The sequence below is a fragment of the Rhizobium brockwellii genome (assembly GCF_000769405.2).
Classification (GTDB): Bacteria; Pseudomonadota; Alphaproteobacteria; order Rhizobiales; family Rhizobiaceae; genus Rhizobium; species Rhizobium brockwellii.
The window spans coordinates 1,892,857-1,949,465 of sequence record NZ_CP053439.1; the positions used below are offsets into that span (position 1 = coordinate 1,892,857).

Annotated in this window: 53 protein-coding genes (2 of these 53 only partly in view); 33 read left to right on the top strand and 20 right to left on the bottom strand. The window is 61.5% G+C overall.

Annotated elements, in window-relative coordinates; genetic code table 11:
* The 6 genes from RLCC275e_RS09615 to RLCC275e_RS09640 all read left to right on the top strand — a co-directional run.
* Positions 1-314 carry the 3' portion of a GFA family protein gene (locus RLCC275e_RS09615; RefSeq protein WP_033182615.1) on the top strand. It extends 61 nt beyond the left edge of the window, so the window shows 314 of its 375 coding nt (coding positions 62-375); the start codon falls outside the window, past its left edge; the stop codon is at positions 312-314.
* Positions 315-476: 162 nt separating this feature from the next.
* Positions 477-1,769 carry an efflux RND transporter periplasmic adaptor subunit gene (locus RLCC275e_RS09620; protein WP_033182616.1) on the top strand — a complete coding sequence of 431 codons (1,293 nt, stop codon included), beginning with the start codon at positions 477-479 and terminating at the stop codon, positions 1,767-1,769.
* 12 nt (positions 1,770-1,781) lie between these two features.
* Positions 1,782-2,498 carry an ABC transporter ATP-binding protein gene (locus RLCC275e_RS09625; protein WP_025394513.1) on the top strand — a complete coding sequence of 239 codons (717 nt, stop codon included), beginning with the start codon at positions 1,782-1,784 and terminating at the stop codon, positions 2,496-2,498.
* Complete coding sequence (locus tag RLCC275e_RS09630; RefSeq protein ID WP_003559312.1) at positions 2,488-3,690, top strand: ABC transporter permease; 1,203 nt, start codon at positions 2,488-2,490, stop codon at positions 3,688-3,690. Before RLCC275e_RS09625 ends, RLCC275e_RS09630 begins: the two co-directional genes overlap by 11 nt.
* Before the next feature lie 73 nt (positions 3,691-3,763).
* A complete protein-coding gene (locus tag RLCC275e_RS09635) occupies positions 3,764-4,123 on the top strand; it encodes a VOC family protein (RefSeq protein ID WP_033182617.1) in 360 nt (119 codons plus the stop codon).
* A 221-nt stretch (positions 4,124-4,344) separates the two neighbouring features.
* Positions 4,345-4,965 (top strand): GntR family transcriptional regulator, encoded by a 621-nt coding sequence (locus tag RLCC275e_RS09640; protein WP_033182618.1) that lies wholly within the window; start codon positions 4,345-4,347, stop codon positions 4,963-4,965.
* A gap of 102 nt (positions 4,966-5,067) precedes the next feature.
* Here RLCC275e_RS09640 and RLCC275e_RS09645 read toward each other — a convergent pair whose 3' ends face one another.
* A complete protein-coding gene (locus RLCC275e_RS09645) occupies positions 5,068-5,880 on the bottom strand; it encodes a ferredoxin--NADP reductase (RefSeq protein ID WP_003559318.1) in 813 nt (270 codons plus the stop codon).
* Between the two features lie 357 nt (positions 5,881-6,237).
* Between RLCC275e_RS09645 and pcsA the strand changes: the two genes are divergently transcribed.
* From pcsA to RLCC275e_RS09715, 14 genes are all read left to right on the top strand, one after another.
* Positions 6,238-6,966, top strand: coding sequence for a phosphatidylcholine synthase (gene pcsA / locus RLCC275e_RS09650; RefSeq protein WP_033182619.1), 729 nt, complete (start codon positions 6,238-6,240; stop codon positions 6,964-6,966).
* A 9-nt stretch (positions 6,967-6,975) separates the two neighbouring features.
* Positions 6,976-7,956, top strand: coding sequence for a quinone oxidoreductase family protein (locus RLCC275e_RS09655; protein ID WP_033182620.1), 981 nt, complete (start codon positions 6,976-6,978; stop codon positions 7,954-7,956).
* 39 nt (positions 7,957-7,995) lie between these two features.
* Positions 7,996-9,564 carry an ABC transporter ATP-binding protein gene (locus RLCC275e_RS09660; RefSeq protein ID WP_033182621.1) on the top strand — a complete coding sequence of 523 codons (1,569 nt, stop codon included), beginning with the start codon at positions 7,996-7,998 and terminating at the stop codon, positions 9,562-9,564.
* Positions 9,554-10,639 (top strand): ABC transporter permease, encoded by a 1,086-nt coding sequence (locus RLCC275e_RS09665; protein WP_033182622.1) that lies wholly within the window; start codon positions 9,554-9,556, stop codon positions 10,637-10,639. Before RLCC275e_RS09660 ends, RLCC275e_RS09665 begins: the two co-directional genes overlap by 11 nt.
* A complete protein-coding gene (locus RLCC275e_RS09670) occupies positions 10,636-11,556 on the top strand; it encodes an ABC transporter permease (RefSeq protein ID WP_033182623.1) in 921 nt (306 codons plus the stop codon). The genes RLCC275e_RS09665 and RLCC275e_RS09670 overlap by 4 nt, the downstream gene beginning before the upstream one ends.
* A gap of 54 nt (positions 11,557-11,610) precedes the next feature.
* Complete coding sequence (locus tag RLCC275e_RS09675) at positions 11,611-12,687, top strand: BMP family ABC transporter substrate-binding protein (protein ID WP_033182624.1); 1,077 nt, start codon at positions 11,611-11,613, stop codon at positions 12,685-12,687.
* Positions 12,688-12,831: 144 nt separating this feature from the next.
* Positions 12,832-13,794 (top strand): galactofuranose ABC transporter, galactofuranose-binding protein YtfQ, encoded by a 963-nt coding sequence (gene ytfQ, locus RLCC275e_RS09680; RefSeq protein WP_003559333.1) that lies wholly within the window; start codon positions 12,832-12,834, stop codon positions 13,792-13,794.
* Between the two features lie 230 nt (positions 13,795-14,024).
* The gene (gene ytfR / locus RLCC275e_RS09685; RefSeq protein ID WP_033182625.1) at positions 14,025-15,548 is read left to right on the top strand and encodes a galactofuranose ABC transporter, ATP-binding protein YtfR; all 1,524 of its coding nucleotides are present in this window, start codon (positions 14,025-14,027) and stop codon (positions 15,546-15,548) included.
* A complete protein-coding gene (locus tag RLCC275e_RS09690) occupies positions 15,545-16,558 on the top strand; it encodes an ABC transporter permease (RefSeq protein WP_033182626.1) in 1,014 nt (337 codons plus the stop codon). The genes ytfR and RLCC275e_RS09690 overlap by 4 nt, the downstream gene beginning before the upstream one ends.
* Positions 16,555-17,523, top strand: a complete 969-nt coding sequence (gene yjfF, locus RLCC275e_RS09695; RefSeq protein ID WP_033182627.1) for a galactofuranose ABC transporter, permease protein YjfF — start codon at positions 16,555-16,557, stop codon at positions 17,521-17,523. Before RLCC275e_RS09690 ends, yjfF begins: the two co-directional genes overlap by 4 nt.
* Positions 17,524-17,539: 16 nt before the next feature.
* Entirely contained in the window at positions 17,540-18,325 is a 786-nt protein-coding gene (locus tag RLCC275e_RS09700; RefSeq protein WP_033182628.1) for a FadR/GntR family transcriptional regulator, read from the top strand.
* A 108-nt stretch (positions 18,326-18,433) separates the two neighbouring features.
* Positions 18,434-19,795, top strand: a complete 1,362-nt coding sequence (glmU, locus tag RLCC275e_RS09705) for a bifunctional UDP-N-acetylglucosamine diphosphorylase/glucosamine-1-phosphate N-acetyltransferase GlmU (protein WP_033182629.1) — start codon at positions 18,434-18,436, stop codon at positions 19,793-19,795.
* A gap of 109 nt (positions 19,796-19,904) precedes the next feature.
* A complete protein-coding gene (glmS, locus tag RLCC275e_RS09710) occupies positions 19,905-21,731 on the top strand; it encodes a glutamine--fructose-6-phosphate transaminase (isomerizing) (protein ID WP_033182630.1) in 1,827 nt (608 codons plus the stop codon).
* Positions 21,732-21,866: 135 nt separating this feature from the next.
* Positions 21,867-22,574 (top strand): DUF502 domain-containing protein, encoded by a 708-nt coding sequence (locus tag RLCC275e_RS09715; protein ID WP_012757426.1) that lies wholly within the window; start codon positions 21,867-21,869, stop codon positions 22,572-22,574.
* Positions 22,575-22,653: 79 nt separating this feature from the next.
* Here RLCC275e_RS09715 and recG read toward each other — a convergent pair whose 3' ends face one another.
* On the bottom strand, positions 22,654-24,759 hold the full coding sequence (gene recG / locus RLCC275e_RS09720) for an ATP-dependent DNA helicase RecG (RefSeq protein ID WP_033182769.1): 2,106 nt from the start codon (positions 24,757-24,759) through the stop codon (positions 22,654-22,656).
* 91 nt (positions 24,760-24,850) lie between these two features.
* Between recG and RLCC275e_RS09725 the strand changes: the two genes are divergently transcribed.
* The 3 genes from RLCC275e_RS09725 (at position 24,851) to RLCC275e_RS09735 (ending at position 29,209) form a co-directional block, all read left to right on the top strand.
* Complete coding sequence (locus RLCC275e_RS09725; RefSeq protein ID WP_012757428.1) at positions 24,851-25,156, top strand: FAD assembly factor SdhE; 306 nt, start codon at positions 24,851-24,853, stop codon at positions 25,154-25,156.
* A complete protein-coding gene (gene mfd, locus RLCC275e_RS09730; RefSeq protein WP_033182631.1) occupies positions 25,153-28,653 on the top strand; it encodes a transcription-repair coupling factor in 3,501 nt (1,166 codons plus the stop codon). Before RLCC275e_RS09725 ends, mfd begins: the two co-directional genes overlap by 4 nt.
* A gap of 88 nt (positions 28,654-28,741) precedes the next feature.
* A complete protein-coding gene (locus RLCC275e_RS09735) occupies positions 28,742-29,209 on the top strand; it encodes an OsmC family protein (RefSeq protein ID WP_033182632.1) in 468 nt (155 codons plus the stop codon).
* 11 nt (positions 29,210-29,220) lie between these two features.
* On the opposite strand, the gene RLCC275e_RS09740 is transcribed toward RLCC275e_RS09735, so the two are convergent.
* Together RLCC275e_RS09740 and RLCC275e_RS09745 are read right to left on the bottom strand one after the other, a co-directional pair.
* Positions 29,221-29,892 (bottom strand): DsbA family oxidoreductase, encoded by a 672-nt coding sequence (locus RLCC275e_RS09740; RefSeq protein ID WP_033182633.1) that lies wholly within the window; start codon positions 29,890-29,892, stop codon positions 29,221-29,223.
* Between the two features lie 68 nt (positions 29,893-29,960).
* Entirely contained in the window at positions 29,961-31,778 is a 1,818-nt protein-coding gene (locus tag RLCC275e_RS09745) for an extracellular solute-binding protein (RefSeq protein ID WP_033182634.1), read from the bottom strand.
* A 284-nt stretch (positions 31,779-32,062) separates the two neighbouring features.
* On the opposite strand from RLCC275e_RS09745, the gene RLCC275e_RS09750 reads away from it, so the two are divergent.
* Positions 32,063-32,725: an invasion associated locus B family protein gene (locus tag RLCC275e_RS09750; RefSeq protein WP_130707618.1), complete on the top strand. Its 663-nt coding sequence runs from the start codon at positions 32,063-32,065 to the stop codon at positions 32,723-32,725.
* A gap of 111 nt (positions 32,726-32,836) precedes the next feature.
* Here RLCC275e_RS09750 and hspQ read toward each other — a convergent pair whose 3' ends face one another.
* From hspQ to RLCC275e_RS09765, 3 genes are all read right to left on the bottom strand, one after another.
* A complete protein-coding gene (hspQ, locus tag RLCC275e_RS09755; protein ID WP_003539613.1) occupies positions 32,837-33,166 on the bottom strand; it encodes a heat shock protein HspQ in 330 nt (109 codons plus the stop codon).
* A gap of 161 nt (positions 33,167-33,327) precedes the next feature.
* Complete coding sequence (gene glnA, locus RLCC275e_RS09760) at positions 33,328-34,737, bottom strand: type I glutamate--ammonia ligase (RefSeq protein WP_003559365.1); 1,410 nt, start codon at positions 34,735-34,737, stop codon at positions 33,328-33,330.
* 78 nt (positions 34,738-34,815) lie between these two features.
* The gene (locus RLCC275e_RS09765) at positions 34,816-35,154 is read right to left on the bottom strand and encodes a P-II family nitrogen regulator (RefSeq protein ID WP_003539626.1); all 339 of its coding nucleotides are present in this window, start codon (positions 35,152-35,154) and stop codon (positions 34,816-34,818) included.
* 343 nt (positions 35,155-35,497) lie between these two features.
* On the opposite strand from RLCC275e_RS09765, the gene RLCC275e_RS09770 reads away from it, so the two are divergent.
* On the top strand, positions 35,498-36,970 hold the full coding sequence (locus RLCC275e_RS09770; protein WP_033182635.1) for a bifunctional ADP-dependent NAD(P)H-hydrate dehydratase/NAD(P)H-hydrate epimerase: 1,473 nt from the start codon (positions 35,498-35,500) through the stop codon (positions 36,968-36,970).
* A gap of 194 nt (positions 36,971-37,164) precedes the next feature.
* Positions 37,165-38,181 carry a DUF808 domain-containing protein gene (locus tag RLCC275e_RS09775; RefSeq protein ID WP_033182636.1) on the top strand — a complete coding sequence of 339 codons (1,017 nt, stop codon included), beginning with the start codon at positions 37,165-37,167 and terminating at the stop codon, positions 38,179-38,181.
* A 30-nt stretch (positions 38,182-38,211) separates the two neighbouring features.
* Here the strand turns inward: RLCC275e_RS09775 and RLCC275e_RS09780 are convergent, their stop codons facing one another.
* Genes RLCC275e_RS09780 through uvrA form a run of 3 tightly spaced genes read right to left on the bottom strand, consistent with a single transcriptional unit; the run spans position 38,212 to position 42,422 of the window.
* Positions 38,212-39,018 (bottom strand): DUF72 domain-containing protein, encoded by an 807-nt coding sequence (locus RLCC275e_RS09780; RefSeq protein ID WP_033182637.1) that lies wholly within the window; start codon positions 39,016-39,018, stop codon positions 38,212-38,214.
* Positions 39,019-39,042: 24 nt separating this feature from the next.
* A complete protein-coding gene (locus tag RLCC275e_RS09785) occupies positions 39,043-39,504 on the bottom strand; it encodes a GNAT family N-acetyltransferase (RefSeq protein WP_033182638.1) in 462 nt (153 codons plus the stop codon).
* A complete protein-coding gene (gene uvrA / locus RLCC275e_RS09790; RefSeq protein ID WP_033182639.1) occupies positions 39,501-42,422 on the bottom strand; it encodes an excinuclease ABC subunit UvrA in 2,922 nt (973 codons plus the stop codon). Before uvrA ends, RLCC275e_RS09785 begins: the two co-directional genes overlap by 4 nt.
* 282 nt (positions 42,423-42,704) lie before the next feature.
* Here uvrA and RLCC275e_RS09795 point away from each other — a divergent pair, with 282 nt between their 5' ends.
* On the top strand, positions 42,705-43,217 hold the full coding sequence (locus RLCC275e_RS09795; protein WP_033182640.1) for a single-stranded DNA-binding protein: 513 nt from the start codon (positions 42,705-42,707) through the stop codon (positions 43,215-43,217).
* Between the two features lie 99 nt (positions 43,218-43,316).
* On the opposite strand, the gene RLCC275e_RS09800 is transcribed toward RLCC275e_RS09795, so the two are convergent.
* A complete protein-coding gene (locus RLCC275e_RS09800; RefSeq protein ID WP_033182641.1) occupies positions 43,317-43,964 on the bottom strand; it encodes a MarC family protein in 648 nt (215 codons plus the stop codon).
* A 236-nt stretch (positions 43,965-44,200) separates the two neighbouring features.
* On the opposite strand from RLCC275e_RS09800, the gene gyrA reads away from it, so the two are divergent.
* Complete coding sequence (gene gyrA, locus RLCC275e_RS09805) at positions 44,201-47,038, top strand: DNA gyrase subunit A (protein ID WP_033182642.1); 2,838 nt, start codon at positions 44,201-44,203, stop codon at positions 47,036-47,038.
* A gap of 165 nt (positions 47,039-47,203) precedes the next feature.
* Here gyrA and RLCC275e_RS34600 read toward each other — a convergent pair whose 3' ends face one another.
* From RLCC275e_RS34600 to RLCC275e_RS09815, 3 genes are all read right to left on the bottom strand, one after another.
* Entirely contained in the window at positions 47,204-47,338 is a 135-nt protein-coding gene (locus tag RLCC275e_RS34600; RefSeq protein ID WP_260298902.1) for a hypothetical protein, read from the bottom strand.
* A gap of 36 nt (positions 47,339-47,374) precedes the next feature.
* Positions 47,375-47,530: a hypothetical protein gene (locus RLCC275e_RS09810; protein ID WP_003539654.1), complete on the bottom strand. Its 156-nt coding sequence runs from the start codon at positions 47,528-47,530 to the stop codon at positions 47,375-47,377.
* A 122-nt stretch (positions 47,531-47,652) separates the two neighbouring features.
* Positions 47,653-47,940, bottom strand: a complete 288-nt coding sequence (locus tag RLCC275e_RS09815; RefSeq protein WP_033182643.1) for a hypothetical protein — start codon at positions 47,938-47,940, stop codon at positions 47,653-47,655.
* 136 nt (positions 47,941-48,076) lie between these two features.
* On the opposite strand from RLCC275e_RS09815, the gene coaD reads away from it, so the two are divergent.
* From coaD to tgt, 5 genes are all read left to right on the top strand, one after another.
* Positions 48,077-48,571 (top strand): pantetheine-phosphate adenylyltransferase, encoded by a 495-nt coding sequence (coaD, locus tag RLCC275e_RS09820; protein WP_003559385.1) that lies wholly within the window; start codon positions 48,077-48,079, stop codon positions 48,569-48,571.
* Positions 48,572-48,613: 42 nt separating this feature from the next.
* Positions 48,614-49,186, top strand: a complete 573-nt coding sequence (locus RLCC275e_RS09825; protein WP_003559387.1) for a peptidylprolyl isomerase — start codon at positions 48,614-48,616, stop codon at positions 49,184-49,186.
* Positions 49,187-49,214: 28 nt separating this feature from the next.
* Positions 49,215-49,724 carry a peptidylprolyl isomerase gene (locus RLCC275e_RS09830; RefSeq protein WP_003559389.1) on the top strand — a complete coding sequence of 170 codons (510 nt, stop codon included), beginning with the start codon at positions 49,215-49,217 and terminating at the stop codon, positions 49,722-49,724.
* Positions 49,725-49,798: 74 nt separating this feature from the next.
* Complete coding sequence (gene queA / locus RLCC275e_RS09835) at positions 49,799-50,884, top strand: tRNA preQ1(34) S-adenosylmethionine ribosyltransferase-isomerase QueA (protein ID WP_033182644.1); 1,086 nt, start codon at positions 49,799-49,801, stop codon at positions 50,882-50,884.
* The gene (tgt, locus tag RLCC275e_RS09840; protein WP_033182645.1) at positions 50,881-52,011 is read left to right on the top strand and encodes a tRNA guanosine(34) transglycosylase Tgt; all 1,131 of its coding nucleotides are present in this window, start codon (positions 50,881-50,883) and stop codon (positions 52,009-52,011) included. Before queA ends, tgt begins: the two co-directional genes overlap by 4 nt.
* 2 nt (positions 52,012-52,013) lie before the next feature.
* Here tgt and RLCC275e_RS09845 read toward each other — a convergent pair whose 3' ends face one another.
* From RLCC275e_RS09845 to RLCC275e_RS09870, 6 genes are all read right to left on the bottom strand, one after another.
* Entirely contained in the window at positions 52,014-53,099 is a 1,086-nt protein-coding gene (locus RLCC275e_RS09845) for an acyltransferase family protein (RefSeq protein ID WP_033182646.1), read from the bottom strand.
* Between the two features lie 109 nt (positions 53,100-53,208).
* Positions 53,209-53,637 carry a DUF4864 domain-containing protein gene (locus tag RLCC275e_RS09850; protein ID WP_033182647.1) on the bottom strand — a complete coding sequence of 143 codons (429 nt, stop codon included), beginning with the start codon at positions 53,635-53,637 and terminating at the stop codon, positions 53,209-53,211.
* 81 nt (positions 53,638-53,718) lie between these two features.
* Complete coding sequence (gene fabF, locus RLCC275e_RS09855; RefSeq protein WP_033182648.1) at positions 53,719-54,984, bottom strand: beta-ketoacyl-ACP synthase II; 1,266 nt, start codon at positions 54,982-54,984, stop codon at positions 53,719-53,721.
* A gap of 13 nt (positions 54,985-54,997) precedes the next feature.
* On the bottom strand, positions 54,998-55,504 hold the full coding sequence (locus RLCC275e_RS09860; protein WP_033182649.1) for a winged helix-turn-helix transcriptional regulator: 507 nt from the start codon (positions 55,502-55,504) through the stop codon (positions 54,998-55,000).
* A gap of 38 nt (positions 55,505-55,542) precedes the next feature.
* Positions 55,543-55,848 (bottom strand): hypothetical protein, encoded by a 306-nt coding sequence (locus RLCC275e_RS09865; RefSeq protein WP_003559403.1) that lies wholly within the window; start codon positions 55,846-55,848, stop codon positions 55,543-55,545.
* Between the two features lie 131 nt (positions 55,849-55,979).
* Positions 55,980-56,609: the 3' portion of a calcium-binding protein gene (locus tag RLCC275e_RS09870; RefSeq protein WP_033182650.1), read on the bottom strand. Its footprint extends 1,233 nt past the window's final position; only the last 630 of its 1,863 coding nucleotides appear in the window; the start codon falls outside the window, past its right edge; its stop codon occupies positions 55,980-55,982.

Consider the following 56,609-nt stretch of genomic DNA (forward strand, 5'->3'; position numbering starts at 1 on the left):
CGCTTCGCACCGGTCTCTGCCACTGCGCCGATTGCCGCAAATCGAGCGGCTCCGCCTTCACCTTCTTCGCGGTCTGGCCGCGCCAGGCTTTTTCCCATAACGGCGAGATCGCCACCTTCGCCGGCCGCAGCTTCTGCCCCGTCTGCGGCGGCAGGCTTTTCTGCCTCAGGGAAGACGAGGCGGAAATCCGTCTGGGCTCGCTCGACAGTCCGCCAACCGACTTTGCGCCTGGCTATGAGGTCTGGATCAAGCGGCGTGAACCGTGGCTGCATCCTTTGCCCGGCGCGGGCCAATTTGCCGAGGATGCGAACTGACGGACGCTTGCTCATCGAAAACTTGACTTTCCTTACCAATATTTCATTTCACCCATCCGCAATTCCGTGCCAGTTCGGCGGCAACGCTAATCGCCGGTTCATCTGCGTTGTGATTACTTCACCGCAGAGGCCGCAGGCGGCCACTGACGGATTGAGGACGACATGAACAAAATCGTAAGCGGCAGCGAGACCGGAGCAAAGACAGGCGCAGCGTCCGATCTCGCAGCGGTCCTTGCCGCATCGGGGCGGCAGGGTAAGCGCAGCCGCTGGCGCGGACGCCTGCTCATCCTGCTGATCCTCATCGCTGCCGCAGCCGTCGCCGCTTATTTCTATATGGGCCGCGGGCAAAGCGAAGTGAGCTATGCCACCCAGCCGGCAAAGCGCGGTGACCTGACGGTGCTCGTCACCGCCACCGGCTCCGTGCAGCCGACCGAGCAGGTGGATATATCGAGCGAGCTGTCCGGCACGGTTCGCGACGTCAATGTCGATTACAACAGCACGGTCAAATCGGGCGAAGTGCTCGCTCTCCTCGATACCAACAAGCTCGAGGCCGATGTGAAGAGCTCGCGCGCCAAGCTCAATTCGGCAAAGGCGAACGTCGTCAAGGCCAATGCCGATATGCAATCGGCAGGCACCTCGCTCGAGCGGCTGAAAAGTCTGGTCAAGAGCAACGTCTCCACCCAGCAGAGCCTAGACGACGCCAGCTACAAATATGATTCCGCCGTCGCCGCCAAACAGATCAATGAGGCCGAGGTCCTGGCCTCGGAGGCCGACCTGCAGCTTGCCGAGGTCAATCTCGCCAAGGCGAAGATCATCTCGCCGATCGACGGCGTCATCCTCACCCGCTCCGTCAATCCGGGCGCCACGGTCGCAGCCTCGCTTTCGGCGCCGATCCTTTTCACCATCGCCGGCGACCTGAAGAAGATGGAGTTGCAGGTCGATGTCGACGAGGCCGATGTCGGCCAGATCGCCGTCGGCCAGAAGGCGAAATTCACCGTCGACGCCTATCCCGATCGCAGCTTTCCCGCTGAGATCGAGCAGATCCGCTTCGCCTCCGAAGTGGTCAACAATGTCGTGACTTATAAGGCGGTCCTGTCGGTCGACAATGCCGATCTGCTGCTGCGCCCCGGCATGACGGCGACGGCCGACGTGACCGTCGAGGCCGTCAAGGACACGCTGATGGTGCCGAACGCCGCGCTGCGCTACGCCCCGGCGCAGGCAGAAAGGCGCGGCCGTGGTATTTTCGGTATCTTCGGCCCGCCACGCCAGCGCAACAACAATGCTGGCCCGGCGCTGAGAGGCGTTGAGCGCCGTGTCTGGGTGTTGCGCAACGGTCGCCCGGCGCCTGTTGTCATCCAGGTCGGCTCATCCGACGGCCAGTTCACCCAGGTCGTTTCCGGCGACATCAAGGAAAACGACGCACTGGTGACCGACGCCACGACGCGCGCGAACTAGGCGGAGAGACGGATGGCAAGCCCGCCGCTCATCGAATTCAGACAGGTCTCGAAAGTCTACGGCGAGGGCGAGGCGGCGATCCGCGCGCTCGACCACGTCGATCTTGCGATTAACGCCCATGAATTCGTCGCGATCATGGGGCCGTCTGGCTCCGGTAAATCGACGGCGATGAACATTCTTGGCTGCCTCGACGTGCCGAGTGCCGGCGACTACATCTTCGAAGGCATTCCGACCAGCGGCTTCGACCGCAGCCAGCTGACGCTGCTGCGCCGCCATATGCTCGGCTTCGTCTTCCAGGGCTTCAACCTCCTTTCGCGCACCTCGGCCGTCGAAAATGTCGAACTGCCGCTGATCTATCGCGGCATGGCGGTGCGCGAGCGCCGCGAAAGGGCTCGCGAGGCGCTGGCACTGGTCGGCCTCACCGGTCGCGAACACCATAAGACACAGGAACTGTCAGGTGGCCAGCAGCAGCGCGTCGCTATCGCCCGCGCCATCGTCACCGAGCCGGCACTGCTCCTCGCCGATGAGCCTACAGGCAATCTCGATACGAAGACTAGCGTCGAAATCATGGATCTGATGACGCGGCTGAACCGCGAGCAGGGCATCACCATCGTCATGGTCACCCACGAGCCCGATATCGCCGCCTATGCGCAACGGCTGCTGCGTTTCGTTGACGGCAAGCTGGAGACTGAGGTCGAGCACCGGAGGAGGGCGGATCATGTTCTTTGAGACGCTGAAGCTGGCGCTGCGGGCCATCAGCCGCAACATGCTGCGCTCGTTCCTGACCGTGCTCGGCGTCGTCATCGGTGTTGCCGCGGTCATCGCGCTGGTGACGATCGGCAACGGCACCACCGCGCAGGTCTCGACCGAACTGTCGCGGCTCGGCACCAACATGCTGTTCGTCCGTCCCGGCCAGTTCGGCCCTGGCCGGGCGAGCTCCGAGGCCAAGCGCTTCAGCGTCAAGGACGTCGCGGCTATCCGCGACCAGATCGGTGGCCTCAGGGCGGTGGCGCCGCTCAACCAGTCCACAGCGACCGTTATTTTCGGCGGCCAGAACCATTCGACCAGCGTCTCCGGCACCACCAACGACTATTTCATCGCACAGGACTGGAATCTGGCGCTCGGCCGCAATTTTCTTCCCGCCGAGGAACGCGGCCAGGCGCGCTGCATCATCGGCGAGACGGTGCGCTCACAGCTCTTCGGCAGCGCCGACCCGACAGGACAGCAGATCCGCGTCGGCAAGGTCTCATGCCCCGTCATCGGCGTGCTTGCCAAGCGCGGCCAGTCCGGCATGGGCAACGACCAGGACGATGTCGTCATCATGCCGGTCAAGGTGTTTCAGCGACGCATCAGCGGCAACAGCAACGTGCCGCAGATCATCATCTCGGCGCGCGACGGCGTCTCCACAGCCAAGGTGCAGTCCGATGTCGAAAATCTGCTGCGCGAGCGCCGCAAGATCGTGCCCGGCCGCCAGGACGATTTCAACGTCAACGACATGACGCAGATCGCCGAGGCGATGACCGGCACGACGACTCTGCTGACCGGCCTGCTCGGCGCCGTCGCCGCGATCAGCCTGCTCGTCGGCGGCATCGGCATCATGAACATCATGCTGGTCTCCGTCACCGAGCGCACCCGAGAAATCGGCATCCGCCTGGCGATCGGTGCGCTTGAAAACCAAGTGCTCACCCAGTTCCTAGTCGAAGCGGTAGCGCTGTCGCTGTTTGGCGGCATCACCGGCATCGTGCTGGGGCTCAGCCTCGGCTTCGGCGCTGTGACGCTCCTGAAAGTCCCCTTCGTCTTCAGCCCCCTGATGGTCGCCGTCGCCTTCCTGTTCTCCGCGGCAATCGGCATGATCTTCGGCTATTTCCCGGCGAGAAGGGCCGCACAGTTGAACCCCATCGAGGCGCTGAGGCACGAATAATGCGTCATGGCAAAACGCATAATGTCTCTCTACTCCTATCAATCGAACGCAAGCGCTATTGGAGGCCACCACCATGCCCCTCAACAGACTGGTGATCTATGCTGGGAATGTCGAGGAAACGGCGCGCTTTTATGAGAAGCACTTCGGTTTCAAGGCGACCAGCCTGATGGGCGACAGGATCGTTGAACTGGTCGCTCAGGACGGCGGTGCGAATATCATGCTGCACCGGGCCGCCAAGGGCCAGCGGAGCGGCCAATCCACCGTCAAACTGGTCTTCGACGTGGAGGACGTCGAGGCTTTTTGCAGACGATGCGCGGAGAACGGCCTGGAGTTCGGTGCCATCCATAAAGCCGACGGTTATCTGTTCGCCAATGCAAAAGACCCGTGTCAAAATTCGATCTCGGTTTCCAGCAGGGCGTTCCGCAAGGGGTGACCGAGGGGTACATGCTGGCCTGATGACGTAGGCGGCCGGTGTGCCTCGGTAGGCCGGGGCGGGTGGCACGAGCCTTCACGGCGCAGACGTCAATGCCTCGCCGAGTTTCACGCCTCACCTATGTTATCTATCTGTCTCTATTCTGATATTTCAATGCCGACTTGTCTTCGGTTTTTGACCGTGTCACTATGTGATATATCAGACGGCGACGGAGCTCCTTATTGCAGACTTCACAAAGCCATCTTGCCTATCTCGCGCTGGAGTATCTGATCGTGACGCTGGCGTTGAAGCCAGGCGCGCTGGTCACTGAAAAGCAGCTGATCGATATGGCGGGCCATGGGCGGACACCGGTGCGCGAGGCGATCCAGAAGCTTGCCTGGCAGGGGCTGATCCTGGTCAAGCCGCGCGTCGGGCTGCAGGTGGCCGAGATCGCGGCTGAGGATCATGGCAATGTCATGCAGGTGCGCCGTGAGCTGGAGCCGATCGCGGCAAGCCTCGTCGCCGAACATGCGAGCGACGAGCAGCGCGCGCGCCTCATCGACTGCGCCCGCGCGATGGAGGAATGCGCCGTCACCGGCGATCTCGCCGGCTTCTTCGCTGCCGACAAGGCCTTCGACGAAATCCTTGAAGATGCCTGCCCGAACGGCTTCATCACGGCAGCACTCGGCCCGGTGCAGACGCATTCACGTCGCCTCTGGTACTCCAAGGCAAGCCCGGAGCGCATGGACCGCGCCATCGCGTTGCACGTCGCCGTCATCCGCGCTATTCATCAGGGCAGGCCGGATGAGGCGCGCGCCACCATGGCGGTGCTGATCGATTACCTCAGCCAGACCCCTGCATAATTCAAAGCGCTACAGCGTCCTTTGCGCGTCTGAAAGACGCGCGGCGCTGTAGAAACGGCCCCGTTTCCGGAGCCGTTGACAGATCAGATTTTCAGAAATGCTTCAGCCGACGAAAGCGCGCTCGATGACGAATTCGGCGGGCTTGCTGTTGGCGCCTTCATCGAGGCCGGCCTTCTCGAGCAGTTCCTTGGTATCCTTCAGCATGGCCGAGGAACCGCAGATCATGCCGCGGTCGATCACAGGGTCGAGCGGCGGTACGCCGAGATCGGTGAACAGCTTGCCGGAGGATATCAGGTCGGTGATGCGGCCGCGATATTCGAAATCCTCGCGCGTCACTGTCGGATAGTGCCGCAGCTTGTCGCCGACCACTTCCTTCAGCAGCTCGTCATTCTGGATCTCGTGCACGAGGTCGAAGCCGTATTTCAGCTCGGCGACATCGCGTGTTGTATGGGTGAGGATGACTTCCTCGAACTTCTCATAGGTCTCGGGATCGCGGATCAGGCTGGCGAAAGGCGCAATGCCCGTTCCCGTCGAGAACATGTAGAGACGACGGCCTGGCGTCAGCGCATCGAGCACCAGCGTGCCCGTTGGCTTCTTGCGCATCAGCACCTGGTCGCCCGGCTTGATCGCCTGCAGATGTGAGGTGAGCGGACCGTCCGGCACCTTGATCGAGAAGAATTCAAGCTCTTCGGCCCAGGCGGGGCTGGCGATCGAATAGGCGCGGAAGACCGGCTTGCCCTCGACCATCAGGCCGATCATCGCGAATTCGCCGGAACGGAAACGGAAGCCCTGCGGCCGGGTCATCGTGAAGCGGAAGAGCCGGTCGGTATAGTGCGTGACATCGAGCACCGTCTCGGCGTAGACGCCGGCGGGGATGGACGAGGCGAAGTCTTCGGTCTTTGCGGGCGCGTTCATTGCGGTAGAGGATCCCGTTTCGTCGGATGAACTGTCGGATGCGAGCGAGATATTACATATCGGGCCGGAATTAAAGGCATTCCATTCCACGCGACGCTTCTAAAGGGAAATATGCATGTCATTGTCAGGATTCAATGGGGAGCAGGGAGCAGGCGGGGAATGTCGTATTTCCCGCTGGCGAAGCCCGGCAAAGGATGCATATTAGAGCAGCACGCCGGAAACGGATGCCGGTTTTCGGCAAAAATGGTGCGACAACAAAGACCTACGGCGTCGAACCCGATTCAGTAACAGGTTCGGCGATGGTGGCGAAAAAAAAGATGCTTGCCGGGGCGAGCGCGATAGGGCGGTCGGGGGAATATGAAGATTTTCAACTACAAGCGTGTTCCTTATGCGGAGATGCGCGCCTTTTCCGTTCATATCCTGACGGCATCCGGCTCTTTCCTTGCCTTTCTCGGCGTCGTTGCCGCCGCCGAACACCGCTTCATCGACATGTTCTGGTGGCTGGGCCTCGCCCTTCTCGTCGATGGCATAGACGGGCCGATCGCCCGAAAGGTGCGCGTCAAGGAAGTGCTGCCGAACTGGTCGGGTGATACGCTAGACAATATCATCGATTACGTCACCTATGTGCTTCTGCCGGCCTTCGCGCTCTATCAGAGCGGCATGATCGGCGAGCCCTGGTCCTTCGTCGCCGCCGGCATGATCGTCGTCTCCAGCGCCATCTACTATGCCGATATGGGCATGAAGACGGACGAGTATTTCTTCTCCGGCTTCCCCGTCGTCTGGAACATGATCGTCTTCACGCTGTTCGTCATCGATGCCAGCGCCACGACGGCGCTCACCGTTGTCATGGTCTCGGTGGTGCTGACCTTTCTGCCGATCAATTTTCTCCACCCGGTCCGGGTCAAAAGGCTGCGCCCGCTCAACCTCGGCATCTTTTTTCTATGGTCGGCGCTCGGCATTTTTTCGCTGCTGATGCATTTCGACACGCCCGAATGGGCGCTCATTCTCTTTATCGTGACGGGAGCCTATCTTTACGTCATCGGCGCGGTGCTGCAATTCTTCCCCGCCCTTGGACGCGAAGCTTAGGATAGGCAGATGACCAAAACGCAGGCGGTTTCATTTTCGAGGACGGGCGGGCCGGAGGTTTTCGAGTATGTCGAGATTGATCTTCCCTCGCCCTCGGCGGGCGAGGTGCAGATCAGGCAGGCGGCGGTCGGGCTTAATTTCATTGACGTCTATTTCCGCAACGGCACCTACAAGGCGCCGCATCTGCCCTTCGTCACCGGCAAGGAGGGCGCCGGCACCGTGACATCGGTCGGCCCCGGCGTCGAGGATTTCAAGGTCGGCGACCGTGTCGCCTATGCCGGTGCCGACGGCGCCTATAGCGCTGAACGCAATATCGAGACGCGGCATCTGGTGCATGTGCCTGAAGGAATCGAACTCGAAACGGCGGCGGCGATGATGCTGAAGGGCATGACCGCCGAATATCTCTTGAACCGCACCTTCAAGGTCGGCCCGCAGACGGTCCTGCTGTTCCACGCCGCTGCCGGCGGCGTCGGCCTGATCGCCGGCCAGTGGGCAAAAGCGCTCGGCGCCACCGTCATCGGCACGGCAGGCTCCGAAGACAAGATCGAGCTGGCGCTCGCCCATGGCTACGACCATGTGATCAACTATAAGAGCGACAGCTTCGTCGATCGTATCCGTGACATCACCGGCGGCAAGGGCGTGGATGTCGTCTACGATTCGATCGGCAGGGATACTTTTCCACAGTCGCTCGATTGTCTGAAGCCGCGCGGCCTTTTTGCCTCCTTCGGCCAATCCTCCGGGCCGATCGAGAATTTTACCCTTGCGGCTCTGGCGCAGAGGGGCTCGCTCTTTGCAACGCGGCCGACGCTCTTCACCTATATCGCCGCGCGCCAGGAGCTGATCGACAGTGCGAAAGCGCTATTTGATATTGTGCAAAGCAACAAAGTGCGTATCAATATCAATCAAACCTATCCGCTGCATGAGGTTGGGCAGGCTCACGCGGATCTGGAAGCAAGAAAAACAACAGGAACTACGCTGCTGATTCCATGAGATCCGAACGGACCGGTTGGCAGAAGAAATGAGGGGAACGTGTCGCCATTGAATGTGCCGGATTCCGGTGCGTTATTATCGGTCCAGAAGCTGACGAAGTTCTTCGGTGGCTTTGCAGCCTGCAATGAAATCGATCTCGATATAGCGCCGGGCGAAATTCATGCGCTTCTCGGCGAAAATGGTGCGGGCAAATCCACCCTGGTGAAGATGCTGTTCGGTGTTCTCGAGCCGACAGGTGGGCAGATCCTCTGGCAGGGCCAGCCGGTCTCGATCGCATCGCCGGGAGAGGCTCGCAAGCTCGGCATCGGCATGGTCTTCCAGCATTTTTCGCTTTTCGAGGCGCTGACGGTTGCCGAAAACATCGCGCTGTCGCTCGATGACGCCATCCCGATCGACAGGATCGCCGAGGAGGCGAGGGCGCTGTCCATCGCCTACGGCCTGCCGCTCGATCCGCATGCCCATGTCGCCGATCTCTCGGTCGGTGAGCGCCAGCGCATCGAGATCGTCCGTGCGCTGCTGCAGAACCCGAAGCTCATCATCCTCGACGAGCCGACCTCGGTGCTGACGCCGCAGGAAGCCGACAAGCTGTTCGAGACGCTGTTCAAGCTGCGTGCCGAAGGGCGCTCGGTTCTTTATATCAGCCACCGCCTGGAAGAAGTGCAGCGCATCTGCGATCGCGCCACCGTCCTGCGTCATGGCCGCGTGACCGGCGCCTGCGATCCGAAACACGAAACGCCAGCCTCGCTCGCCCGCATGATGGTCGGCAGCGAAGTGGCGACCGTGACGCATCCGGAGCGCAGCGACAAGGGCGAGGTCCAGCTTGCCGTCGCCAACCTTTCCGTCGCCGCGCGCACCCCCTTCGCCATGCCGCTGCGCGATGTGTCGATGGCGGTCCGCTCCGGCGAAATCCTCGCCATAGCAGGTGTCGCAGGCAACGGCCAAAGCGAGCTCTTCGACGCACTGTCGGGCGAATATCCGGTCGCCTCGGCCGAGGCGATCGTCATCCGCAAGAAGCACGTGGGCAATCAGGGCATTACCGCCCGCCGTCTGCTCGGCGCGGGCTTCGTGCCGGAGGAGCGCCATGGACATGCCGCCGTCTCTGCCATGAAACTGTCGGATAATCTCGTCCTTGCCCGCAGCCAGTCGGACCGCAAGGCGTTTCTGGGCCTGCTCGGTATCATTCGCCACGCGGCGGTGAAATCCGCCGCAAGGCGCATTTCCGAGGCGATGGATGTCCGCAAGAGCGGCGATGATCCGGCGGCCGGCTCCCTGTCAGGCGGCAACCTGCAGAAGTTTATCGTTGGACGCGAGCTCGACCGTCAGCCGGCAGTCCTCGTCGTCAACCAGCCGACCTGGGGCGTCGATGCCGGGGCTGCAAGCCGCATCCGCCAGGCGCTCGTCGATCTCGCAAGAGCTGGTTCGGCTGTCGTTGTCATCAGCCAGGATCTCGACGAGATCTTCGAAGTGGCGACCGATATTGCCGTCATCTGCGAAGGCCGTCTTTCCCGCCCGTTCCCGGCCGGCGAACTGACGCGGGAAAGGATCGGACTGCTGATGGGCGGACTGCACGAGAGCAGCTCTCCCCCGGAGGCGCCGCATGCGCATTGAACTTGAAAAACGGCCCGATGTCTCGAAGCTCTTCGCCTTCGTCTCGCCGCTGCTTGCCCTTGTCCTGACGCTGGTATTCGGCGCCATCATGTTTGCCATGCTCGGCAAGGACCCGGTCGAGGCACTCGACGCCTTCTTCATCGAGCCGCTGCTCGAGGTCTGGTCGCTGCACGAGCTGGCCATCAAGGCTGCGCCCCTGATCCTGATCGCCGTCGGCCTGGCCGTCTGTTATCGCTCGAACAACTGGAATATCGGCGCCGAAGGCCAGTTCACCATCGGCGCCATCACCGGCTCCTATCTGCCGATCGTCTTTTACGACTGGCATTCGCCGCTCGTGCTGCCGCTGATGCTCATCCTTGGTGCGCTCGGCGGTGCGCTTTTCGCTGCCATTCCGGCGCTGCTGAAGGCGCATTTCAACACCAATGAGATCCTGACGTCACTGATGCTGGTCTATATCGCGCAGCTCTTCCTTGACTGGCTGATTCGCGGCGCCTGGCGCGATCCGAAGGGCTTCAACTTTCCAGTCTCGCGCGATTTCGCGCCGGAAGCGGTGCTGCCGGCGATCTGGGAAGAGTCGGGGCGCGCCCATTGGGCCTTCATCTTTGCCATCATCGCGGCGGTCGGTGCCTGGTTCATGCTGCGCTACACGCTGAAAGGCTTCGAGATCGTCGTGCTCGGGCAATCGGAACGGGCAGGGCGTTTTGCCGGCTTCTCCTCCAAGAAGATGATCTGGTTCAGCTTTCTGTTCTCGGGCGCTCTTGCCGGCCTTGCTGGCATCAGCGAGGTTTCCGGCTCGATCGGCCATTTGCAGCCGGCGATCTCTCCGGGCTATGGTTTCACCGCCATCATCGTCGCCTTCCTCGGCCGCCTCAATCCGCTCGGCATCATCGCATCCGGCCTGGTGCTGGCTTTGACCTATCTCGGCGGCGAGGCAGCACAGCTTTCGCTCGGCGTTTCCGACAAGGTCACCCGCGTCTTCCAGGGCTTGCTGCTCTTCTTCGTGCTCTCCTGCGATACGCTGATCTATTACAAAGTCCGCATTGTCTGGTCGCGGCTAAGGGGTGGGGCGGCATGAGCATCTTCGAAGCCATTCTGCTGACGGTCATCACCGCCTCGACGCCACTCGTCATCGCCGCACTCGGCGAACTGGTGACCGAGCGCTCCGGCGTTCTCAATCTGGGTGTCGAGGGCATGATGATCATGGGTGCGGTCGCCGCCTTTGCCGGCGCGCAGATGTCGGGTTCGCCCTATGTCGGCATTGTCTGCGGCATTGCGGCAGGCGCGCTTTTCTCTCTGTTGTTTGCCTTCCTGACACTGACGCTGGTGGCGAACCAGGTGGCAACCGGACTGGCGCTCACCCTTCTCGGCCTCGGCGCCTCAGGCATGCTTGGCGAAGCCTATGTCAGTGTGCCCGGCATTCGGCTGGGAGAGATCGTCATCCCCGTCCTGTCGGATATTCCGGTCGTTGGCCACGCTCTGTTCAGCCAGGACCTGATCTTCTACCTGTCGATCGCGCTCGTGGTCGGCGTCAGCTGGTTCCTGTTCCGCAGCCGCACCGGGCTGAAGCTCAGGGCGATCGGCGACAATCACGGTTCGGCCCACGCACTCGGTATTCACGTCATCCGCACGCGGTATCTGGCGGTGATGTTCGGCGGCGCCTGCGCCGGTCTTGCCGGCGCGCAGCTTTCGCTCGTCTACACACCGCAATGGGCCGAGAACATGTCGGCCGGCCGCGGCTGGATCACGTTGGCGCTGGTGGTCTTCGCCTCCTGGCGGCCGTGGCGGGTCTTTGCCGGCGGCTACCTCTTCGGCGCGGTCACCATCCTGCAGCTTCACGCGCAGGCCTTCGGTCTCGGCATTCCCTCGCAGTTCCTCTCGATGCTGCCCTATGCCGCGACTATTGTGGTTCTGGTCATCATTTCTCATAATCGGCGCACGACGTTGATCAATACGCCCGCGTCGCTCGGAAAAGCCTTCGTGCCGGAGCGATAAAGCAACAACACAAAGACGGGTTTCCGCAATAACTTCAAACCAACAGGGGTCATCATGAAGAAGTTAGCATTCACACTTGCCGCCTCGGCTGCCGCCGTGATCGGCATCTCTTCCGCCGCTCAAGCCGCGGACAAGACGAAGGTCTGCTTCGTCTATGTCGGTTCGCATACCGACGGCGGTTATTCGCAGGCCCACGATCTAGGCCGCCAGCAGGTCCAGGCCGAGTTCGGCGACAAGATCGATACGCCTTACCTCGAAAACGTGCCGGAAGGCCCGGATGCCGAGCGCGCCATCGAGCGCCTTGCCCGTTCCGGCTGCAAGCTGATCTTCACGACGTCCTTCGGCTTCATGGATGCGACGGTCAAGGTCGCCGCCAAGTTCCCGGACGTCAAGTTCGAGCATGGCACCGGCTACAAGGCCGGCCCCAACCTTGCGACCTACAATTCGCGCTTCTATGAAGGCCGCTATATCCTCGGCCAGATCGCCGCCAAGACTTCGAAGAATCACGGCGCCGCCTACATCGCCTCCTTCCCGATTCCCGAAGTTGTGATGGGCATCAACTCCTTCGAGCAGGGGGCCAAGTCGGTCGATCCGAGCTTCAAGCTGAAGGTCATCTGGGTCAACACCTGGTTCGACCCCGGCAAGGAAGCCGATGCCGCCAAGGCGATGGTCGACCAGGGCGTCGACGTGCTGACCCAGCACACCGATACGACAGCGCCGATGCAGGTTGCCGAAGAACGCGGCATCCACGCCTTCGGCCAGGCCTCCGACATGATCGCAGCAGGCCCAAAGGCTCAGCTGACGGCAATCGTCGATACCTGGGGTACCTACTACTCCAAGCGCGTTCACGCCCTTCTCGACGGCACCTGGAAGTCCGAGCAGAGCTGGGATGGCCTGAAGGACGGCATCCTGAAAATGGCGCCCTACACCAACATGCCTGATGACGTGAAGAAGATGGCCGAGGAGACCGAAGCCAAGATCAAGTCAGGCGAACTGCATCCCTTCACCGGCCCGATCAACAAGCAGGACGGCACGCCTTGGCTGAAGGCCGGCGAGAAGGCCGATGACGGCACCCTGCTTGGCATGAACTTCTATGTCGAAGGTGTCGACGATAAGCTGCCGGGTAAATAGTCCCGTAGCCATCTCGCGGATGCGAAGAGTGCCCCTGTGGGCGCTCTTTTTTTGCTGCAGCGCATCCCAAGATTCCGATTTACAAAAGTAATACTATATGATTTTTTGACCCTGCGCCGCGAGATGCGGCATTGGGAGGAAATCATGAAATTGAAGACTGCACTTTTGAGTGCCACGATTCTGGCTGCCTGCATGTTCGGTTCGGCTTCGGCCGCCGGCCTCACTGTCGGCTTCTCGCAGATCGGCTCGGAATCGGGCTGGCGTGCGGCTGAAACGACTGTGACCAAGGAACAGGCCAAGAAGCGCGGCATCGATCTGAAGTTTGCCGATGCGCAGCAGAAGCAGGAAAACCAGATCAAGGCTTTGCGCTCCTTCATTGCTCAGGGCGTCGATGCCATTCTCATTGCTCCGGTCGTTGAAACCGGCTGGGACGACGTTCTCAAGGAAGCCAAGGAAGCCAAGATTCCGGTCATCCTTCTCGACCGTACCATCAAGGCTCCGGACGATCTCTATCTGACGGCTGTTACGTCGGACCTGGTCCATGAAGGCAAGGTCGCAGGCGACTTCCTGGTCAAGACCGTCGGCGACAAGAAGTGCAATGTCGTAGAACTTCAGGGCACAACCGGTTCTTCGCCGGCCATCGCCCGCAAGAAGGGCTTCGAAGAAGCCCTTGCCGGCCACGACAACCTCAAGATCGTTCGCAGCCAGACCGGTGACTTCACCCGCACCAAGGGCAAGGAAGTCATGGAAAGCTTCCTGAAGGCCGAGAATGGCGGCAAGGATATCTGCGCTCTCTACGCCCATAACGACGACATGGCCGTCGGCGCCATCCAGGCGATCAAGGAAGCCGGCCTGAAGCCCGGCAAGGATATCCTCGTCGTCTCCATCGACGCCGTGCCCGATATCTTCAAGGCGATGTCCGAAGGCGAGGCCAACGCCACGGTCGAGCTGACGCCGAATATGGCAGGTCCGGCCTTCGATGCGCTCGAAGCCTATCTGAAGGACAAGAAGGCTCCGGCCAAGTGGATCCAGACCGAGTCCAAGCTCTACACGCCTGCCGACGAGCCGATGAAGGTCTACGAAGAGAAGAAGGGTCAGGGCTACTGATCTGATGTGACACTGCTGCATAATTCCTTAAATCGGAATTCGATTTCGGGATAAATCATGCAGCAATTCAAAGCGCTACAGCGTCCTCTATGCGTCTCGAAAAGACCAGGCGGCGCTGTAGAACCGCACCGGCCCGTCATGGACCGGTGCGGAACTGCCTTTGCCGCCTTGGGACGTCATGTCCGGCCGCGGCGCGGCTTTTGCCGTCAATATCAGGAAAACAGACCCTTATGATTCACGATTTCGAGAACGTTCTCGCGGCCTCCGGAATATCGAAATTCTTTCCTGGCGCAGTGGCGCTGGATAAGGTCGATTTCACGCTCCGCAGAGGCGAGGTGCATGCATTGCTCGGCGAGAACGGCGCCGGCAAGTCGACGCTGATCAAGTGCATCACCGGCGCCTATCATCGTGACGAGGGCAGCCTGACGCTCGACGGCCAGGAAATCAATCCGGCCAATACGCTCGCCGCCCAGAAGCTGGGTATCGGCACGGTCTATCAGGAGGTCAATCTCCTTTCCAATCTGAGCGTCGCCGAAAACCTCTTTCTCGGACGCCAGCCGAGGCGCTTCGGCATGACCGACGTCCGTGCGATGAACCGCAAGGCGCGCGATCTCCTCGCCGGCTATGGCGTCGATATCGACGTTACCGCCGAACTCGGCCGTTTCTCCGTCGCTGTCCAGCAGGTGGTTGCCATCGCCCGCGCCGTTGATCTTTCCGGCAAGGTGCTGATCCTCGACGAGCCCACCGCAAGTCTCGACAATCAGGAAGTCGCGCTGCTCTTCCGCATCATCGAAGACCTGAAAAAGCGCGGCCTCGGCATCGTCTTCATCACCCATTTTCTCGAGCAGGTCTATGCGATCAGCGACCGTATCACCGTGCTGCGCAACGGCAAGCTCGTCGGCACCCGCGACGCCGCCGATCTGCCGCGCCAGGGCCTGATCGCCATGATGCTCGGCCGCGAACTGGCGCATGTAGAAGAGACCGTCAGGGAACGCAGCCTTGCGGCCGGCGACGTCCGATATCATTTTGCAGGCTACGGCAAACGCGGCAAAGTCAAACCATTCGATCTTGAAGTGCGCGCCGGAGAGGTGGTCGGCGTTGCCGGACTGCTCGGTTCCGGCCGCACCGAAACCGCCGAACTGCTTTTCGGCATCGAGCATGCCGACAGCGGCAGCGCCACGATCGACGGCCAGCCGGTGACGATTTCGAGCCCGCGCGCCGCGATCGCAAAGGGTTTCGGCTTCTGCCCCGAGGACCGCAAGACCGATGGCATCATCGGCGACCTGTCGATCCGGGAGAACATCGCACTTGCCCTCCAGGCCCGCCGCGGCTGGACGCGGCCGCTGTCGCGTGCCGAGCAGAACACGCTTGCCGACCGTTACATCAAGGCGCTCGATATCCGCACCACCGATCGCGAGAAGCCGATCCGGCTACTGTCAGGCGGCAATCAGCAGAAGGCGATCCTCGCCCGCTGGCTGGCGACCAATCCCAAGTTTCTGATCCTCGACGAGCCGACCCGCGGCATCGATGTCGGCGCCCATGCCGAGATCATCCGGCTGATCGAAGAGCTCTGCGCCGGCGGCATGTCGCTGATCGTGATTTCCTCGGAACTTGAAGAGCTTGTCGCCTATAGTTCACGTGTCATCGTACTTCGCGACAGACAGCATATCGCTGAACTGACAGGCGAACGTATCACCGCTGCCGGCATCGTCGAAGCCATCGCCGCCGCCGAACAAAAGATGGAGGATGCATGAGGTCCTCGCTGAAAGCGCTGGCATATCGCCTGGCGCCGCAATTGATTGCGCTCGTTGTCATTCTTCTGTTGAATTTCATAACGTCACCGCAGTTTTTTAATGTCGTGGTTCAGAATGATCGCCTCTATGGCAGCCTGATCGACGTGCTGAACCGCGGTGCGCCGGTGGCGCTGCTGGCGATCGGCATGACGTTGGTCATCGCCACCAAGGGCATCGACCTGTCCGTCGGTGCGGTCATCGCCATCTGCGGCGCAGTCGCCGCATCGTCGATTGTTTCAGGAAATTCAGTTGCCTACACCATTATCCTGACACTTATGATCGGGCTTGCCTGCGGCGTCTGGAACGGGTTCCTGGTGGCGGTCCTCAACATCCAGCCGATCATCGCCACGCTGGTGCTGATGGTGGCCGGCCGCGGCATCGCCCAGCTGATCACCGAAGGTGCGATCCTGACCTTCAACGATGACGGGCTGACCTTCTTCGGCAGCGGTTCCATGGCTCTCCTGCCGATGCCTGTCGTCATCTGGCTTCTCGTCGGCCTGCTCGTGATCCTGCTTGTCCGCCGCACGGCGCTCGGCATGCTGATCGAGGCCGTCGGCATCAATCGCCGCGCCAGCACGCTCTCCGGCATTCAAACGCCGGTGCTGCTGATGGCGGTCTATATGCTGAGCGGGCTCTGCGCCTCGATCGCGGGCATCATCGTCGCAGCCGACATCAAGGGCGCCGATGCCAACAATGCCGGCCTCTGGTTGGAACTCGACGCGATCCTCGCCGTCGTCGTCGGCGGCAATTCGCTGCTCGGCGGCCGCTTCAGCATTCTCGGGTCGCTGATCGGTGCGATGATCATCCAGGCGGTGAATACCGGCATCCTGTCCGCCGGCTTCCCGCCTGAATTCAACCTGATCATCAAGGCCGTCATCATTATCGTCATCCTCGTCATCCAGTCGCCGGCGGTGCAATCGCTCGCCATCTTCGCCAGCCGCCGGCAGGGCGGTAGGGAGCAGCCGAAATGAACTCCAAATACCTGCCGCTGCTTGCGACCATCGTCATCTTCGTGCTCGCCTATGCCGGCTGCGCGTTGCAATATCCGAACATTCTGTCGACGCGCGTCATCGGCAATCTTTTGACCGACAATGCCTTTCTCGGCATCGCTGCCGTCGGCATGACTTTCGTCATCATCTCGGGCGGCATCGATCTGTCGATCGGCTCGGTCATCGCCTTTACCGGCGTCTTCCTCGCGGTGATCCTGCAGAATACCTCGATCCATCCGCTGCTCGCCTTCGCGATCGTGCTCGTCATCACCACTGCCTTCGGCGCCATCATGGGCGCGATCATCCACTATCTGGAAATGCCGGCCTTCATCGTCACGCTTGCCGGCATGTTCCTGGCGCGCGGCATGGCCTTCGTGCTCTCGATCGACAGCATCCCGATCGATCACGAATATTATTCGACGCTGACGAGCCTTTATTACCGTCTACCCGGCGGCGGGCGGCTGACGCTGATCGGCGGCATCATGCTTCTGGTCTTTGCCGTCGGCATCTTCATCGCCCAGCGCACCCGCTTCGGCACCAATGTCTATGCACTCGGCGGCGGTCCGCAGACGGCGCGGCTGATGGGCGTGCCGGTCGGCCGCACGACAATCCAGATCTATGCCCTGTCGGGCTTTCTTGCGGGCCTATCCGGGATCGTTTTTTCGCTGTACACCTCTGCCGGATATTCTCTTGCAGCAGTCGGCGTCGAACTCGATGCCATCGCGGCGGTGGTCATTGGGGGGACGCTGCTGACCGGAGGAGCGGGATTCGTGGCGGGAACCTTGATCGGTATCCTGATCCAGGGGCTCATTCAGACCTACATCACCTTCGACGGCACGCTGTCGAGCTGGTGGACCAAGATCCTGATTGGCCTTCTGCTGTTTGCATTCATCCTGATGCAGAAAGCCATCCTGTTCGTTTCCAGTCTGAACAAGAGGTACGCCTGAGGGGGAGACGGATCGCTTGCGCTACAAATTGGACGAGACACGCAAGACGGGGCGCAGAACCCGGACGAGCCACGCTCAGGTCGTCGACGAACTCGGTAAGGCGATCGTCGCCGGCACCTATCCCGTCGGCTCGATCCTGCCGGGCGATACGGAACTGGCGCAGCGTTTCAAAGTGTCCCGCACGGTCTTGCGCGAGACGATGAAGACGCTCGCCGCCAAGGGCATGGTCGTCGCCAAGGCCCGGGTCGGCACGCGTGTGACTGAGAAGAATCTCTGGAACATGTTCGACAGCGAGATTATCGCCTGGCACTTCGACAACGGCGTGACGGAAGAATTCCTGCTGCAGCTCTACGATATTCGTCTCGCCTTCGAACCCTTCGCCGCCGGTCTCGTCGCCGAGCGAGCGAATGCCGACGAGATCGAAATGCTGCGCGGGCTGGCGCTCGAGATGGCAGCGGCTGGTCATACGGCCGACAGCCTGGCACTCGCCGACCTTCATTTTCACCTGGCGATCGCCGAAGCCTCGCACAATCCCTTCATGCGGACACTGGGCAGCCTCATCGAAGCGGCTCTCGTCGGCATGTTCCGGATGAGCACGCCGCCAACCGAAAACGGCTTCGCCAATATCGCCGATACCCATATGCGCATCGTCGACGCGATCGTGTCCGGCGATAACGCCGCCGCGCGCCGTGCGATGGAGGACGTCATCCTGGACGGTCGCATTCACGTGCACGAAGCCTTCGCGGCCCGCGGTTCCGAGGCCATCATAGGATCGATTTCGGCCGTAATTTCACCTTTGTGAAGGCTTTGCATATCGACAGCGATTTATCCTTAAATCGATTCCGATTTAGGGATTTTTGCAGTATGAGGCGATAAAGCCGCCTCATGGCGCGGATTCGCGGAGCAAATCATGGAACGCACTTGTCTTGCCGTCATCCTTGCCGCCGGTGACAGCACGCGGATGAAATCCTCGAAATCGAAGGTGCTGCATCCGGTCGCCGGACGGCCGATGATCGCCCATGTGGTCGAGGCGGTCGCCTCCGCCGGCATCTCGTCCGTCGCCCTTGTCGTCGGCCGTGATGCCGAGGACGTGGCAAAGGCGGCGAGCATCGGCGGCGTCAGCATCGAATCCTATCTGCAGAAGGAACGCCTCGGCACCGGCCATGCAGTGCTGGCGGCGCGTGAAGCGATCGCCAAGGGCTACGACGATATCCTCGTCACCTATGGCGATGTGCCGCTTCAGACCGACGGACCGCTGAAGGCCGCCCGCCAGGGCCTTGCCAATGGCAGCGATGTCGTCGTCATCGGCTTCCACACTGACCGCCCGAGCGGCTACGGCCGCCTGCTCGTCAAGGATGGCGAACTCATCGCCATCCGCGAGGAGAAGGACGCGACCGATGCCGAGCGCACCGTCACCTGGTGCAACAGCGGGCTGATGGCGATCAACGGCAGCAAGGCGCTCGATCTTCTCACGCGCATCGGCAATGCCAATGCCAAGGGCGAATTCTATCTGACCGATCTCGTCGAGATCGCCCGTTCGCTCGGCGGACGCGTCACGGCCGTCGATGCTCCCGAGATCGAGATGACCGGCTGCAACACCCGTGCCGAACTCGCCGTTATCGAACGTTTCTGGCAGGAGCGCCGCCGCCACCAGATGATGCTTTCAGGCGTCACCATGATCGCGCCGGAAACGGTCTTTCTCTCCTACGATACCGTCATCGGTCAGGATGCGCTGATCGAGCCGAACGTCGTCTTCGGTCCTGATGCTGTGATCGACAGCGGCGCCGTCATCCATGCCTTCTCGCATATCGAAGGCGCGCACGTCAGTCAGGGCGCGACCGTCGGGCCCTTTGCGCGACTGCGGCCGGGTGCGGATCTCGGCACCGGTTCGAAGGTCGGCAATTTCTGCGAGGTCAAGAATGGCCGGCTCGGCGAGGGCGCCAAGGTCAACCACCTGACTTATATCGGCGATGCCGTCATTGGCGCCGGCAGCAATATCGGCGCCGGGACGATCACCTGCAACTATGACGGCGTCAACAAGAGCGAGACGGTGATCGGCGAAAACGCCTTCATCGGTTCCAACTCCTCGCTGGTGGCGCCGGTGACGATCGGCGACGGTGCCTATATCGCCTCCGGCAGCGTCATCACCGCCAACGTGCCGGCGGACGCGCTGGCGCTCGGTCGTGCCCGGCAGGAGAACAAGCCCGGCCGCGCGACGCTGCTACGCGAGCGTGCGCTGGCCATCAAGGCGGCGAAGAAGGCGAAAGCCTGATCGGCCTTGCGTAACCGGCGGAAATTCAAAGTGACCGCCGAGGTGATTGAGAAATAAGCAGGAATCGTTAGGACTGGCCTCATTGTTTGAGGCTTCGTGGGGATATTATATGTGCGGCATTGTGGGGATCGTCGGAACTGCGCCTGTTGCCGGGCGCTTGGTCGATGCGCTGAAGCGTCTCGAATATCGCGGTTACGATTCCGCCGGCGTCGCCACCATTCATGACGGCGTGATGGATCGCCGCCGCGCCGAGGGCAAGCTTTTCAATCTGGAAAAGCGGCTCGACAGCGAACCGCTGCCCGGCACCGTCGGCATCGCCCACACGCGCTGGGCGACCCACGGCATTCCCAATGAGACCAATGCCCATCCGCATTTCGTCGAAGGCGTCGCCGTCGTCCATAACGGCATCATCGAGAACTTCTCCGAGCTTCGCGATGAGTTGACCGAAGAGGGTTCGGTCTTCGAAACCCAGACCGACACCGAGGTGGTCGCCCATCTGATGGCGAAATATTTGCGCGAAGGCCTGGAGCCGCGCGCTGCCATGCTGAAGATGCTGAACCGGGTCACCGGCGCCTATGCGCTGGCCATCATGCTTAAGGCCGATCCAGGCACGATCATGGCCGCCCGTTCGGGCCCGCCGCTCGCCGTCGGCTACGGCCGCGGCGAGATGTTCCTCGGCTCGGACGCGATCGCGCTCTCGCCCTTCACCAACGAGATTACCTATCTCGTCGACGGCGATTGCGCCATCCTCACCCGCGACGGTGTCGCGGTGCTCGATTTCGCCGGCAAGCCGGTCAAACGCGCCCGGCAGATCTCGCAGGCGACCGCCTATGTTGTCGACAAGGGCAACCACCGCCATTTCATGGAAAAGGAAATCTACGAGCAGCCGGAGGTGATCTCCCACGCGCTCAGCCACTATGTCGATTTCGCCAAGAATACGATCGGCGCCAATGCCGCCGCGATCGACTTCAAGGCGGCGACCGGTCTTGCGATCTCGGCCTGCGGCACTGCCTATCTTGCCGGCCTCGTCGGCAAATACTGGTTCGAGCGTTATGCCCGCCTGCCTGTTGAAATCGACGTCGCCTCCGAGTTCCGCTACCGCGAAATGCCGCTGTCGCCGTCGCAGGCAGCGCTCTTCATCTCGCAGTCCGGCGAGACTGCCGATACGCTGGCATCGCTGCGCTATTGCCGGGACAACGGGTTGAAGATCGGCGCGGTCGTCAATGTCCGCGAATCGACAATTGCGCGTGAATCCGACGCCGTCTTCCCGATCATGGCTGGCCCCGAAATCGGCGTCGCCTCGACCAAGGCCTTCACCTGCCAGCTTGCCGTGCTGGCAGCGCTGGCGATCGGCGCCGGCAAGGCGCGCGGCACGGTGAGTGCTGACGAAGAGAGGGCGCTGGTGCGCCATCTCGCCGAAATACCGCGCATCATGAGCCGGGTGCTGAACCTCATCCAGCCGCAGATGGAAAGCCTGTCGCGCGAGCTGTCGAAGTGCAAGGACGTGCTTTATCTCGGCCGCGGCACCAGCTTCCCGCTCGCCATGGAAGGCGCGCTGAAGCTCAAGGAAATCTCCTATATCCATGCCGAAGGTTATGCCGCCGGCGAACTGAAACATGGACCGATCGCGCTGATCGACGAGAACATGCCTGTTATTGTCATCGCCCCTTACGACCGTTTCTTCGAAAAGACCGTCTCGAACATGCAGGAGGTCGCAGCCCGCGGCGGCCGCATCATCTTCATCACCGACGAGGCCGGTGCAGCGGCTTCGAAACTGCCGACCATGGCGACGATCACCCTGCCTGTGGTCGATGAAATCATCGCGCCGATGATCTTCTCGCTGCCGATCCAGTTGCTCGCCTATCACACCGCCGTCTTCATGGGCACCGATGTCGACCAGCCGCGCAACCTGGCGAAATCGGTGACCGTGGAATAAGCCTGTAACGCCGCGACCGTCGCGCCGAAACATATTGTGCGACGCCCCGAATTCTGGCAATTTTGCTCTGCGGACAAGGGGGAAGGGCCGGCGTACCGGCCTGTCCACGACTGAGATGGAGATCATCAGGAAACGATGACCGACAACACCCCCAGAATGCCGGTCGCGACGCGGCTGAGGAACAATTTTCTCGCAGGGCTGATCATCTGCGCGCCGATCGCGATTACCATCTGGCTGACCTGGACCTTCATCCATTGGTCGGACAGTTGGGTCCGGCCCTATATTCCAGCGCGCTGGAATCCGGAAAGCTATCTCAATTTCGCCATTCCCGGTTTCGGCCTGCTGATTGCCATCGTGCTGATCACCGTCGTCGGCTTTCTCGGCAAGAACCTCATCGGCCAGAGCATCGTCCGTTTCGGCGAATCGATCGTTCAGCGCATGCCGCTGGTGCGCACGATCTACAGAAGCGTGAAACAGATTTTCGAAACCGTGCTGAAGGAACAGGCGAATTCCTTCAAGAAGGTCGGCCTCATCGAATATCCGGGTCCCGGCCTCTGGGCACTGATCTTCATCGCCACCGACGCCAAGGGCGAAATCGCTTCGAAGTTCAATGCGATGGGCCAGGACATGGTCGCCGTCTTCCTGCCGCCGACGCCGGTGCCGACCGCCGGCTTCCTCATCTTCGTGCCGCGCGAGAAGATCGTCATGCTCGATATGTCGCCGGAAGACGCCGCCAAGTTCCTGATTTCAGGCGGGCTCGTGGCGCCCGAGCACAAGCCGGCTGATCCGAAGCAGAAGCATTTGCCGCGGCCGAAGCCGGTGGCGGTTTCCAAAGCGGAATGATGCATGTCGCCCAAAAGTGTTCAGCGGTTTTGGGGCAACGACATGCATAGAACAAAGACTTAAAGCGCCGTAGCGTGCTTTATCCAGCCCTGAGAAAACGGATCGCCTCGTCGCGACGGAAAAGATAGAGCAGGGTGCGGATCGCCGCTCCCCTTTCGCTGGTCAGCTCCGGATCCCGCTCGATGAGGTAAGCCGCATCCTTGCGGGCGATCTCCAGCAGGTCGGCATGCGCCTCGAGGCTGGCGATGCGGAAGCCCGGCGTGCCGGATTGCCGTGTGCCGAGCAATTCGCCTTCGCCGCGCAGCTTCAGGTCCTCCTCGGCAATGCGGAAACCGTCCTCCGTCTCCCGCATGATCGAAAGCCTGGCATGGCCGGTCTCGCCGAGTGGTCCCTTGTAGAGCAGGATGCAGGTCGAGGCTTCGTCTCCGCGCCCGACGCGGCCGCGCAGCTGATGCAATTGCGCCAGGCCGAAGCGTTCGGCATGTTCGATCACCATGATCGTCGCATCCGGCACGTCGACACCGACCTCGACGACGGTCGTGGCGACGAGCAGCCGGGTCTCGCCATTCTTGAACGCCATCATCGCCGCGTCCTTTTCCGGCCCGCTCATGCGACCGTGGATGAGGCCGATGCCCGGGCCAAGTGCTGAGACCAGCGTCGCATGCCGTTCCTCGGCCGACATCAGGTCGAGTTCCTCGGACTCTTCCACCAGCGGGCAGATCCAGTAGGCCTTCTTGCCCTCAGTGATCGCGCTTTGCAGCCGGCCGACGATTTCGCCGGTCCGTTCCATCGGCACGGTGATCGTCTGGATCGGCTTGCGGCCGGCCGGCTTTTCGGTGAGCTTGGAGACGTCCATATCGCCGAAGGCGGCAAGCACCAGCGTGCGCGGGATCGGCGTTGCCGTCATGACCAGCATATGCGGCGAGAGGCCCTTGGCGGTCAGCCGCAGGCGCTGATGCACGCCGAAACGGTGCTGCTCGTCGACGACGGCAAGCATCAGATTGGCATAGGCGACGCTGTCCTGGAACAGCGCATGCGTGCCGATGACGATCTGGGCAGCGCCCGAGGCGATTCGCTCCAGGATTTCCTCCCGTTCGCGTCCCTTGGTGCGCCCGGTCAGCACCTCGATGCCGAGCCCGGCGGCGGCGGCGAATTTCGAGATCGTTGTGTGGTGCTGCCGCGCCAGGATTTCGGTCGGCGCCATCAGCACGGCCTGGCCGCCGCTCTCGATCACCGCCGCCATCGCCATCAGCGCCACCAGCGTCTTGCCGGAACCGACATCGCCCTGCAGCAGCCGCAGCATGCGCTCGTTGCCGGCCATATCCTTCAAAACCTCGGCGATCGCCTCGTTCTGGCTGCCGGTCAGCGAGAAGGGCAAGGTCTTCAGGATCTTGCTGCTGATGGCGCCGGTCGCAGTGACCGGCTGGCCCGCTACCTTGCGCAGCCTCTGCCGCACCAGGCTCAGCGACAGCTGGCCGGCGAGGAACTCGTCATAGGCAAGCCGCCGCCGGGCAGGGGCTTGCGGGTCTATATCGCTGGGATCGCGCGGCTCGTGCAGCATGTGGAAACTGTCGCGGATCGACGGCAGGCCCTGTTTCTCAGTCAGCGCCAGGTCGATCCATTCCGGCAGCTCGGGAAAACGCGGCAGGCCGGCGTCGATGATCTTGCGCAGCGTCTTCGGCGAGAGCCCCGCCGTCAGCGGATAGATTGGCTCGACCAGCGGCAGGCTCTCCGCCTCGTCGGCCCTGACGATATAATCGGGATGCACCATCGAGGCGCGGCCGTTGAACCAGTCGATCTTGCCGCTGACCGTCACCTCCGCGTCCACAGGCAGCTGCTTTTCCAGCCACGCCGCCTGTCCGCGGAAGAACACCAGCGTCAGTTCGCCGGTCTCGTCATGCAGGAAGACGCGGTAGGGGATATTGCTTTTGCCGCCCGGCGGCACTTGGTGGCGGTCGACGCGCGCCGTGATCGTCACGATCGCCCCCTGCGGCGCGCGGGCGATGCCTGGCTGGTTGCGCCGGTCGATCAGCGAGAAGGGCGCGTGGAAGAGCAGATCGATGACCCGGCAATCCTCCAGCGTCTCGCGCCCGAGCAGCTTGACCAGCAGGTCGGCGATCTTCGGGCCGACGCCCGGAAGGCCCGAAATAGGGGAAAACAGAGGATCGAGAATGGCGGGGCGCATGCGGCCAAAATGCGATGAACAATGCGGCCTTGGCAAGGCTGACAAGCCGCTTTCCAGGGTCTATAGAGGCGCATCAACAGGAAGGTATGCCATGACAGGTGTCACGCTCACCAGTGCCGGTCTCGACCCGCGCCGCCGCCGGATCCTTTTCCGCTGCTGGCATCGCGGCATTCGCGAGATGGATCTGGTCTTCGGACAGTTCGCCGAAGCCGAGGTCGCCAGATTGTCGGAAGCCGAGCTCGACGAGTTCGAGACGATCATGGCGGAAGAGGACAACGATCTCGTCCGCTGGATCATGGGAACATGGCCGGTGCCAGAGCGTTTCCAAACACCGATGTTTGCCCGCATCGCCGCCTATAAGCCCGATTTTGACAAGCCCCTCAGGACGCCGGAATGATCCCTGGTTTCGATGCGAAGAAGCTTGCGGCCATTGCCGAGCAGCTGACGATCGGCAATGTGCCGGCAGGTCTTGAGACGCTGCTGCTCGCCGAGCTCGCCCGAACGGGAGAGCCGGTCGCCTATGTCATGTCCGACGGCCACCGCATGGCCGATCTCGAACAGATGCTGGGCTTTGTCGCCCCCGACATTCCGGTTCTCACCCTGCCGGCCTGGGACTGTCTGCCCTATGACCGCGTCTCGCCGAGTGCCGACACCTCGGCCCGCCGACTTGCCGCACTCGGCGGCCTCATCGCCCATCGCAAGAAGCCGCATGCGGCAATCGTGCTCGTCACCGCCAATGCCATGCTGCAAAAGGTGGCGCCGCAGGATGTCATCGAAAGCCTGACTTTTTCGGCCCGTCCCGGCAACCAGCTGCGCATGGACGATCTCGCGGGCCGCCTGGAACGCAATGGCTTCGAGCGCGTCGCGACCGTTCGCGAGGTTGGCGAATATGCGGTGCGCGGCGGCATTCTCGACGTCTTCGTGCCCGGTTCGGAAGAGCCGGTCCGCCTCGATTTCTTCGGCGACACGCTGGAGAGCATCCGCAGCTTCGATCCGGCCAGCCAGCGCACGACAGGGCAGGTGCGATCCCTCGATCTCAACCCGATGAGCGAGGTGACGCTGACGCCGGATACGATCAGCCGTTTCCGCAAGAATTACCTCTCCGCTTTCGGCGCGACCACACGCGACGACGCGCTCTATCTTGCCGTCTCCGAAGGCCGCCGTTACCCCGGCATGGAGCACTGGCTGCCGCTTTTCTACGAGAAGCTCGATACCGTCTTCGATTATCTCAGCGGCTTCCGGATCGTCATCGACCATACGGTACGTGAGGCAGCAGAAGAGCGCTCCAAGCTCGTTTTCGACTATTACGACGCCCGCCTGAACTCCGGCCAGCCGGCCAAGGGGATGACGCAGGGCACGCCTTACAAGCCGGTGACGCCGGGCCAGCTCTATCTCGACAGCAAGCTTTTCGTCAAAACCCTCGACGCGCTGGGTGCGATCCGCATCAGCCCCTTCAACGAGCATGAGGGCGAGGCGCGGCGGGTCGTCAATGTCGACGCCCGCCAAGGCCAGCGCTGGGCCCGTTCGAATGCTGAGGGCGGCGGCGATGCCGAACGCATCAACATCTTCGACGTCGTCGTCAAGCATATTGCCGACCGCCGCGCTGCCGGCGCGAAAGTGCTCATCACCGCCTGGACCGAAGGCTCGCTGGAGCGCCTGCTGCAGGTGCTGAACGAACACGGCCTGGAAAAGGTCAAGCCGATCGAAGCGCTGAAGGATGTCGGTTCGCTGGCGAGAGGCGAGGCGGCGGCCGCCGTGCTCAGTCTCGAAGCCGGCTTCGAGGCCGGCGATCTCGTCGTCATCGGCGAGCAGGACATCCTCGGCGACCGTATGGTGCGCCGCTCCAAGCGCCGCAAGCGCGCAGCCGATTTCATCTCGGAGGTCGCGGGCCTCGATGAGGGCTCGATCGTCGTCCACGCCGAACATGGTATCGGCCGCTTTATAGGGCTGAGGACCATCGAGGCCGCAGGCGCGCCGCATGCCTGCCTCGAACTGCAATATGCCGATGACGCCAAGCTCTTCCTGCCGGTCGAGAACATTGATCTTCTCTCGCGTTACGGCGGCGAGGGCACCGAAGCCCAGCTCGACAAGCTCGGCGGCGGCGCCTGGCAGATGCGCAAGGCCAAGCTCAAGAAGCGCCTGCTCGACATGGCCGATGCACTGATCCGCATCGCTGCCGAGCGCCTGACGCGCCACGCGCCGATGCTGACGACGCCGGAAGGCCTCTACGACGAATTCGCCGCCCGCTTCCCCTATGACGAGACCGAGGACCAGGAAAACGCCATCGAGGCTGTGCGTTCTGATCTCGGCGCCGGCCGGCCGATGGATCGCCTCGTCTGCGGCGACGTCGGCTTCGGCAAGACGGAAGTGGCGCTGCGCGCCGCCTTCGTCGCAGCGATGAACGGTGCCCAGGTCGCCATCGTCGTGCCGACGACACTGCTTTCCCGCCAGCACTTCAAAACCTTTTCCGATCGTTTCCGTGGTTTGCCGGTACGTATCCAGCAGGCCTCGCGTCTCGTCGGCGCCAAGGAGCTGGCGCTGACCAAGAAGGAAGTGGCGGAAGGCAAGACCGATATCGTCGTCGGCACCCATGCACTGCTCGGCGCTGGCATCAAATTCGCCAATCTCGGCCTGCTCGTCATCGACGAGGAACAGCATTTCGGCGTCAAGCACAAGGAGCGGCTGAAGGAGCTGAAAAGCGACGTGCATGTGCTGACGCTGTCGGCAACGCCGATCCCGCGCACGCTGCAGCTTGCCATGACCGGCGTGCGCGAACTGTCGCTGATCACCACGCCGCCGGTCGACCGCATGGCGGTGCGCACCTTCATCTCGCCCTTCGACAGCCTAGTCATCCGCGAGACGCTGATGCGCGAGCATTATCGCGGCGGCCAGAGCTTCTATGTCTGCCCGCGCCTCGCCGATCTCGAGGACGTGCATGCCTTCCTGCAATCGGATGTGCCGGAGCTGAAGGTCGCCATCGCCCATGGCCAGATGCCGGCCGGGGAACTCGAAGACATCATGAACGCCTTTTATGAAGGCCGTTACGACGTGCTGTTGTCGACCACCATCGTCGAATCCGGTCTCGATGTTCCCACAGCTAATACGCTGATCGTTCACCGCGCTGATATGTTCGGCCTCGCCCAGCTCTATCAGCTGCGCGGCCGCGTCGGCCGCTCGAAGGTGCGCGCCTTCGCGCTCTTCACCCTGCCGGTCAACAAGGTGCTGACGGCCACCGCAGAGCGTCGCCTGAAGGTGCTGCAGTCGCTGGATACGCTCGGCGCCGGCTTCCAGTTGGCGAGCCACGACCTCGATATCCGCGGCGCCGGCAACCTGCTCGGCGAGGAGCAGTCCGGCCATATCAAGGAGGTCGGCTTCGAACTCTACCAGCAGATGCTGGAAGAGGCGGTCGCCGAGGTCAAGGGTGTCGACGAGATCCACGACACCGGCTGGTCGCCGCAGATCTCGGTCGGCACGACGGTGATGATCCCGGAAGGCTACGTGCCCGACCTGCATCTGCGCATGGCGCTCTATCGCCGTCTCGGCGAAATCACCGAGCTCAAGGAGATCGACGGCTTCGGCGCCGAGATGATCGACCGCTTCGGGCCAATGCCGATCGAAGTCCAGCACCTGCTGAAGATCGTCTACATCAAATCACTCTGCCGCACCGCCAATGTCGAAAAACTCGATGCCGGCCCGAAGGGCGTCGTCGTGCAGTTCCGCAACAAGGAATTCCCCAACCCGGCAAACCTCGTCGGTTATATCAGCAAGCAGGGCACGATGGCGAAGATCCGCCCCGACCACAGCCTGTTCCTGACCCGCGACCTGCCGACGCCGGAAAAACGGCTGCAGGGCGCTGCAGTTGTCATGACGCAATTGGCGGAGCTCGCGATATAGCGCAATTCCAGCAAAGCTGTGCCGCGGTTTTGCTGGGCAAAGCGCGAAGCGATTTTGCCGGGGAATTGTGTGGAAAAAGGAGATAGAGATGGCGACGTACGGCGCAACGATCGCCTGGCAGCGCAACGGCGAGACCTTCACCGACAACCGCTACAGCCGCGTCCACCGCTGGGGTTTCGACGGCGGCAGCGAGGTGAAGGCATCCTCTTCCTCGCATGTCGTTCCGCTGCCCTATTCGGCCGAGGATGCCGTCGATCCGGAAGAGGCTTTCGTCGCTTCGCTGTCCAGCTGCCACATGCTCTGGTTCCTGTCGATCGCCGCCAAACAGCGCTTTTGTGTCGACAGCTACACTGATGCCGCCGAGGGCATCATGGAGAAGAATGCCGAAGGCCGCCTTGCCATGACCGTCGTGACGCTCCGTCCGCATGTCGTCTTCAGCGGCGAGAAGCAGCCCTCGTCAAGCGAGCTCGAAGCCCTACACCATCGCGCCCACGACGAATGTTTCATCGCCAATTCGGTGAAGACCGAGGTGCGCTGCGTTCCGGTTCTGGGCTGAAGCCGTCGGCGTCAGTTCATGCCTGATCGCGCCTCGGCCTTCGCCTTGGCGATGTCCCGCAGTGCGTTCGCCAGCACGTCGGGCGTCTGTGCGCCGCTGACGGCGTATTGCTGATCGAAGATGAAGAACGGCACGCCGTTGACGCCCATCTCCTGCGCCGCCTTGATCTCGGCGACGATTAGATCGCGATCGGCATCGGAGGCAAGCAGCGAGCCGATGACTGAACGGTCGAGCCCGGCCTTTTCGGCGATATCGAGCAACACCGCATGGTAGCCGACATTGCGGCCTTCCTCGAAATTCGCCTTGAACAGCGCCGCAACGACCTTGTCCTGCTTCTCGCGACCTTCGATCATCGCCCAGTGGACCAGTCGATGCGCATCGAGCGTGTTCGGGCCGATCTTGATCGCCTCGAAATTAAAGGCGATGCCGACCTCGCGGCCGTAATCGCTGAGCATCTTATGCGCCTGCGCCACGCGCTCCTCGCCGCCGAGCTTTTCCGCCAGCGCCTTCTTCTGGTCGACACCTTCCTTGGGATAGTCGGGATTGAGCTGGTACGGCCGCCAGTTGATATCGACGCCGATTTGGTCCTGCACCTCGGCGATGGCGAGTTCCAGCCGCGCCTTGCCGAGATAGCACCAGGGGCAGACGACATCTGAGACGACGTCGATGGTGATACGCTCCATGATAATCTTCCTTATTCTCATGCGTCTCCGCGGGGCGACATTTCGGCCGGCAGCGGTTCGGTTGCTTCCTATTGCGCGCTCGCGTCCCACCATACCGGCAGCTGGTAGCCGTAGAGCGGCACGGTGTCGGGATGGCCGATGCGCTTGCTGCGCGCCACCCATTGCTGGTCCATATGATAGAGCGGCAGCACGTAATGGCCGGAAAGCAGCAGCCGGTCGTAGGAGCGCACCGCCGCGGTGAAATCCTCGGCCGAGCGCGCCCGGAGCAGATGATCGATCAAGGCATCGAGATCGGGGTCGGCAGCGCCCGCGAAGCTGTCGCTGCCCTCACGGGTCTTCGCGGCTGAAGACCAGCGGCCGAGCTGTTCGTTTCCAGGCGATAGCGAGGACGTGTAGGACTTCATGATCATGTCGTAGTCGAAGCTGTTCGTCCGGCTCTGATACTGCGAATCGTCGACCGTGCGGATCGAAACTGCGATGCCGATCGTCTGCAGCGAACGCTGATAAGCGACGGCAAGCTTCTCCTGGTCGGCATTCTGCGTCATGATCTCAAAGGCGAGCTGGCGGCCGGAGCCATCGAGCATCTTGCCGCCCTGGATCGTATAGCCGCCCTGTTTCAGTTGCTCGACGGCCTGTTTCAGCACATTGCGGTCGCGGCCGGAGCCGTCGGTGACCGGCAGCTTGTAGGTGCCGTCGAGAATCTCCGGCGCGATCTTGTCCTTGATCGGCCCGAGCAGGGCAAGCTCGGCCGCATTGGCAGGAACCCCGAAACTCGACAGCTCGGAATTCTGCCAGAAGCTCTGCGTGCGTTTGTAGGCGCCGGAATAAAGGTTCTTGTTCGCCCATTCGAAATCGAACACCAGCGACAGGCCTTCGCGCACCTTGGGATCGGCAAAGATCGGCCGGCGCGTGTTGAACACGAAGCCGAGCATGCCGCTTGGTAGTTTCGGTGTGAACACGTCCTTGACCACAGCCCCCGAGGTGACGGCGGGGAAATTATAGGCATTGGCCCAATGACCGGGATTGCCGTCGGGATAGATATCGACATCGCCCTTCTTGAAGGCCTCAAACAGCGTCGTATCCTGCAGGAAATACTGGACGGTGATCTGGTCGTAATTGTCCGTGCCGACCTTGGCGGGAATGTCCTTGCCCCAGTAGTTCGGATCGCGCTCATAGGTGATGCTCTCGCCGGGCTTCACCGTCTTCACCTTGTAGGGACCGGAGCCGACCGGCGGCGTCAGCGACGAACGGTCGAAGGTTGCCGGATCGATCGCATGTTTCGGCAGCACCGGGAACAGACCGAAGATCAGCGGCGTCTCCCGGTCGGCCTTGTCGTTGAAGGTGAAGCGCACGCTGTGTTCGCCGACCTTTTCCATCTTGGCGACGACGTTGAGGCGGTTGGCGAAGGGCACGCGGCCCTTGTCGCGCATCAGCTCGAAGGTGAACATCACGTCTTCGGGCGTCACCGGCTGGCCATCGGCCCATTTCGCCTTCGGATTGAGATTAAACTGGATGAATCTCCGGTCGTCGTCCCATTCGACCGTCTCGGCCAGAAGGCCGTAGAGTGTGAAGGGCTCGTCCCTGGAACGCTGCATCAGCGATTCGTAGACGAGATTGCCATAATCCGGATCCCACATACCGCGCGCCGTCGTGCGCATGCTCTTCAGGATGAACGGGTTGAGGTTGTCGAAGGTGCCGACCACGCCATAGGTGATCTTGCCGCCCTTTTTCACGTCGGGATTGACGTAAGGGAAGTGTTTGTAGTCGGCCGGCAAGGCCGGCTCGCCGTGCATCGCGATGCCGTGCAGCGCGATGCCGTGCAGCGGCTCGGCGGCAACAGTGCCGCACAGCAGCGAGAGGACGAGGGGGACGACGATCCGGAGCATTCGGCAATCCTTGATCCGTGAAAACGGGCATGATTCACCGCGGAGATTATCATGGGGTCGACCAATTCCAACACGGAGCGGCGATTTCTTTGGCATCGCGACGAAATGCACCTCAAATTGCCAAAGAAATGCTGGATATCTTGAACGCTGCGATGTAACAGGTGAACCCGAAGTTTCGGGGTCATGCATTTGCCTTATTTTTTTAAGAGGTGGAGTGCCGAACGACCCGATGGTTGGGGCGGCAAGACGCTGCCCCGAACGGATATCAGGAGACGGAATTCGTTATGATGTTCAAGTCTGAAATGAAAATGCGGGCAGCACTGTCCGTTCTGGCGGTGGTGTTCGGCGCTTCGGCTCCGGTCTCCTCCTTCGCACAGGATGCGGCAGCGCAGGCTCCGGCCGATGCCCCGGCACAGGCCGCAGGAGCGCCGAAGCTCGGCTGGTACAAGACCTGCAGCAAGCAGGAAGACAACGACATCTGTGTTGTCCAGAACCTGATCCTCGCCAATGGCGGCCAGCTCGTTACGGCGGTCGGCCTGATCTCGGTTTCCGGCAAGATCAACCGCAAGCTCCTGCAGGTCTCGGTTCCCACGGCACGCCTTGTTCCTCCCGGGGTCATCATGCAGATCGACGGCGGCAAGGGCCAGAAGCTCGATTACGCTGTCTGCCTGCCGGACAAGTGCACCGCCGAAATTCCGCTGACCGACGCGATGATCGCCAGCCTCAAGAAGGGCAGCGACGTGATCTTCACCTCGATCAACTTCCGCCGCGCCCCGAACCCGATCAAGATTTCGCTTGAAGGCTTCACCGGTGCTTATGACGGCGAACCGGTTTCCGAATCCAAGCTTGCTGAAAGCCAGCGCAGCCTGCAGGACAGCATGCAGAAGAAGGCCGAGGAGGCCCGCAAGAAGCTGGAAGACGCCCAGAAGGCAGCCAAGGCGCAGTAATCCTGCCATCATTTCTAGACAGAAACCCGGCCTTGCGCCGGGTTTTTTGTTGCGCAAAGAAAAGGCCTCGCCGGGATTGCGAGGCCTTGTTGATACGGTCGGGCATTCGGTCTAGTGGGCGAAGCTCATCTTGGGTTTGAACTGCCCTGACGGGGCCTGATCGAAGATCTGGTAGATCTGTGGGTTGCGAAGCGGCGTGCCGCTTTCGTCGTTCATCAGGTTCTGCTCGGAGACGTAGGCGACATATTCGCTTTCGTCATTTTCAGCGAGCAGGTGATAGAAGGGCTGGTCCCTGCTAGGGCGCACCTCGGCCGGAATGGAATTCCACCACTCCTCCGTATTCGCGAACTCAGGATCAACGTCGAAGATGACGCCGCGAAACGGAAATACCTTGTGCCGAACCACTTCGCCGATACTGAACTTTGCTACTCTTTCTTTCATGGTACGACTTCCTTTCATCACCAAATTTGGTGATTGGTGCCGCGCAAATCAAGATTTTGCACGCCGTTCGTCACATGAACGTCATATCCTCGCCATTTGCCGTTCATGACCTGGGAGGCGAAAGCCCCGGCGGGCCGGGACTTTCTGTGTTCTGAGCCCGATCAGGCCGAATAGTACATGTCGTATTCGACCGGATGCGGCGTCATTTCGAAACGCATCACCTCAGCCATCTTCAGCTCGATGAAGGCATCGATCTGGTCGTCGTCGAAGACGCCGCCGGCCGTCAAGAACTTGCGGTCCTTGTCGAGGCTTTCGAGCGCTTCGCGCAAGCTGCCGCAGACGGTCGGGATCTTTTTCAATTCCTTCGGCGGCAGGTCGTAGAGATCCTTGTCCATGGCCTTGCCGGGATGGATCTTGTTCTTGATGCCGTCGAGGCCGGCCATCAGCATGGCGGCGAAGGCGAGATAGGGGTTCGCGGTCGGATCCGGGAAGCGGACTTCGACGCGCTTTGCCTTCGGGTTGGTGCCGAACGGAATGCGGCAGGAAGCCGAGCGGTTACGCGCGGAATAGGCCAGCAGTACCGGGGCTTCATAACCCGGGACGAGACGCTTGTAGGAGTTCGTCGACGGGTTGGTGAAAGCGTTGATTGCCTTGGCGTGCTTGATGATGCCGCCGATATAATAGAGGCAACTTTCCGAAAGACCTGCATATTCGTCACCGGCGAAGGTCGGCTTGCCGCCCTTCCAGATCGACTGGTGCACGTGCATGCCCGAGCCGTTGTCGCCGAAGATCGGCTTCGGCATGAAGGTCGCCGTTTTGCCATAGGCGTTGGCCACCTGGTGCACGACATACTTGTAGATCTGCATCTTGTCGGCGTTGCGAACGAGCGTGTCGAACTTGATGCCGAGTTCGTGCTGGGCAGCGGCCACTTCGTGGTGATGCTTTTCGACGACGACGCCCATTTCGGAGAGAACCGTCAGCATTTCAGAACGCATGTCCTGGGCGCTATCGACGGGGGGAACCGGGAAGTAGCCGCCCTTGACACGCGGACGGTGCCCGAGGTTGCCGGTCTCGTAGTCGGTGTCGTCGTTCGACGGCAATTCGGTGGAATCGAGCTTGAAGCCGGTGTTATAAGGATCGGCCTTGTACTTGACGTCGTCGAAGACGAAGAATTCGGCTTCCGGGCCGACGAAGATGGTGTCGCCGATGCCGGAGGCCTTCAGATAGGCTTCGGCCTTCTTGGCGGTGCCGCGCGGATCGCGGTTATAGGCCTCGCCGGAGACCGGATCGAGGATGTCGCAGACGATGACCATGGTCGACTGGGCGAAGAACGGGTCCATATGCACCGTTTCGGTGTCGGGCATCAGCACCATGTCGGACTCGTTGATGGCCTTCCAGCCGCCGATCGAGGAGCCGTCGAACATCACGCCGTCAGCGAACATGTCTTCGTCGACGCAGACAACGTCCATCGTCACATGCTGCAGCTTGCCCTTCGGGTCGGTGAAACGCAGATCGACGAACTTTACGTCGTTCTCCTTGATCTGCTTCAGAATTTCGCTTGCGGTCGCCATTAATGAGTTTCCTCCGATTTGCGATGACGGTGTAGGTCGGCGATGACGGTAACGGACTTTGCGCGATTGGCAAAGTGGTCAGATGGCATCGATGCCGGTCTCGCCGGTGCGGATGCGGATAACCTCTTCGACGTTGGAGACGAAGATCTTTCCGTCGCCGATGCGGCCGGTCTGCGCCGCCTTGCGGATCGCATCGATGACAGCCTCCGCGTTCTCGTCGGCCAGTACGACCTCGACTTTGACCTTCGGCAGGAAATCGACGACGTATTCGGCTCCGCGGTAGAGTTCCGTGTGACCCTTCTGACGGCCGAAACCCTTGGCTTCCGTGACCGTGATACCCTGCAGGCCAACTTCCTGAAGGGCTTCCTTCACTTCGTCCAGCTTGAAAGGCTTAATGATCGCTTCGATCTTTTTCATGAGAAAATGTCTCTCCGCTTCTCTTGTTATGGCAGGAATTTTCCCGCTCGCGGGATATGATGCAGATATCGTGCCAGTTTGAAATCCATCTTATCGAAAAAAGACATCGATTCTGTCAAAACCGGCGCGTTTGCGGGGAATTTCACGTGGTTTTGGTAGCGGAACTGGTGGAAAAACATTGTCTCCGATCAAAATTACATCCGAAGCCGAAAAAGTCATGTATTTTCGCAATCGCGAATGCACATCTCGCGACGATCAAAATATAGGCAAATGCCTAAATTGCGTCCTTGTCTTTGGTATTTCAGGCGGTTGTTTTTTAGGCGTTTTTTGATTGAATAGGGTGATGATCAAACATTTGTCCGACCTTCTTCTCACGCCTGCCGAAATGGCTGCCGTCGATGCGGCCGCGGCCGCATCCGGCATCGACTCCTTTGGCCTGATGGAGAGGGCAGGTGCCGCGGTCGCGGCCGCTGCTCTGCGCCTTTATCCCGGAGCTTTGCGTTTCGTCGCACTCTGCGGACCCGGCAACAATGGCGGCGACGCCTATGTCGCGGCACGTCATCTGCGGCAGAGCGGGGCGGGGGTGGCGCTATTCCACCTCGGCGATCCCTCCCGGCTGAAGGGCGATGCCGCCCGTGCCCGAGCCGGTTGCGTGGTCCAGGGGCAAAACCTCGACCTCTATCGGCCGGAAACCGGCGACGTCGTCATCGATGGCCTGTTCGGGGCGGGGCTTGGCCGCGAGGTGCCGGCCAATGCGCGCGCGCTGATCGGCCGCGTCACCGAGGCCGCTATTCCGGTGCTCGCCATCGATCTGCCCTCCGGCCTCGATGGCCGCACCGGCAAAGTGCTGGGTGCCGCCTTCCGGGCTCGGAACACCATCACCTTCATGACCCGCAAGCCCGGCCATCTGCTGATGCCGGGTAGGGAGCTTTGCGGTGAACTGGAGGTCTTCGACATCGGTATTCCCGCCCGCATCATCCGCGCTGAGGCAGGCGGTGTCATCGCCGAGAACACGCCGGATGCCTGGAAGCGTGTGCTGCCGGCCGAGCAGCTGGACACCCACAAATACAAGCGCGGTCATCTGGTCGTCTTCTCAGGTGAAGCCGACAAGACGGGTGCCGCGCGCATGTCGGCGATCTCGGGCCTGAAGGCCGGCGCCGGCCTGGTGACGATCGCCGCCCCGCATGCGGCGATGGCCGCCAATGCTGCGCATCTCACCGCCGTCATGCTGCATGCCATCGACGACGAGGCCGACCTCGGCGACTGGCTCTCCGACAAGCGGCTGCAGACCTTCGTCCTCGGCCCTGGTTTCGGTATCGGCGCCAGGGCGCGCGGCTTCGTCTCGGCCCTTGCCGATCGCCATCTGGTGCTCGATGCCGACGGCATCTCCTCGTTCAAGGACGATCCGCAACAGCTGTTTGATCTTTTCCAGGGTGAGTCGCGTCTGGTGCTGACGCCGCACGAAGGCGAATTCGGCCGGCTCTTTCCCGATATCGCCGGCGACGATGCGCTCGGCAAGGTGGATAAGGCTGTGGCCGCCGCCCGCCGCGCCAATGCCGCGATCATTTACAAAGGCGCCGATACCGTCATCGCAGCACCCGACGGCCGTGCGCTCATCAATACCAACGCTCCCGTCTGGCTTGCCACCGCCGGTTCAGGCGACGTGCTGGCCGGCATCATCGGCGGCTTGCTCGCCCAGGGCCTGCCGGCCTTCGAGACCGCGGCCGCGGGCGTCTGGCTGCACGGCGAGGCCGGCCAACGCGCCGGCAAGGGGCTGACGGCGGAGGAGCTTGCAGCCGAGGTGTTGCCGCTTTAGCGCCTCCGCATGGGCCAGCACTACGGCAGGTCCGTCTTTCGCTGGACGAGGGCGGGTTGAGCCCGATGCCGGCTGAATAACGGCCATTGTCGTCGCGATCCTTGCGTGGCATCTTCCCGGCGGAGGATTCCACCTCTCGTTGACGGGCTTTCCGTTTTTTACTGCGTAAGACTGTCTTCTCGACGGAGGCTCGAATGAGTATTGGCCTGATCGCCCTTCTTGATGATATCGCGGCATTGGCCAAGGTGGCTGCGGCGTCGCTCGACGATATTGCCGGCCAGGCTGCCAAGGCAGGCGCGAAAGCGGCTGGCGTCGTCATTGATGATGCGGCCGTCACACCCCGCTACGTCACCGGATTTTCGGCAGCACGCGAATTGCCGATCATCGGCAAGATCACGCTCGGCTCGCTGAAGAACAAGCTTCTGATCCTGCTTCCCGCAGCACTGATCCTGAGCCTTGTCGCACCGCAGGCGATCACGCCGCTGCTGATGATCGGCGGGCTTTATCTCTGCTACGAGGGTGTGGAAAAAGTCTACGGGCTGGTGCTGCCGCATGCGGCCCACGCCCATGAATCGGCACTCGAGGCGACGAGCCTCGATGCCAAATCGCTAGAAGACGAGAAGGTTGCCGGCGCAATCAAGACGGATTTCATCCTGTCGGCCGAGATCATGGCGATTACCCTCGCCGCGGTGCCGTCAGGCAGCATGTTCACGCAGGCCGTCATCCTTGCCGTCGTTGGGCTGGGCATCACGGTCTTGGTCTATGGCGGTGTGGCGCTTATCGTGAAGGCCGATGATCTGGGTCTGATGCTGGCGCGTGTGCAGGCGGCATCTCCGATGGGCGCCTTCCTGCGTTCGATCGGAAAGGGGCTTGTCACGGGCATGCCTTATTTTCTGAAAGTGCTCGGCATTGTCGGAACGGCCGCCATGATCTGGGTCGGCGGCGGCATAATCGTTCATGGCCTCGAAGCCTACGGGATCGGCGGCCTTGCGCATCTGATCCATGATGCCGGCGAGGCGACGGCGCATGCCATTCCCGTTCTGGCATCGGTACTGCGCTGGATCGTCGAGGCCACAGGAGCGGGCATCGTCGGTATCGTCGCCGGCTTGATCGCAATTCCGGTCGCAGGCTACGCCGTTTCGCCGCTATGGCGGTACCTCAAATCGCTCCTGCCGCGCCGGAAAGAGGCGCTGGCGAACGAGAAGAAATGAAGCCTGCCGTTATCGGCGGGCGAGCTTTGCCTATTTCGCCAACGTCTGCTGCAGGGCGATTGCCCCATGCGGCGCATTGACCTTGCCCTCATGGATCATGAAGGCGAAGACGTCGCGCGGCTCGGTCTTCACCTTGCGATCTTCATCGATCAGCGGCAGATCATCAGGAACCTTGCCCTCGGCCCAGGTCTCCAGCCGGTCTGCCCAGGCCTTCAGGTCCTTTTCCGAATAGCAGGTCGGGATATCGTCCGAGCCCTTCTGCAGCCGCGCATAGACGAAATCGGCCGTCACGTCGGCGATCATCGGATATTCGAAATGTTCGGCGCAAACAGGCGCCACGCCATATTTCGCCAGCAGCGCCACGAACTCCGGCACCTTGAAGGAATCGTGCCGTACCTCGACCACGTGACGCAGCGTCAGCCCGTCTTGCTTTGCCGGCAGCAGCTTCAGGAAGGCTTCGAAATCGTTTGCATCGAACTTCTTCGTCGGCGCGAACTGCCAGAGCAGCGGCCCGAGATGATCGCCGAGTTCGCTGATGCCCGATGACAGGAACCGCTCCATCGATTCACCGGCTTCGGCAAGCACCCGCCGATTGGTGACGAAACGCGTCGCCTTCAGCGAAAAGATGAAACCGTCGGGCACGTCGGCCGCCCATTTGGCGAAGACCGCAGGCTTCTGCGTGCTGTAATAGGTGCCGTTGACCTCGATGACCTTCAACTGGCGGCTGGCGTAATTCAGCTCGTCCTTCTGCTTCAGGCTCTCGGGAAAGAAATGCCCGCGCCAGGGCTCGAAGGTCCAGCCGCCGATGCCGGTGCGGATAGTGCCGGATTTCGTCATGTTGTCCTCCCCATTCGCAGCCGCTCAGGCCGCATCGATCTCTTTCGTCATGTCGACGAGCGTCCATCCTGGCCGATAAGGGTTCGGCCGGCGACCCGTTTCCTGAAACCCGAAGGCGCTGTAGAGCGCGATGTTCCGCTCCATCCGCGCATTGGTGTAGAGCCGGATCTCCGGCACGGCCCATTCCCGCGCCTTGCCTTCCAGCCAGCTCAGCATCGCCAGTCCATGTCCGGCCCCCTGAAAGGCTGGCGAGACCGCGATGCTGAACAGCATGAGGTGATCGGAATGTTGCTCGACGACCACCAGGCCGGCCGTTTGCCCGCCGATCTCGCGCAGCCAGACCTCGCCGCGTTCGATCCGCGGCGCGTAATCCTCCGTCACCGGCATCGGCGGAGCGCCGAACAGCTCGCTATAGGGCCGATAGGCGGCTGCTGTCAGCGTCGCGATCGTTTTCAGATCATCGGGCGACGCCGTCCTCATCGTCATTCCGCCGCAACCGCCTTCTTCGCTGGCCGCCGCTCCAGCAATTCCTTCAGGAAGTGCCCGGTATAGGACCGCTTTTCCTTGACGATCGCTTCCGGCGTGCCGGTCGCGACGATCTCGCCGCCGCCGTCGCCGCCTTCGGGGCCGAAATCGAGCACCCAGTCGGCCGTCTTGATGACTTCGAGATTGTGCTCGATCACCACCACCGAATTGCCCTGGTTGACCAGTTCGTGCAGCATTTCGAGCAACTTGGCGACGTCGTGAAAATGCAGGCCGGTCGTCGGTTCATCGAGAATGTAGAGCGTGCGCCCCGTCGAGCGTTTCGACAGTTCCTTGGCAAGCTTGACGCGCTGCGCCTCGCCACCCGAGAGCGTATTCGCCTGTTGGCCGACCTTGATATAACCGAGACCGACATCCTTCAGCGATTGCAGCTTGTCGCGCACCGCAGGCACCGCCGCGAAGAAATCGACGCCTTCCTCCACCGTCATGTCGAGCACCTCGGCGATCGACTTCTGCTTGAAGGTGACATCGAGCGTCTCTCTGTTATAGCGCTTGCCGTGGCAGACGTCGCAGGTGACGTAGACATCGGGCAGGAAGTGCATCTCGATCTTGATGACGCCGTCGCCCTGGCAGGCCTCGCAGCGTCCGCCTTTGACGTTGAAGGAGAAGCGGCCCGGCTGGTAGCCGCGTGCCTTCGCCTCCGGCAGGCCGGCGAACCAGTCGCGGATCGGCGTAAAAGCGCCGGTATAGGTCGCCGGGTTCGAGCGCGGCGTACGGCCAATCGGCGACTGGTCGATGTCGATCACCTTGTCGATATGCTCGAAGCCGTCGATGCGATCGTGATCGGCCGGGTTTTCACGCGCGCCCATGACGCGGCGTGCCGCCGATTTATAAAGCGTCTCGATCAGGAAGGTGGATTTGCCGCCGCCGGAAACGCCGGTCACGGCGGTGAACACGCCGAGCGGGATCGACGCCGTGACATTCTTCAGATTGTTGCCGCGCGCCCCGACCACCTTGATCTCGCGACCTTTCTTCGGCTTACGGCGCTCGTCGGGAACGGGAACGCCAAGTTCGCCGGAGAGATATTTGCCGGTCAGCGAGTTCGGACTGTCCATGATGTCCTGCGGCGTACCATGGGCGATGACCTGACCGCCGTGAATGCCGGCCGCCGGGCCGATATCGACCACGTCGTCGGCCGTCATGATCGCATCCTCGTCATGTTCGACGACAATGACGGTGTTGCCTATGTCGCGCAGGTGCTTCAACGTGTCGAGCAGCCGGGCATTGTCACGCTGATGCAGGCCAATCGACGGCTCGTCGAGCACATAGAGCACGCCCGTCAGCCCGGAGCCGATCTGCGAGGCAAGCCGGATGCGCTGGCTTTCGCCGCCCGACAGCGTGCCGGAATTGCGCGACAGGCTGAGATATTCCAGGCCGACATCATTGAGGAAGCGCAGCCGGTCGCGGATTTCCTTGAGGATGCGCACGGCGATCTCGTTCTGCTTGGCATTGAAGCTCGCCGGCAGTGTTTCGAACCAGTCGCGGGCGACGCGGATCGACATACCAGTCACTTCGCCGATATGCAGCGTGTTGATCTTCACCGCTAAGGCCTCCGGCTTCAGGCGGAAACCGTTGCAGGAAGGGCAGGGGGCCGCCGACATGAAGCGCTCGATGTCTTCGCGCGCCCAGGCGGAATCAGTCTCTTTCCAGCGCCGCTCGAGATTGGTGATGATGCCCTCGAAATTCTTCTGGGTCGTATAGGAGCGGGCGCCGTCGGCGTAGTGGAACTCGATCTTGTCGTTGGTGCCGTTTAGGATGACGTCCTTGGCCTCGTCGGTGAGATCGTTCCAGCGGGTGCCGAGCTTGAAGCCGTAATGTTTGCCAAGCGCTTCCAGCGTCTGATTGTAATAGGGCGAGGTCGACTTGGCCCAGGGCGCGATCGCCCCATCGCGCAGCGTCCGCTCGGGCTCGGGCACGATCAGATCCGGATCGATCTTCTGCTGGGCGCCGAGGCCATCACAGGTCGGGCAGGCGCCGAACGGGTTGTTGAAGGAAAACAGCCGCGGCTCGATCTCGGGAATGGTAAAGCCGGAAACCGGGCAGGCGAACTTCTCCGAAAACAGCACGCGTTCATGCGTCTCGTTCAGCGACTTGTTGGCCGAGCCGCCGGCTGACGTCTCTTCCGGCGGCAGCGGCTTGTCGGCGAATTCGGCGACCGCCAGCCCGTCGGCGAGTTTCAGGCAGGTCTCCAGACTGTCGGCCAGCCGCGCCGAGACATCCGAGCGCACGACGATGCGGTCGACCACCACGTCGATGTCGTGCTTGTATTTCTTGTCGAGCACCGGTGCCTCGGCGATCTCGTAGAACTGGCCGTCGACCTTGACGCGCTGGAAGCCCTTCTTCATCAGCTCGGCCAGTTCTTTTTTGTATTCGCCTTTGCGCCCGCGCACGAGCGGCGCAAGAATATAAAGACGGGTGCCCTCGCCGAAATCGAGAATGCGGTCGACCATCTGGCTGACGGTCTGGCTCTCGATCGGTAGGCCGGTCGCCGGCGAATATGGAACGCCGACGCGGGCAAAGAGCAGGCGCATGTAGTCGTAGATCTCGGTGACGGTGCCGACCGTCGAGCGGGGATTGCGCGAGGTGGTCTTCTGCTCGATCGAGATCGCCGGCGACAGCCCGTCGATCTGGTCGACGTCGGGCTTCTGCATCATTTCGAGGAACTGCCGGGCATAGGCCGACAGGCTCTCGACATAACGCCGCTGGCCCTCGGCATAGATCGTGTCGAAGGCGAGCGAGGATTTGCCGGAACCCGAAAGCCCGGTCATGACGATCAGCTTGTTACGCGGCAGATCGAGATCGATGCTCTTCAGATTATGCTCGCGCGCGCCGCGGATGGAGATCGTCTTCAGTTCGCTCATCGTCTCTGCTTTGGTTTTCTGGATGACAGCCCTTATTTAGTGATGCCAACGGGCGAGTCGAGGCTGAATGTCCACTACGGTCAAGGTTTTCGATTCTGTTGACAGGATCATACGGATAAACTAGAACAAAGAAAGAACAAAATTCCTGATGGATGCATGCGGCTTTCTGATGGATAAAGATGTGGATTAAATGCCGCCCATGCGCATTGGCGGTCCGTGATGGTTTAAGGTGCGCCGATCGATTAAACGCCGCCGGGCAGGGCGGCAGGCAGGGTGAGAAGCATGGCTGGTAGTGTGAATAAGGTAATTCTGATTGGAAACGTCGGTGCAGACCCCGAAATCCGCCGCACTCAGGATGGCCGGCCGATCGCCAATCTTCGTATCGCGACCTCGGAGACGTGGCGCGATCGCAATTCCGGCGAGCGCCGTGAGAAGACCGAATGGCACACTGTCGTCGTCTTCAACGAGGGCCTCTGCAAGGTCGTCGAGCAATATGTGAAAAAGGGCGCCAAGCTCTATATCGAAGGCCAGCTGCAGACCCGCAAGTGGCAGGACCAGCAGGGCCAGGATCGCTACAGCACGGAAGTGGTGCTGCAGGGTTTCGGTTCGACGCTGACGATGCTCGATGGCCGCGGTGAAGGCGGCGGCGCGAGCGGCGGCCGTGGCAGTGGCGCCGGCGGCAACGATTATGGCGACGACTACGGTGCCCCGGCTCCCTCCTCATCGCCGAGCCGCGGCGGTGGCGGCGCCGGCGGTAACTTCTCGCGGGATCTCGACGACGATATCCCGTTCTGATCGGTTGCCTTTTCTGGCTTGGTGAAAGACGTGAGAGAGCATGATGCCTTGAATGGCGTCATGCTCTTTTTCGTTGATCTCGCGGCAGACGCCGCCATTTCAGTGCGGCGTCGCGCTGATGAGGTTGAACGCCGACTTAGCGCCGTCGACGACGAATTGTGCGGCAAGGGCGGCGAGGATGACGCCGAGGAGCCGTGTCAGGATCGCCCGGCCGGTGACGCCGAGGAAACGGTCCAGTCTTTCGGCAATGAGCAGCATGACGAAGGTCAGCAGCAGGTTGGCGCCAATGACGCCGATCAGCTGCGCTTTCCCGATCGAGGTGGCCAATGTGCCGGCAAGCAGGATCGTCGCCGAGATCGCCCCCGGGCCGGCAATCAGCGGCAAGGCGAGCGGGAAGACGGCGATATTCTCGATATGATCCTTGGTGATCGCCGCCTCGGTCGCCTTCTCCTTGCGCTCCTGCCGCCTCTCGAACACCATCTCGAAGGCGATCCAGAACAGCAGCAGCCCGCCGGCGATGCGGAAGGCGCCGATCGAAATCCCGAGCACCCCGAGCACGCCGGCGCCGAACAGCGCAAAGACGGCGAGGATGATGAAGGCGATGACCGAGCCGCGCAGCGCCACCTGCTTGCGCTCGGTTCGGCTCATGCCTGTCGTCAGGCCCAGAAAGATCGGCGCAAGCCCCGGTGGATCGATGGTGACGAGCAGCGTCGTGAAGGCGTTGATCAGTTGGTCGGCGCTTGCCATCGGCTCTCCAGAACCCCATATAAGTGCGTGGTTTTTATGATTGTGAAGCGGGGATTTCGATTTGGCAAATATCCCGCGGCGGCCCGCGGCGGATTTGTCCGGTCCGGCCGCGCAACTTGCATGTTTTACCCTCTTTAAGCCGCAAAAGCCTGTTCAAAACGCGCTGTGAAATTGGCGCGGCAACAGGCTTTCCGCTATAAATCTTCAAGTGATTCTAGAAGAGATCGTGATCTGTTTTGACTGAGCAAACACCCCCCGGCGGCGGGAAGCTCCCGCCAGGCATCGAGCCCATCTCCATCATGGAGGAAATGCAGCGGTCGTATCTCGATTACGCCATGAGCGTCATCGTCAGCCGCGCGCTGCCCGACGTGCGCGACGGCCTTAAGCCCGTGCACCGGCGCATCCTCTACGGCATGTCCGAACTCGGCATCGACTGGAACAAGAAATACGTCAAATGCGCCCGCGTCACCGGTGACGTGATGGGTAAATTCCATCCGCACGGCAATTCCGCGATCTATGATGCGCTCGCCCGCATGGCGCAGCCCTGGTCGCTGCGTCTGCCGCTGATCGACGGTCAGGGCAATTTCGGCTCCGTCGACGGCGATCCGCCGGCGGCCGAACGTTATACCGAATGCCGCCTCGAAAAGGCGGCCCACTCGCTGCTCGACGATCTCGACAAGGAAACCGTCGATTTCCGCGACAACTACGACGGCACGCTTTCCGAGCCGGTCGTGGTGCCCGCCAAGTTCCCGAACCTGCTCGTCAACGGCGCCGGCGGCATCGCTGTCGGCATGGCGACCAACATACCGCCGCACAATCTCTCCGAAGTCATCGACGGCTGCATCGCGCTGATCGACGATCCGGCCATCGAGCTGCCGGAACTGATCCAGATCATTCCCGGTCCCGACTTCCCGACGGGCGCGAAGATCCTCGGCCGTGCCGGCATCCGCTCGGCTTATGAGACCGGCCGCGGCTCCGTTATCATGCGCGGCGTCGCCGCCATCGAGCCGATGCGCGGTGACCGCGAGCAGATCATCATCACCGAGATTCCCTATCAGGTGAACAAGGCGACGATGATCGAGAAGATGGCCGAGCTGGTGCGCGACAAGCGCATCGAAGGCATCTCCGATCTGCGCGACGAATCCGACCGCCAGGGTTATCGCGTCGTCGTCGAGCTGAAGCGCGATGCCAATGCCGAGGTCATCCTCAACCAGCTTTATCGCTATACGCCGTTGCAGACGTCCTTCGGCTGCAACATGGTGGCGCTGAATGGCGGCAAGCCCGAACAGCTGACCCTGCTCGACATGCTGCGCGCTTTCGTCTCGTTCCGCGAGGAAGTAGTTAGCCGGAGAACGAAATTCCTGTTGCGCAAGGCGCGTGACCGCGCCCATGTGTTGGTTGGTCTCGCCATTGCCGTCGCCAATATCGACGAGGTCATCCGCGTCATCCGCCAGGCGCCCGATCCGCAGTCGGCCCGCGAAGAACTGATGACCCGCCGCTGGCCGGCGGAAGATGTCGAAAGCCTGATCCGTCTGATCGACGATCCGCGCCATCGCATCAACGAGGATCTGACTTACAACCTCTCCGAAGAGCAGGCCCGCGCCATCCTCGAATTGCGCCTTGCCCGCCTGACCGCGCTTGGCCGCGACGAAATCGGCGACGAACTCAACAAGATCGGCGAGGAAATCAAGGATTATCTTGATATTCTCTCCTCGCGCGTCCGCATCCAGACCATCGTCAAGGACGAACTTCTCGCTGTCCGCGACGAGTTCGGCACGCCACGCCGCACCGAGATCGTCGATGGCGGCCTCGAAATGGACGACGAGGACCTGATCGCGCGTGAAGACATGGTCGTCACCGTCTCGCATCTCGGTTATATCAAGCGCGTGCCACTGACCACATACCGCGCCCAGCGCCGCGGCGGCAAGGGCCGCTCCGGCATGACCACCCGCGACGCGGATTTCGTTAGCCGGCTATTCGTGGTCAACACCCATACGCCGGTTCTGTTCTTCTCCTCGCGCGGCATCGTCTACAAGGAGAAGGTCTGGCGCCTGCCGATCGGTACGCCGACCTCACGCGGCAAGGCGCTGATCAATATGCTGCCGCTCGCACCCGGCGAGCGCATCACGACGATCCTGCCATTGCCCGAGGACGAGACGAGCTGGGACAATCTCGACGTCATGTTCTCGACGACGCGCGGCACGGTTCGCCGCAACAAGCTGTCGGACTTCGTCCAGGTCAACCGCAACGGCAAGATCGCCATGAAGCTCGAGGAGGAGGGCGACGAAATCCTCTCCGTCGAGACCTGCACCGAAGATGACGACGTGCTTTTGACGACCGCGCTCGGTCAGTGCATCCGCTTCTCCGTCGACGATGTCCGGGTCTTTGCCGGCCGCAACTCGATCGGCGTGCGCGGCATCACCCTTGCCGGCGGCGACCGCATCATCTCGATGACCATCGTGCGCCATGTCAACGCCGAACCTTGGGAGCGTGCTGCTTATCTGAAGCGCGCCGCCAACGATCGGCGCCTGACGACGGGCGAAGCCGAGGAGATCGCGCTGGTCGGCGAGGAAGTCACCGAAGAGGGACAGCTGAGCGACGAGCGTTACGAAGAGCTGAAGCAACTGGAGCAGTTCGTGCTGACCGTCTCCGAAAAGGGCTTCGGCAAACGTTCGTCCTCCTACGACTTCCGCATCTCCGGCCGCGGCGGCAAGGGTATCCGCGCCACCGACACGTCGAAAACAGGCGAGATCGGCGAACTGGTTGCGGCTTTCCCTGTCGATGATGGCGACCAGATCATGCTGGTCTCCGATGGCGGCCAGCTGATCCGTGTGCCGGTTGGCGGCATCCGCATCGCCAGCCGCGCCACCAAGGGCGTCACCATCTTCTCGACGGCCAAGGATGAGAAGGTCGTCTCGGTCGAGCGCATCAGCGAGCCGGAGGAGGATGAGACGGAGGAGGCTGTCGAGGTCGCCGAAGGCTCTCCTGCGACCGACGAAGGTGCTGCCGACGAAGGTGGCGGTGACGAGGCGCCGATTGCCGATGGCGATCCGGCCGGACCTGCCGAGGAATGATCAAATGAACGGGGCGGCTTCGAGCCGCCCTTTTCTTTTCAAATCGGAGATGGTTCGGGACACGCCCAAAGAAAAAGCCGGACGCTGGGTGGCATCCGGCTTTGAATGGCCCTGGCGACGGAAGGGTGCCGCTCAAGGGTGGGAGAGGGTAGTAAGAGAGGAATGTCAGAATGCTCTATGTTTTTCGTTCAGAGCCTTCACCTCTTCGCCTTCGCGCCGGAGCGCTGAAATCGTCGAGGCCACAGACACGATGAACATGACGCTGATAAGGGCGGTGAGCATTGTCAAGATCGTGAACATAGGCATTCCTTTCCTGGGGAGTTGCGTTCTCGCCTCTCAGTACTGGCCCAGCACGGCCGTCCGGGCCGAAGCATAGGGGCCATAAACCTTGGACGTATCAACCTTCTGATCATAGAGAGCGACAGTTGCGGTCAGCATGCCCGTGACCATTACCATCCAGAGCACGTTAATCATCGTAATCTTACCGGGCATTTTTAATCCTTCCGCGCCGCTCTATGTATCGGTTAAATGAACGCATCCGTCTGTAAATGGTTCCGCCGGATGTTGATCGGGTGTTTACCAATGCCGATCTGAAGCGACCTTGAATGTCTCGTTCATCTGGCATTCAGATTCGAAGCTCGTTTTTCGCGCAGCCGGCCCTGGGCGCGCACGATCGCCGCATGCTCGGCAAGCTCCGACCGCACCCAGCTCATCTCGTATCGATCGGCGAAATAGCCATAGGCCATCTCGGCCGCGAGGGAGGAAGCGACGGCAAGTGCAACGAGCACGATCAGCATGGACCTGGTCTTTCGGAAAGCGCCTGTTGCCGGAATGGCATCGGCTGCGTGAATGACAAGAATTAAGCAGATCGCATCTGAAACGGCCTTGAACGGGCCATTCATCCGCCGTTTAACCGCCCGCCGCATAACGTCCTTTACGTGTCTGAAAAGACGCGCGGCGCTCTGGCCGGAGCTGGGCAAATCACTTGCGAGAAGGCGTCATCCGTGACAAAAGGCGTCAAACCAACGGCCGGACCACATGACGACAGCTTTCTATCCGGGGTCCTTCGACCCGATCACCAATGGGCATGTGGATGTTCTGGTCCAGGCGCTGAACGTCGCCGAAAAGGTGATCGTCGCGATCGGCATCCATCCCGGCAAGGCGCCGCTCTTCTCCTTTGAAGAGAGAGCCGAGCTGATCCGCCGTTCTCTGGCGCAAGCGCTGCCGGGCAAGGCCGGCGATATCACGGTCGTCGCCTTCGACAATCTGGTCGTCGATGCCGCGCGCACGCATGGCGCCACGCTGTTGATCCGCGGTCTTCGCGACGGCACCGACCTTGATTATGAAATGCAGATGGCCGGCATGAACCGGACGATGGCGCCCGATCTCCAGACGATCTTTTTGCCGGCGGGTACGGCCTCGCGGCCCATTACCGCCACATTGGTCCGCCAGATCGCCGCCATGGGCGGCGACGTCAGCGCTTTCGTGCCGGCCGCCGTCCTGCAAGCCCTCACATCCAAGCGCAAAGACTAACCAGCGCAAAGACCAGGCGGAACCCGCCGCAATGGAGCTCATATGAAACTCTTTTATCTCGCATTTGCCGGCGTGTTGTATCTCGCCTCCTTCGCCGGGGATGCCTTCGCCCAGTCGGCCGATCACTATCTCACCATCCAGCTGAAGAATGGCCCTGTTGTCATCCAGCTGATGCCTGATGTGGCGCCGAAGCATGTCGCCCAGATCGAGGCGCTGGCCAAGAAGGGCGAATACGATAACGTCGCCTTCCATCGCGTCATCGATGGCTTCATGGCTCAGACCGGCGACGTCAAATACGGCAACATGGAAAAGGGCTTCGATGCGAGCCTCGCCGGCACCGGCTCCTCGGATATGCCCGACATCCCGGCAGAATTCTCCAAGACCCCGTTCGTACGCGGCACGGTCGGCATGGCCCGCTCGCAGGATCCGAATTCCGCCAATTCGCAGTTCTTCATCATGTTCGCCGACGGTTCCTTCCTGAATGGTCAGTACACCGTCGTCGGCAAGGTCGTTTCCGGCATGGAGAACGTCGACAAGATCAAGAAGGGTGAAGGCCAGAACGGCGAAGTCAAAAGTCCCGACCGGATGATTAAGGTCACCCTGGGCAAGAAGTAAGTTACGAGACAAACAAGAGGAGAAGACAATGGCCGAGATCAAGGATCCCGAAAACACCGTCATTCTGGAAACCACCAAGGGCAAGGTTGTCATTCAGCTTTTGCCGCAGGTCGCCCCGGAGCATGTCGCCCGCATCAAGGAACTCGCGCGCGAGAAGGCCTATGACGGCGTCGTTTTCCACCGCGTCATCCAGGATTTCATGGCCCAGACGGGCGATGTCGAATTCGGCAAGAAGGGCTCGGAAACCTTCAATCCCGGCCGCGCCGGCATGGGCGGCTCCTCGAAGCCGGATCTGAAGGCAGAATTCTCCGCGACCACGCATACGCGCGGCACCTGCTCGATGGCCCGTTCGCAGAACCCGAACTCGGCCAATTCTCAGTTCTTCATCTGCTTCACCGACGCGCCTTGGCTGAATAAGCAGTATTCGGTCTGGGGGCAGGTCATCGAAGGCATGGACAATGTCGACAAGATCAAGCGCGGCGAGCCGGTTTCCGATCCGGACTCGATCGTCTCCATGCGGGTTGCCGCCGACGTCTGATTGTGATTTCTGCTGAAACCCGCCTTTGCGCATAGCTGCGCGGGGCGGGTTTCGCTTTGCCTGAAAGTGCTTCGATGCGCGTAGACCTTTTCGATTTCGATCTGCCGGATGAACGCATCGCGTTGAGGCCTGCCGAACCGCGCGACAGCGCGCGCCTGCTCGTCGTCGATCCGAATGCGGAAGGCCATCTGTCGGATCATCGCGTCGGCGATCTCACCTCCTTCCTGCGGGCCGGCGACGCGCTGGTCTTCAACGACACCAAGGTCATTCCCGCCCAGCTCGAGGGCATCCGCCATCGCGACGGCGCCGGTGGCCAGCAGGTGTCGGCCACACTGCACATGCGCATCGGTCCCAACCGCTGGAAGGCCTTCGCCAAGCCGGGCAAGCGCATCAAGGAGGGCGACCGCATCGCCTTCGGCCATTCCGGCGAAAGCTGCTTCCTCGGCTCGCTCGATGCCACCGTCGAGGACAAGGGCGAGGCCGGCGAGGTGACGCTGCTGTTTGATCTCTCAGGCCCGGCGCTTGACGAGGCGATCGCCGCCGTCGGCCATATCCCACTGCCACCCTATATCGCCGCCAAGCGCCCCGAGGACGAGCGCGACCGCGCCGATTACCAGACGATCTATGCCCGCGAGGAGGGCGCCGTTGCCGCGCCGACAGCCGGCCTGCACTTCACGCCTGCGCTGTTCGAAGCGCTCGACAAGGCCGGCATCGAACGCCATTTCGTCACGCTGCATGTCGGAGCTGGCACCTTCCTGCCCGTCAAGGCCGACGATACCGCCGATCACAAGATGCATCTCGAAAGCGGCTATGTCAGCGCCGAGATCGCCGCCCGGCTGAATGCCGTTCGGGAAAGAGGCGGGCGCGTCGTCTGTGTCGGCACGACCTCGTTGCGGCTTATCGAGAGTGCCGCCGCGGAAAGCGGAGAGATCATGCCCTGGGCCGGCGCTACCGGCATCTTCATCACGCCCGGTTATCGCTTCAAGGCGGTCGACATGCTGATGACCAATTTCCACCTGCCGCGCTCGACGCTGTTCATGCTGGTCTCGGCCTTTGCCGGCTTCGAGACCATGCACGCGGCTTATAAACACGCCATTTCGACGGGCTACCGCTTCTACTCTTACGGCGACGCGAGCCTTCTTTTCCGGAAAGACAAATGACAGACAACTTCCAATTCACCCTTGACAAAACCGATGCCGGCGCCCGCCTCGGCCAGATTTCCATGCCGCGCGGCGAGATCCGCACGCCGGCCTTCATGCCTGTTGGTACCGTCGGCACGGTCAAGGCCATGTATCTCGACCAGGTGCACGAGACCGGCGCCGATATCATCCTCGGCAATACCTATCACCTGATGCTGCGCCCGACGGCCGAGCGCGTCGCCCGGCTCGGCGGCCTGCACAAGCTCATTCGCTGGGAGCACCCGATCCTAACCGATTCCGGCGGCTTCCAGGTGATGTCGCTGTCCGGCCTGCGCAAGCTCGACGAGCAGGGCGTCACCTTCAAGTCGCATGTCGACGGCAGCCTGCACCATATGTCGCCGGAACGCTCTATTGAAATCCAGGGGCTGCTCGGCTCCGACATCCAGATGCAGCTCGACGAATGCGTGGCGCTGCCGGCCGAGCCAAAGGAGATCGAGCGCGCCATGGAAATGTCGCTGCGCTGGGCCGAACGCTGCAGGGTGGCCTTCGGCGAGCAGCCCGGCAAAGCGATGTTCGGCATCGTCCAGGGCGGCGATATCCCGGCGCTGCGCATCCGCTCGGCCGAGGCGCTGAGCCAGCTCGACCTCAAGGGTTACGCAATAGGCGGCCTTGCCGTCGGTGAGCCGCAGGACGTCATGCTGCAGATGCTGGAAACGACGCTGCCGGTACTGCCGACAGAAAAGCCGCGTTACCTCATGGGCGTCGGCACGCCTGACGATATCTTGAAATCGGTTGCGCGCGGCATCGACATGTTCGACTGCGTCATGCCGACCCGTTCCGGCCGCCATGGCTTGGCGTTTACCCGCCGCGGCAAGGTCAATATCCGCAATGCCCGCCATGCCGAGGATATGCGCCCGCTCGACGATCAGTCGAACTGCCCGGCCTCGCGCGACTATTCGCGCGCCTACCTGCACCATCTCGTCCGCGCCAACGAAGCGCTTGGCGGCATGCTCCTCTCCTGGAACAACCTCGCCTACTACCAGGAACTGATGCAGGGCATCCGCAAAGCGATCGCCGAAAGCCGCTTCGCCGATTTCATGGCGGAAACGCAGGAGGAATGGGCGAGGGGCGATCTCGAACCAGTGTAAGTCTATTCCGGCCCCGCGTTGCTTACCGCAGGAACTGCGGACGCCGGGTTTGGCGCAACCATCATTTTAAGTTTTTTGCGCACTGGCTCGTCGAAGTGAATAGCGGCGATGCCAGCCACAATGAAAATTCCGACTACGACGACCATACCGGCTGCCGGCGAGGCAGGAAGGTCAAAGCCCTTTTGCCGCAGTGACTGCAGCAGACTGAAGATGGGGCCATGCAGGATATAAATCGGATAGGAAAGCCTCCCCAGCCAACGGAATACCAGCTCAACCAGGCCGGTCTGTCTCGTGCGCATCGCAAGCCAGACAATGGCCGGGAAGACCACAAGGCATATTAAAAAATCAAAATACGGGAAACCGAAGAATATGCGGGCTGGTATGTTGGTGATGAAGATCAGACAAGCACAGAGAAAAAAGCCGATAACGTTGCCGTTATTGGCTGTATTCGGTTTCTGGACCTCATATAACCTGTAAAGGCAGATTCCGAGCGAGAACGAGAACAGCACTCTTGAAAAGCCAAATCTGAAATCGCCCGCCTCGGGACCAATATCGAAATTACCTCCTACCAATGCCCCATAGATGGTGATGCCGGCCGCCGCCAGGGCGATGGCGAGCAAGCTTCTGAATGACAGTCGTATCAGAAGCACGGAGAACAGCACTCCGGCCCAGAGCTCGAAGAAGAGCGACCAGCTAGGCCCGTTGAAGGGAAAGATACCTTCCTGGCTTGTGCTTGGAATGAACAGGATTGCCCTCAGCAGAAGGTCCGCCAGGGTGGAGTAGTCCAACCCGTTTTTAAGTGAATAGCTGAAAAGGCCAATCGGAAGCGAAAGAAGATAAAGAGGATAAAGCCGAATGATACGCTGTAGGAGAAGCCCGGTGGGCGAAATCTGCCCCGCTATCAGTCGCTTCTCATATGAATTTGTAAGAACGACGCCGCTCAACAGAAAGAAGAGGTCAACGGCTAGATAACTGATATTCGCCGGGATCGGACCCAGCGTACCACCTGTGTGGAGGAACATGACCATGATAGCCGCAATTCCTCGCAACGCCTCAAGAGCTGTAAAAAATTGTTTGCCGGCGTCCAACGCAACAACCCTCCGTTGGCACTTTGTTACTCCAGGAGGATTTCGAAATCGTTAGTGCAACTAGACCATGTAATCGGCCGAGTTTCCACCGAAGAGAAGAAACAGCGCGTCAGATGCCCTTGCTGTCCGCATCGGGCACGATCTGCACCCCATTTATCCTGTAGCTGCCGTCCGGCTGGCGCATGATCTGGTAGATCGCCGTCCAGTCCTTGCCATCGCGGCCTGAGATCAGCACCTCGTGATAGATCAGCGCGCCGTCGTCGATCGAGCGGCTGCGTCCGAAGGCGTAATTGCCGGGGTGATAGACCGGCTCGTAGCTCTTTTTCACCATGGCGAAGAACAGGTTCTTGTCGGGGTACAGTGCCCGGATGCCGGGGGCGGCGAAGGAATAGGCGGTCTCGGCATCGTCCTTGAGGAAGGCGTTGATCTGTGCCTCAATCATCGTCCGCGTCGTGTCGATCGGATCTTCGGCGCGGGCCGCTACAGGGGAGAGGGCGGACGCGGCACACAGAATGAGAACTGCGAAGAAGGCGCGCATGGTGAATCTCCGGCTCTATCGAGGGAATGATCCCTGATAGAGCAGAAGTGTAGGCGATTTTCAGCACAAGGAAAGTGGACTTTACGACCAGCGGCGGAAGAGGGCACTGGCATTTACCCCGCCGAAGCCGAAACCGTTGGTAATCGCATAGTCCATCACCAGCGGCCGCGCCGTCTTGCCGACGATATCGATGCCGTCGGCATCAGGATCCGCCTCATCGAGGTTGCGGGTTGGCGGCGCGATCTGGTCGCGCAGCGCAAGGATGGTGAAGATTGCTTCCAGCCCGCCGGCCGCGCCAAGCAGGTGGCCGGTCGCCGATTTCGTCGCGCTGACGGCAATGCCGCCGTCGCGGCCGAAGACCGTGCCGATCGCCGCGATCTCGCCCCTGTCACCGACCGGTGTCGAGGTCGCATGCGCGTTCAGATGCCGGACCTCCGAAGCCGGGATCGTCGCCTGCCTGAGTGCTGCCTCCATCGCCCGGCGGGCGCCGTCGCCGTCTTCGGGGCCTGAGGTCATATGGTAGGCGTCCGCCGCCGTGCCGTAGCCGACGAGTTCGGCGAGCGGTGTGGCGCCGCGGGCAAGCGCATGCTCCAGCATTTCGATGACCAGGATGCCGGCGCCTTCACCCATGACGAAGCCGTCGCGGGTCGTGTCGAAGGGCCGCGACGCCAACTCCGGCGTGTCGTTGAAGCCGGTGGAAAGCGCACGCGCAGCGGCAAAGCCGCCGAGGCTCACCTTGTCGATGCAGGCCTCGGCACCGCCGCAGATCGCCACATCCGCTTCACCGGAGCGGATCAGCCGCGCCGCATCGCCGATTGCCTGGACGCTGGCCGCGCAGGCCGTCACCGGCGCGCCGAGCGGCCCCTTGAAGCCATAACGGATGCTGACCTGGCCGGCGGCAAGGTTGACGAGGAAGGAGGGCACGGTGAAAGGCGACAGTCGCCGCACGCCACGCGTTTCGCCGATCCGCACCGCTTCGGCGATCGCCGGAAAGCCACCAACCCCCGACGCGATGATCGTTGCCGTGCGCTGGCGCTCGCCTTCGTCGGTCGGCATCCAGCCTGCCTGTTTTACTGCTTCCTCCGTCGCCGCCATGGCGAAGTGGATGAAGCGGTCCATCTTCTTCTGGTCCTTGGGCGTGATGTAACGGTCGGGATCAAAACCGGCCTCAGCATCTTCCGCGATACCGGGAACGATGCCGCCAACCTTGGCCGAGAGCTCGCCGACGATATCCTCCGCCAGCACCCTCAACCCGGAACCGCCGTCGAGAAGACGCTTCCAGGCAGGTTCGACGCCGGTGCCGAGTGGCGAGACAAGTCCCATGCCGGTGACAACGATGCGATCCATTTCCTTTTCCTTTCTATGCGTCGATGCCGAGATACCAGGCGCGCATGCGGGCGATCCGCTCGTGCACCTCGTCGTCGGCGGCGGGGCCTGCAAGCAGGCTGGTGTTTTCGGGGGTCACTTGTTCGCCGGTGCGCGCATCGACCAGCATCGTCTCGCGCACTCTGCCGGAAGCGGCATCGCCCAAGAGAAAGGAGAGGTCCTCTTCGGGGATGTGCCGGTTTCCCCAGGAAAACAGCGTCATCAGAACAGGAAAGAAATCACGGCCCTTTTCCGTCAGCAGATATTCGTAGCGGGCAGGGCGATGATGATAGAGCCGCCGTTCGAACAGCCCCTTTTCCGTCAGATGTTTGAGCCGCCGCGTCAGGATGTTCGGCGCCACGCCGAGGCTTTTCTGGAATTCGTCGAAGCGCGAAAGCCCCTGGAAGGCGTCGCGCAGGATCAGCATGCTCCACCAGTCGCCGACGCTGTCGAGCGCGCGCGCCGCCGGGCATTTGAAATCGCTGAAGCTTGTTCGCTGCATGGCCGATGTCACTATATCAGTGACTATCATCATGCAAGTTACTTTCTGGCATCGCCCTCGAAAATGCGGGCGAGCAGAATACCGGTGACGAGCATGCCGACTGCCACGAAGATCGTGTCACCCGGCGTGCCGATATAGAGCGGCCCAACATTGGCAAACAGCAGGAAAGCGATGAGGAAATTCGCCCAGCCCCAGACGACATTGGCTGTCGGCGAGCCGAGCTTTGCGCCTTGCGCGAAGGGAATGCGGAACGGCCTGCCGCTGACGCCGTTGACGAAATGTGGGACGCCGTTGGTCAAAAATGCCGCGGCGATGAAATGGGCGATATAGGCGATCCAGGGCAAAGGCTTCTCCGTTGCGGCACGAGTAGTGTCAACGGAGAATGTGGCCGGGATTTAGGCTCCGGCAAGAGGGAGAGATGCGACCGCCCGTGACGCTGTCGGCCCGCCGCCTGAAAGGCGACGGGCCAACCGGGTCAGACAAGCAGGAAGTCTTTGAAGTTAAGTGCTGCGGAATTATCGAGATCCGCGACATGGATGGCCGCGCCCGCCGCACTTCCATCCGCGTCATAGGATAGAATGCCGCTCGCCTTATCGTAGATCAGCTTATCATCAGCCTCGAGCGCTTTCGTTCCGAGAACGAAATTCTCATCCGAAAATCCGGATAGGCTGAGCTCGGCGAAAATTGAATGATCGAGCATCAGCTTGTCGCCCGCCGTGGAGGAAAAATCCCGAATCTTGTCGACGCTGGTATTGTCGGGCTTCACGTCGAAGACGAAGGAATCGCCGCCGCCGCCGCCGGTGAGAACGTCAGCACCGGCCTTGCCGATCAGCTTGTCGTTTCCGAGCCCGCCGATCAATCGGTCGTTCCCTTTCCCGCCGTTGAGGGAATTGTTTCCGTCGTTGCCGGTGAGAATGTTGGCCGTATTGTTGCCGGTCGCGCTGATATTGGCCGTCCCGGTCAAGGTGAGGTTTTCGACCGTTCCGACCGTATGCTTCTGATCAGCCAAGCTGAAGGAGATCGAAGCCTTGACGGTATCCGTTCCGCCACCCCGGCTTTCGTCGACGATTTGATTCGCATTGGTTACGATGAAGGTGTCGTTGCC

What these genes read in the sequence shown, in the direction of transcription:
- RLCC275e_RS09620 (WP_033182616.1), top strand. Translation starts at nt 477, where the DNA reads ATGAACAAAATCGTAAGCGGCAGCGAGACCGGAGCAAAGACAGGCGCA.
- RLCC275e_RS09625 (WP_025394513.1), top strand. Translation starts at nt 1,782, where the DNA reads ATGGCAAGCCCGCCGCTCATCGAATTCAGACAGGTCTCGAAAGTCTAC.
- RLCC275e_RS09630 (WP_003559312.1), top strand. Translation starts at nt 2,488, where the DNA reads ATGTTCTTTGAGACGCTGAAGCTGGCGCTGCGGGCCATCAGCCGCAAC.
- RLCC275e_RS09635 (WP_033182617.1), top strand. Translation starts at nt 3,764, where the DNA reads ATGCCCCTCAACAGACTGGTGATCTATGCTGGGAATGTCGAGGAAACG.
- RLCC275e_RS09645 (WP_003559318.1), bottom strand. Translation starts at nt 5,880, where the DNA reads ATGAACGCGCCCGCAAAGACCGAAGACTTCGCCTCGTCCATCCCCGCC.
- pcsA (WP_033182619.1), top strand. Translation starts at nt 6,238, where the DNA reads ATGAAGATTTTCAACTACAAGCGTGTTCCTTATGCGGAGATGCGCGCC.
- RLCC275e_RS09655 (WP_033182620.1), top strand. Translation starts at nt 6,976, where the DNA reads ATGACCAAAACGCAGGCGGTTTCATTTTCGAGGACGGGCGGGCCGGAG.
- RLCC275e_RS09665 (WP_033182622.1), top strand. Translation starts at nt 9,554, where the DNA reads ATGCGCATTGAACTTGAAAAACGGCCCGATGTCTCGAAGCTCTTCGCC.
- RLCC275e_RS09670 (WP_033182623.1), top strand. Translation starts at nt 10,636, where the DNA reads ATGAGCATCTTCGAAGCCATTCTGCTGACGGTCATCACCGCCTCGACG.
- RLCC275e_RS09675 (WP_033182624.1), top strand. Translation starts at nt 11,611, where the DNA reads ATGAAGAAGTTAGCATTCACACTTGCCGCCTCGGCTGCCGCCGTGATC.
- ytfQ (WP_003559333.1), top strand. Translation starts at nt 12,832, where the DNA reads ATGAAATTGAAGACTGCACTTTTGAGTGCCACGATTCTGGCTGCCTGC.
- ytfR (WP_033182625.1), top strand. Translation starts at nt 14,025, where the DNA reads ATGATTCACGATTTCGAGAACGTTCTCGCGGCCTCCGGAATATCGAAA.
- RLCC275e_RS09690 (WP_033182626.1), top strand. Translation starts at nt 15,545, where the DNA reads ATGAGGTCCTCGCTGAAAGCGCTGGCATATCGCCTGGCGCCGCAATTG.
- yjfF (WP_033182627.1), top strand. Translation starts at nt 16,555, where the DNA reads ATGAACTCCAAATACCTGCCGCTGCTTGCGACCATCGTCATCTTCGTG.
- glmU (WP_033182629.1), top strand. Translation starts at nt 18,434, where the DNA reads ATGGAACGCACTTGTCTTGCCGTCATCCTTGCCGCCGGTGACAGCACG.
- glmS (WP_033182630.1), top strand. Translation starts at nt 19,905, where the DNA reads ATGTGCGGCATTGTGGGGATCGTCGGAACTGCGCCTGTTGCCGGGCGC.
- RLCC275e_RS09715 (WP_012757426.1), top strand. Translation starts at nt 21,867, where the DNA reads ATGACCGACAACACCCCCAGAATGCCGGTCGCGACGCGGCTGAGGAAC.
- recG (WP_033182769.1), bottom strand. Translation starts at nt 24,759, where the DNA reads ATGCGCCCCGCCATTCTCGATCCTCTGTTTTCCCCTATTTCGGGCCTT.
- RLCC275e_RS09725 (WP_012757428.1), top strand. Translation starts at nt 24,851, where the DNA reads ATGACAGGTGTCACGCTCACCAGTGCCGGTCTCGACCCGCGCCGCCGC.
- mfd (WP_033182631.1), top strand. Translation starts at nt 25,153, where the DNA reads ATGATCCCTGGTTTCGATGCGAAGAAGCTTGCGGCCATTGCCGAGCAG.
- RLCC275e_RS09735 (WP_033182632.1), top strand. Translation starts at nt 28,742, where the DNA reads ATGGCGACGTACGGCGCAACGATCGCCTGGCAGCGCAACGGCGAGACC.
- RLCC275e_RS09740 (WP_033182633.1), bottom strand. Translation starts at nt 29,892, where the DNA reads ATGGAGCGTATCACCATCGACGTCGTCTCAGATGTCGTCTGCCCCTGG.
- RLCC275e_RS09745 (WP_033182634.1), bottom strand. Translation starts at nt 31,778, where the DNA reads ATGCTCCGGATCGTCGTCCCCCTCGTCCTCTCGCTGCTGTGCGGCACT.
- RLCC275e_RS09750 (WP_130707618.1), top strand. Translation starts at nt 32,063, where the DNA reads ATGATGTTCAAGTCTGAAATGAAAATGCGGGCAGCACTGTCCGTTCTG.
- hspQ (WP_003539613.1), bottom strand. Translation starts at nt 33,166, where the DNA reads ATGAAAGAAAGAGTAGCAAAGTTCAGTATCGGCGAAGTGGTTCGGCAC.
- glnA (WP_003559365.1), bottom strand. Translation starts at nt 34,737, where the DNA reads ATGGCGACCGCAAGCGAAATTCTGAAGCAGATCAAGGAGAACGACGTA.
- RLCC275e_RS09765 (WP_003539626.1), bottom strand. Translation starts at nt 35,154, where the DNA reads ATGAAAAAGATCGAAGCGATCATTAAGCCTTTCAAGCTGGACGAAGTG.
- RLCC275e_RS09770 (WP_033182635.1), top strand. Translation starts at nt 35,498, where the DNA reads ATGATCAAACATTTGTCCGACCTTCTTCTCACGCCTGCCGAAATGGCT.
- RLCC275e_RS09775 (WP_033182636.1), top strand. Translation starts at nt 37,165, where the DNA reads ATGAGTATTGGCCTGATCGCCCTTCTTGATGATATCGCGGCATTGGCC.
- RLCC275e_RS09780 (WP_033182637.1), bottom strand. Translation starts at nt 39,018, where the DNA reads ATGACGAAATCCGGCACTATCCGCACCGGCATCGGCGGCTGGACCTTC.
- RLCC275e_RS09785 (WP_033182638.1), bottom strand. Translation starts at nt 39,504, where the DNA reads ATGACGATGAGGACGGCGTCGCCCGATGATCTGAAAACGATCGCGACG.
- uvrA (WP_033182639.1), bottom strand. Translation starts at nt 42,422, where the DNA reads ATGAGCGAACTGAAGACGATCTCCATCCGCGGCGCGCGCGAGCATAAT.
- RLCC275e_RS09795 (WP_033182640.1), top strand. Translation starts at nt 42,705, where the DNA reads ATGGCTGGTAGTGTGAATAAGGTAATTCTGATTGGAAACGTCGGTGCA.
- RLCC275e_RS09800 (WP_033182641.1), bottom strand. Translation starts at nt 43,964, where the DNA reads ATGGCAAGCGCCGACCAACTGATCAACGCCTTCACGACGCTGCTCGTC.
- RLCC275e_RS34600 (WP_260298902.1), bottom strand. Translation starts at nt 47,338, where the DNA reads ATGTTCACGATCTTGACAATGCTCACCGCCCTTATCAGCGTCATGTTC.
- RLCC275e_RS09810 (WP_003539654.1), bottom strand. Translation starts at nt 47,530, where the DNA reads ATGCCCGGTAAGATTACGATGATTAACGTGCTCTGGATGGTAATGGTC.
- RLCC275e_RS09815 (WP_033182643.1), bottom strand. Translation starts at nt 47,940, where the DNA reads ATGAATGGCCCGTTCAAGGCCGTTTCAGATGCGATCTGCTTAATTCTT.
- coaD (WP_003559385.1), top strand. Translation starts at nt 48,077, where the DNA reads ATGACGACAGCTTTCTATCCGGGGTCCTTCGACCCGATCACCAATGGG.
- RLCC275e_RS09825 (WP_003559387.1), top strand. Translation starts at nt 48,614, where the DNA reads ATGAAACTCTTTTATCTCGCATTTGCCGGCGTGTTGTATCTCGCCTCC.
- RLCC275e_RS09830 (WP_003559389.1), top strand. Translation starts at nt 49,215, where the DNA reads ATGGCCGAGATCAAGGATCCCGAAAACACCGTCATTCTGGAAACCACC.
- queA (WP_033182644.1), top strand. Translation starts at nt 49,799, where the DNA reads ATGCGCGTAGACCTTTTCGATTTCGATCTGCCGGATGAACGCATCGCG.
- tgt (WP_033182645.1), top strand. Translation starts at nt 50,881, where the DNA reads ATGACAGACAACTTCCAATTCACCCTTGACAAAACCGATGCCGGCGCC.
- RLCC275e_RS09850 (WP_033182647.1), bottom strand. Translation starts at nt 53,637, where the DNA reads ATGCGCGCCTTCTTCGCAGTTCTCATTCTGTGTGCCGCGTCCGCCCTC.
- fabF (WP_033182648.1), bottom strand. Translation starts at nt 54,984, where the DNA reads ATGGATCGCATCGTTGTCACCGGCATGGGACTTGTCTCGCCACTCGGC.
- RLCC275e_RS09860 (WP_033182649.1), bottom strand. Translation starts at nt 55,504, where the DNA reads ATGCAGCGAACAAGCTTCAGCGATTTCAAATGCCCGGCGGCGCGCGCG.